Raw genomic sequence first — 41,688 nt, forward strand, 5'->3', positions numbered from 1 at the left:
TGGCGGGCGGGACCGCTGACGCAGGCGCAAGGCGCAGAGCGAGACGACAAGGATCGAGCGATGCGCCGGGTGGCGATCGGGCACCTACGATGCCGTTTGGCAATCGGCGGATGGCGGACAGCAAGCGGCAGATGGCGGATTACGCATTACGATTAACGCGGAACTCATAACGCGAAACGAACCACGTTCGGGTGTCCGGTGCAGAAGGAACCCGGAGACCCGCGCGAAGGCGCGGGCCATAATGGACTGAGGACGTGCCGGGAGACCGACGCGGGCTGCGCCCGCGCTCACCCCCGCCCCGACGATCCTTTCATTTCCTTTTGTCCGCCACGCATCCCTGCGTCTGACGGTCAATGGCCAAGCGCCGCGCGATGCGCGTCGTCGTCCAGGCGGGCCGTGTCCTCGGCTGCGCCTGCGGGCCGCACCACCCCGCCTTCCCGAGCCATGACAGTCAGCCCCGGGGCCGCGGGCAGGGCTGCGCCCTTCGGCGGAAAGGGGCAAAGACCCCGAAGTCGCGCGCCATCAGGGATTGGCCGAGCAGCTTGATGCAGTTCATCTTTGCCTTGACACGGCTTCGGCGATGGTAGCCGCTCCATCGTCGCCAAAGGGCCGAGCCCAAGTATTTCGTGGCGCGCAGGGCCTCATTGCGCGCGGCGGCACCGGGGCTCGTTGGCTTCCAAGGCTTGGCGTTCTTGCGTGGCGGAATGACAGCAGCGGCACCGCGGGCTGCAATTTGCGGAGCCGCTGGTGACTGTGTTGCACGCAGGCTATCCCTCGTTCACACCCCCGGCGTGATCGCATGGGCGAGCCCTTCTGGACCGATTTCCTCCGAGATCTCGAGCGCCGCGGGCTGAGCCTTTGGCCCTGTTGCGGTTTGCATACGGTCGCTTGGGCGCAGTACGCTCTGCAGACGGCGTTTAGGTTTCTCGGGCGTGTCCGGGGAACAAGGTGCCTGCAGCCCTCCCGCGCCCCTGCAAGGGTGGATCGCGTGCAGAGGCTGGGCTACTGCAGAGCAGCTTCGTGGCGCTTGTCAGTGTACGCCACGCACGGGGCCACCGCGCCTAGCGCCTCGGCACTAGCGCCAGGCCGCCAACACCCGAGGCGAAGATCACGCCAAGGCCGAGCAGGGTCAGCGGTTCCGGCCAGTCGCCGAAGACGAGGAACCCGATCACGGTGGCGGCGATCAACTGGAAATAGATGAGGGGCGCCGAGACCGTCGCCGGCGTCGTCCGGTTCACAATCACCAGCAGATAGTTGCCGAAGGCAGAGGCAAGCGAACTGACGATCACAAGCACCCAGACCCGCAGGTCGGTGCTTGCCGGAACGCTGGCAAGGCCCGCAGGCAGCAGCAGCCCCGCGCCGATCACCAGTTGCGAGCCGAGCAGGAAGAGCGGCGGATAGAAGGCGGTCAGTCAGCGCGTCGCGGCAAGATACGAGCCGTAGAGCGTGCCGGCCAGCACCGCGAAAATCATGCCGGTCCCCATCTCGCCGCCGGGCCGGACGACCAGCAGCACGCCGGCAAATCCCAGCCCCAGCATCACCGTGCGCGCCCAAGACACGCGCTCGCCCAGCAGCAGGGCCGACAGCACATAGGCCACGATCGGGCCGATGAAGAAGGCGCCAAAGACATTCGCGATGGGCTCGGTCCGAAGCGCGGTCAGGATCGAGGCGATGGCGCCGAAGATCAGGGCCGCCCGCAGGATCAGCCGCCAGTCCAGCAGGCGCCCCAGGCCGGCCGGCCCCAGGCCCAGCACCCAGAACAGCAGCAGGGCCGCCAGCGCGAAACGCGACCAGGCCACGAACAGCGGTTGCACCCCCGCCCCCGTCAGCAGCTTGCCGGCCGTGTCGCCGCAGACGATCGCCGTGGTGGCAAGGGCGACAAGGCCAAGAACCGTCAGGGGCGCAGGGGTCTGCATCGGCATTTCCTTCAGTCCGCATCGGCACGCTATCCGGCAGCGCGCAAGGCCGGATCGGACCCCCCCGCATCCCCGGCTGATGCAAGCCTGCCAGGTCCCGCAGACGCAGGGCGGGGGGCGGCAGGCCCACGGGCAGCGAGCTGAGTTTGCAGTCAGGTTCAGAACATTGCTCCATCAGATACCCGGAAGAAAGGAAATGATGAAGCCAGCTCACTCAGACCCCAGTCTTGAATCGCATTCGAGCGCGCTGCTCTCGTCGCTGCAGCTCCCGACCACGACGTATCGATTCCTCGACATAGTCCATGTGGTCGCGCGCAGCCTCCTCGGCACGTACAGGATCAGCGGACAGAACCGACTCAATGATCTCTATGTGTTGATCGAGAAGCTTGCGTCCGCTGTCATCGATACTGCGGAGAAGGTCATGATTGTAGAAGATTCCGCGACGTGTCAGGTCATAGACCGACGCCATCATGTGGATCAGCGTTGTGTTGTGGCTGGCATCGACCACAGCATGGTGAAGCCGGAAATCGGCTTCGCTTTCCGCTTCTGCGTCCTGACCAAGCCAGGCCGCTTCGAGTTCTTCCCTGATCGCGGACAGACGCTCTTTGTCCGCAGCTGTCGCGCGCTGCGCGGCAAGGCGGGTCGCGAAGGCTTCCTGCTCGCGCCGGTATTCGAGATAGTCGTAAAAGGCTTCGCCATGGCGCGAATAAAGCGCCAACATGGCCGGCGACATGGCCCTGCCGGTCAGTTTGGCAATGTAAGTTCCGTCACCGTGGCGGACATGAACGAGGCCGCGAGCCTCGAGCGTCTGCAGCGCTTCACGCAGCTTTGGCCGCGACACCCCGAAGGCGTCGGCCATTTCGCGCTCCGACGGCAAACGAGCACCGTCCTTCAGAACCCCATCGACGATCATCGTTTCAACCTTGCCGACAACCGTATCGACGACTGATTCGTGATCAATCGGCTCAAAAATTTCCGCGGCAATCATGGGCGGCGATCTCCTTAGGGGTGCCGATAGACAGACATCAATATTATTTACCTCATCGGAGTCTGATTTCAAGGACAGAATCTTCTCCAGTCGTGTGTTTTTCTGTCTGAAAATCAGTATTTTCTTGATATCCATGGAGTATCCGGTGAACCTCACACTGCCGAGCGCGCTGCGTCAACCGACGATCACTCTTCACGGCGCCTGATCTAAAGGTAAATAAACTTGTTGACTAGGTTAAGTGGTAAAGTTTATATACCTGCTATGACGTAGGCGGGACGCTGAGCGCTCCGCACCAGCTCTGGGAGGGGGCGTCCATGCTGCAGCACGAGGCGGTCGGGCCGGACCGCAGGCCTGCTTGGCCGGTCAGTCGCTCAGGTTGTCTCCGCCATGCCTGTCCACGGTGCCGCGCCGCTGACTTCTTGGGCGAGGGGCCATCAAATCGGCTATGTCGAGCCGCGTTGCTTTGTTCTGCCGATGGCACTTACACAGCAAACTGAGCGCCTTTCAAACGACCTTAGGAAAAGGATCGATGCTATGACGAAAGCCGTTATCGTTTCCGCCGCGCGCACGCCGGTCGGCAGTTTTATGGGGGCGTTCGGCACTATCCCCGCGCATGATCTCGGCACTGCCGTCCTGAAGGCCGTGGTCGAGCGCGCCGGCGTCGACCCGGCCGAGGTCAGCGAAACCATCCTCGGCCAGGTGCTGACCGCGGCGCAGGGCCAGAACCCCGCCCGTCAGGCCCATATCAATGCGGGACTGCCGAAGGAATCGGCGGCCTGGGGGCTCAATCAGGTCTGCGGTTCGGGTCTGCGCGCGGTGGCGCTGGCGGCCCAGCAGGTCAGCCTAGGTGATGCCGCTATCGTCATCGCGGGCGGTCAGGAAAGCATGTCGCTGTCGCCGCATGCCTCTTATCTGCGCGCCGGTCAGAAGATGGGCGACATGCAGGCCATCGACACGATGATCCGCGACGGGCTGTGGGACGCGTTCAACAATTACCACATGGGCCAGACGGCCGAGAACGTGGCCGAGAAATTCCAGATCACCCGCGATGCGCAGGACGAATTCGCCGTCTCCAGCCAGAACAAGGCCGAGGCCGCACAGAGTGCCGGCAAGTTCGATGACGAGATCGTCGGCTATACCGTGAAGACCCGCAAGGGCGACACGGTCGTCGACAAGGACGAATATATCCGTCACGGCGCCACGCTGGAGGCGATGCAGAAGCTGCGCCCCGCCTTCACCCGCGACGGCACCGTGACCGCCGGCAATGCCTCGGGCCTGAATGACGGTGCCGCCGCCGTCATGGTCATGTCCGAGGAGGAAGCCGCGCGCCGTGGCCTGACCCCGCTGGCCCGCATCGCCTCCTATGCCACCGCCGGCCTTGACCCGGCCATCATGGGCGTAGGTCCGGTCTATGCCAGCCGCAAGGCGCTGGAAAAAGCCGGCTGGAAGGTCGGCGATCTGGACCTGATCGAGGCGAACGAAGCCTTTGCCGCCCAGGCCCTGGCGGTGAACAAGGAGATGGGCTGGGACCCCGAAATCGTGAACGTGAACGGCGGCGCCATTGCCATCGGCCACCCGATCGGCGCCTCGGGCGCGCGCATCCTGAACAGCCTGATCTTCGAGATGGGCCGTCGCGACGCCAAGAAGGGCATCGCCACGCTCTGCATCGGCGGCGGCATGGGCGTCGCCCTCTGCCTCGAGCGCTGAGGCTCCAGGCCAGAATCGACACAACATCAGAGGAGGGATCAATGTCAAGTGTTGCACTAGTTACTGGGGGATCGCGCGGCATTGGCGCCGCCATCTCGAAAGCGTTGAAGGAAGCGGGTTATACCGTCGCCGCGAACTATGCCGGCAATGACGAGGCCGCCAAGGCCTTCACCGACGAGACCGGCATCAAGACCTACAAGTGGTCGGTCGCCGATTACGATGCCTGCGCCGCAGGCATCAAGCAGGTCGAGGAGGAACTGGGGCCGATCGCGGTGCTGGTGAACAATGCTGGCATCACCCGCGACGCCATGTTCCACAAGATGACGCCGCAGCAGTGGAAAGAGGTCATGGATACCAACCTGATCGGGCTGTTCAACATGACCCATCCGGTCTGGACCGGCATGCGCGACCGCAAGTTCGGCCGCATCGTCAATATCAGCTCGATCAACGGGCAGAAGGGCCAGGCGGGTCAGGCCAACTATTCGGCGGCGAAGGCCGGGGATCTGGGCTTCACCAAGGCCCTGGCGCAAGAGGGTGCCCGCGCCGGCATCACCGTGAACGCCATCTGCCCGGGCTATATCGGCACCGAGATGGTGCGTGCCATCGACGAGAAGGTGCTGAACGAGCGGATCATCCCGCAGATCCCGGTCGGTCGCTTGGGTGAGCCCGAGGAAATCGCCCGTGCCGTGGTCTTCCTGGCCTCGGGCGATGCCGGCTTCATCACCGGCTCCACCATCTCCGCCAATGGCGGCCAGTTCTTCGTTTGAGGGAAACACCCATGAGAGACCTCGGTCCCGATATCGACCCGATCGAATCCCGCGAATGGCAGGACGCCATTGCCGACGTGATTGAACGCGATGGCCCCAACAGGGCTCATTTTCTGCTCGATAGAGCCGTCGCACAGGCCCGCGCCGCCGGGGCAACGCTGCCGTTCTCTGCAACGACCCCTTACCAGAACACGATCCCCGTGGACGATCAGTATGAGTTTCCGGGCGATCTGGACATGGAATGGCGCATCCGCACCATCAACCGCTGGAACGCCATGGCGACGGTCGTGCGCCGCAACAAGGAATCCAGCGAATACGGCGGGCATATCGCATCCTTCGCCTCCTCGGCGGTGATGTATGACGTCGGGCTGAACCACTTCTGGCGCGCGCGGTCGGCGATTCACGGCGGCGATCTGGTATTCTTCCAGGGCCATGTGGTGCCCGGCATCTATGCCCGGTCCTTCATGGAAGGCCGCATCACCGAAGAGCAGATGCTGAACTTCCGGTCCGAGGTCGGGGGCGAGGGGCTGTCGTCCTATCCCCATCCCTGGCTGATGCCGGACTATTGGCAGTTCCCGACCGTCAGCATGGGACTTGGCCCGCTGATGGCGATCTATCAGGCGCGGTTCATGAAATACATGCACAACCGCGGGCTGATCGATATGGCCGACCGCAAGGTCTGGTGTTTCCTGGGCGACGGAGAGATGGACGAGCCGGAAAGCCGCGGTGCCATCGACCTGGCCGCGCGCGAGGGTCTCGACAACCTGATCTTCGTCATCAACTGCAACCTGCAACGCCTGGACGGCCCGGTGCGCGGCAACGGCAAGATCGTGCAGGAGCTGGAAGGCAATTTCCGAGGCGCGGGCTGGAATGTCGTCAAGCTGCTCTGGGGCAAGGGCTGGGACGATCTGCTGGAAAACGACACCAGCGGCCGGCTGCGCCAGTTGATGGATGAAACGGTGGACGGCGACTATCAGACCTTCAAGTCCAAGGACGGCGCGTTTATCCGCAAGCATTTCTTCGGCAAGTATCCCGAAACTGCGGCCCTGGTCGAGGACTGGTCCGACGATCAGATCTGGTCGCTGAGCCGGGGCGGCCACGATCCCGAGAAGGTCTATACCGCGTTCCGCAAGGCGACCGACACCAGGGACCAGCCGACCTGCCTGCTGATCAAGACGGTCAAGGGCTATGGCATGGGATCCGCGGGCGAAGGGCAGAACACCACCCACCAGCAGAAAAAGCTGGCAGAGGAGCAACTGCGCGCGTTCCGAGACCGCTTCAAGATCCCCGTGTCCGACGAGGATTTGCCGAAGGCCCCCTTCGTCGCGTTGAACAACGCCCAGAAGGCCTATCTGGCGGACCGGCGCAAGGCCCTGGGTGGCGCATTCCCGCAGCGTGTCAGCACCTCGCCCAAGCTGGCAATCCCGCCGCTCGAGGCGTTCAAGGCGCAGCTTCAGAACACGGGCGAGCGCGAGATTTCGACCACGATGGCCTTTGTGCGCATCCTGACCACACTTCTGCGCGACAAGGAGCTGGGCAAGCATATCGTGCCGATCGTGCCGGACGAAAGCCGCACCTTCGGCATGGAGGGGCTGTTCCGATCCATAGGGATCTACAATCCCGCCGGCCAGCACTATACGCCCGAAGATCGCGAGCAGATGTCCTATTACCGCGAAGCAGCGGATGGGCAGGTCTTGCAGGAAGGCATCAACGAGGCCGGTGCCATGGCCGACTGGATCGCGGCGGCCACGTCCTATTCCAACCACGGCGTGCCGATGATCCCGTTCTTCATCTACTATTCGATGTTCGGTTTTCAGCGGGTGGGCGATCTGGCCTGGGCTGCGGGCGACAGCCGGGCGCGTGGCTTCATGTTGGGCGGCACCGCCGGGCGCACAACGCTGAACGGCGAGGGTTTGCAGCACGAGGACGGCCACAGCCATATCATCGCGGGCACCGTCCCGAATTGCATCAGCTACGACCCGACCTTTCAGCACGAAGTGGCGGTGATCGTGCAGCACGGCATGACGCGGATGTATCAGGATCAGGAGGACGTGTATTTTTACATCACCCTGATGAACGAGAACTATGCCCATCCCGACATGCCGGCAGGCTGTGAGGCGGGCATCATCCGCGGCCTCTATCGCCTGAAAGAGGTCAAGAAGCCGGGCAGGAAGCACGTCAATCTGCTGGGATCGGGCACGATCCTGATCCAGGCGATCAAGGCCGCCGAGATGCTTGAGGCCGATTACGGCATTACCGCCGACATCTGGTCGGCGACAAGCCTGAACGAACTGGCCCGCGACGGCCAGGACGCGGCGCGGTGGAACCGGCTCAACCCGCTTGAGGCGCCGCGCGTGCCCTATGTCACGCAGGCGCTGTCCAAGGCCAAGGGACCGGTGATCGCCGCCACCGACTACATGAAGAACTATGCCGAGCAGATCCGGGCCTTCGTGCCGGGCCGCTACACGGTGCTGGGGACCGACGGGTTCGGTCGCTCCGACAGCCGGGTGAACCTGCGGAGGTTCTTCGAGGTCGATGCCAACCACATCGCCGCCGCAGCCATGGTGGATCTGTTCCGTGACGGTGCGGTCGACGAGGCGACGCTGAAGGCTGCCCTTGCCAAGTATGACATCGACGGCGCCAAGCCGAACCCCCGGCTGGTCTGAGCGGGAAGAAGGAGGAGACACATCATGCCTGTTGAAGTGAACGTTCCCGACATCGGCGATTTCAAGGATGTCCCGGTCATCACCGTTCTGGTGAAGGTGGGCGACACCATCGCCGCCGAGGACCCGTTGATCGAGCTTGAATCCGACAAGGCCACAATGGAGGTGCCAAGCCCCGTCGCAGGCTGCATCGCCTCTATCGTGGTGAAGGAAGGCGACCGGGTCTCCGAGGGATCGGTGATCCTGACGGTCGAGGCCGAGGGCAGCGACGCCGCTGCCGCCGCATCGGCGCCTACATCGGCGCCCGCCGCCGCGCCTGCCGCATCGGTTCCGGCGGCGGCAGCCCCCGCAGCTCCCGCCGTCACAGATTCGGGGTTCAACAAGGCCCATGCTTCGCCGTCGATCCGCGCCTTTGCGCGGCAGTTGGGGATTGATCTGGCCAAGATCAACGGCTCGGGCCGCAAGGGGCGCATTCTGCGCGACGACGTGACGGCGGCGCTGAAGGCCAGCGCAGTCCCGGTCGCTGCCGCATCGGGCGGCGCGGCGCTGAGCGGCGGCATGGGCATCCCGCCGATTCCGGTCGTCGACTTCTCCAAGTTCGGCCCGGTCGAAGACGTGGAGATGTCGCGGATCAAGAAGATCTCTGGCCCCGCGCTGCATCGTTCGTGGCTTAACGTACCGCACGTCACGCATAACGACGAGGCCGACATCACCGAGCTCGACAAATACCGCAAGGAAATGGACAACATGGCCAAGGAAAACGGCTATCGCGTCACGCTTCTGAGCTTCGTGATCAAGGCCTCCGTAAGCGCCCTGAAGGAACATTGGGAGTTCAACTCCTCGATCCACCCCGACGGCGACAAGCTGATCAAGAAGTCCTATTACAACATCGGCTTCGCGGCGGATACGCCGAACGGCCTCGTCGTTCCGGTGATCAAGGATGCCGATCGCAAGGGTCTGGTCGAGATCTCCAAGGAACTGGGCGACCTGTCCGCCAAGGCCCGCGCAGGCGAGCTGAAAGGCCCGGACATGCAGGGCGCGACCTTCACCATCTCGTCGCTGGGCGGGATCGGGGGCACCAGCTTTACCCCCATCGTGAACGCACCCGAAGTGGCGATCCTCGGCCTCACCCGGTCCAAGATGGCCCCGGTCTGGAACGGCTCGGAATTCGTGCCGCGCCTCATGCAGCCGCTGTCGCTGTCCTACGATCACCGTGCCGTCGACGGCGCCTTGGCCGCGCGCTTCTGCGTGACGCTCAAGACGCTGCTCGGCGATATGCGCAAGCTGATGTGGTAAGGGGGATAATGTGATGGAAGTCAAAGTCCCCGATATCGGCGATTTCAAGGACGTCCCGGTCATCAGCGTTCTGGTGAGCGTCGGCGACACCGTCGCTGCCGAAGACCCGCTGATCGAACTGGAATCCGACAAGGCGACGATGGAAGTCCCCTCGCCCGCCGCCGGCAAGATCAAGGAAATCAAGGTCTCCGAAGGTGACAAGGTCTCCGAAGGCACGGTCATCATGGTGCTGGAAGGTGCGGATGCGGGGGATGCACCCGCTCCCGCCAAGACCGAAGCACCGACCGCCGAAGCGCCGAAATCCGTCGCTGCCACCGGCACCGCCTCGGGCAAGGGCGATATCCATGCTGAGGTGGTTGTTCTCGGCTCCGGACCGGGTGGGTACACGGCTGCCTTCCGCGCCGCCGACCTCGGCAAGAAGACCGTCCTGATCGAGAAATATCCGAACCTCGGCGGTGTCTGCCTCAACGTCGGCTGCATCCCGTCCAAGGCGCTTTTGCACGTGGCCAAGGTGATCACCGAGGCCGAGGAGATGGGCGCGCATGGCATCAGCTTCGGCAAGCCCAAGATCGACCTCGACGAGTTGCGCAGCTTCAAGGACAGCGTGATCAGCCAGTTGACCGGTGGTCTGGGCGGGCTCGCCAAGGGCCGCAAGGTGCAGGTGGTTCAGGGCTACGGCACGTTCACCGGACCGAACATGATCGAGGTGATCGGCGACAACGGCCGCACAACGGTCAGCTTCGACCAGTGCATCATCGCCGCCGGGTCCGAGCCGGTGAAACTGCCCTTCATCCCGCATGACGACCCCCGCGTGATCGATTCGACCGGCGCGCTCGAGCTCAAGGACATCCCGAAACGGATGCTCATCCTCGGCGGCGGCATCATCGGCCTGGAAATGGCCTGCGTCTACGACGCGCTCGGCTCGAAGATCACGGTCGTGGAACTGATGGACCAGATCATCCCCGGCGCCGACAAGGACATCGTCAGGCCCCTGCATAAGCGGATCGAGGGCCGCTACGAGAACATCTTCCTCAAGACGAAAGTCACCGGGATGGAAGCGCTCAAGAGCGGTCTGAAAGTGACCTTCGAGGACGAGAAAGGTGAAAGCTTCACCGACACGTTCGACAAGGTGCTGGTCGCCGTGGGCCGCAAACCCAATGGCAAGCTGATCGACGCCGACAAGGCCGGTGTCGCCGTGGACGACCGCGGCTTCATCGCCGTGGACAGCCAGCAGCGCACGGGTGTGCCGCACATCTTCGCCATCGGCGACGTGGTGGGCCAGCCGATGCTGGCGCACAAGGCGGTGCACGAAGGCAAGGTCGCGGCAGAGGTCTGTGCCGGCCACAAGCGGCACTTCGACGCCAAGCTGATCCCGTCGGTCGCCTATACCGACCCCGAGGTCGCGTGGTGCGGGTTAACCGAGACCGAGGCCAAGACGAAAGGCATCAAGTACGAAAAAGGTGTCTTCCCTTGGGCTGCGTCGGGCAAATCACTTTCGAACGGGCGGAGCGAGGGCATAACGAAACTGCTCTTCGATCCCGAGGATGACCGCGTGATCGGCGCCTGCATCGTCGGCACCAACGCGGGCGATCTGATCGCCGAGGTGGCCCTGGCAATCGAGATGGGGGCCGATGCGGTCGACCTTGGCCACACCATCCACCCGCATCCTACCCTGAGTGAGACGGTGAACTTCGCTGCCGAAATGTTCGAGGGCACGATCACCGACCTGATTCCGCCGAAGAAGCGTCACTGACCGTGATCGGGCGGCCACAGCTGATCGCCCGATGCCTTCGTCAGCACAGCAACAGGAGCCTGCAATGACCGACAAGAAGCCCACCATGGATTTCAATGAAGCGCTCAAGGCGTTTGTTCCGACATCCCTGTTTCCGTTCATGAACTCTCAGGGCATGGCGGACTGGTTCCGCCGTCAGAATGTTGACGGCCTCGATCCCGCCTCAATGCTGAAGATGTGGCAGAAACGGCTGGATGCCCTGGCCAGTGCCAACGAGCACGCAAGATCCCTCTACCGGTTGCAGATCGAGCGTCAGTTCCAGATTTTCGACGAGATGACGGCTGCCGCAACAGACAGCATGAAGCGGCTCGACACATCCGTCCGCTCCGAGGCGTCTGGGAACAATATCAAGGTTCTTTCGGACGCGGCCGACAAGGCTCTCGCGCTGATGCAGCGGCTTTCGGAGGAATCGCTGGTGGCGATGACCGAAACTCAGAAACGGTTTGCAGTTGAGGTGGATGCGGCCATAAAGGACTTGCGCGGCGCTTGAGCGACGAGGTCGGGTGACCCCATCCTGTACCGCGACGCGCACAAGAGCATCGGCGCGCTCCTGCTGGTGATCACCATTCGACCCAGACCATGGTGCGCCGCGGATCCGGCAAGCCCGAGAATATCGGCTGCTTTGTAACAGACCCCCAAAGGGCCGGATTGGCCCGACGCTTCGGAGGAGGAAAGATGCCCCAAGTTTTCACATTCGTCATGGCCCTGCTGCCAATCGCCACAGTGTTTCTGCTCTTGGTGGTGCTCGCACGCTCGGCCAAGCTTTCGATGGGCGTTGCCTATCTGGTCACGGCCGCGACCGCGCTTTTGGTCTGGGGCACGGACCTCAACAAGATTCTTGGCGCCACCGTGAACGGTGCCGTGACCGCAGTCAGCCTGCTCTACATCATCTTCGGTGCGATCCTGATGCTCTACACGCTGGAGGAAAGCGGCGGCATCCGGTCGATCCGGGCAGGGTTCACCAGCATTTCGCCTGACCGGCGGGTACAGGCGATCATCATCGCCTGGTTGTTCGGATCGCTGATCGAGGGGGCGTCCGGGTTCGGAACGCCCGCGGCCATCGCCGCGCCACTGCTGGTTGCCATCGGCTTTCCGGCCATGGCGGCGGTGCTGGTATCGCTGATCATCCAGTCCACGCCTGTGTCATTCGGGGCAGTCGGCACGCCGATTCTTGTCGGTGTCAATACCGGGCTTTCGGGTCAGGCGATTGTCGAACAGACCATCGCACCGATGGCCTTCGCTGACTATCTGGTCGAGATTGCTGTCAAGGTTGCCACGCTGCATGGCCTGATCGGCTTTCTGATCCCGTTGATCATGATCGGCATGATGACGCGGTTCTTCGGTTCCCGGCGGTCCTTCGCCGAAGGGTTCCGCATCTGGAAATTCGCGCTGTTCGCCGGGCTTGCCTTCACCGTTCCCTACTGGATCATTGCCAGCCTGCTTGGCCCGGAATTTCCGTCCCTGGTGGGCGGCATCATCGGGCTGCTGATCGTCGTTCCCGCCGCACGGGCCGGCTTCCTGATTCCGAAGGAGGTCTTCGACTTCCCGCCCCGCGAACAGTGGGACGAAAAATGGGTCGGCAAGCTGGACGATCTGGAGGATCACCGTGCCGGGCTTGAGATGATGTCGTTGCTCAAGGCCTGGGCGCCCTACATATTCGTGGTTCTTCTGCTGGTTGCGACGCGCACGATTCCCGATTTCAAGGCCTGGCTGACCGCCCCGGAACGGACCATGGCCTTCGATGATCTGTTCGGTTCGGGCATCAATGCCCGCGTGCAATGGCTGTATCTGCCTGGAACGGTGCTGATCCTCGCTTCGCTGTTCACCTTCCTGTTCCATCGAATGCGTCCGGCCGATTACGGCAAGGCATTGCGTACGTCGGGATCGACAATGATCGCGGCGGCCCCGGCACTGCTGTTGGCGGTGCCGATGGTGCAGGTGTTCATCAACTCTGCCTCGGACACGATGGCGTCGATGCCGATCGTGCTCGCCGAAAGCGTCTCGGCCGTGGTCGGCAGTGCCTGGCCGATGTTCGCGCCGCTGATCGGGTCGATGGGCGCCTTCGTCGCCGGATCGAACACGATTTCGAACATGATGTTCTCGTTGTTCCAGTTCTCGACCGCTGAACAGATCGGTCTGGGCGCGGCCGGGGCCGGATTGGTTGTTGCGCTGCAGGCCATCGGCGGTGCGGCAGGGAATATGATCTGCGTGCACAACGTGGTGGCAGCCTCGGCCACGGTGGGACTTGTGGACCGCGAGGGCGAAATCATCCGCATGACCCTGATCCCGATGTTCTATTATATCGTCCAGGGTGGCTTTCTTGGTCTTGCTATCCTGGCGGGCGGGCTGAACCTGTGGTGGATCGCCGTGTTGATCTGGCCGGCCACCGTGCTGTTCCTGATGTCGCGCAATCGCGGGGCTGTTCCCGCCACCCAAAAACGCTGAGGTCGTCATGTCCGGACAGCCAAACCCCCGCGTAGGTCTTTTCGTGACCTGTCTCGTGGATGCAATCCGCCCCAGCATCGGGTTTTCCGCCATCCAGCTTCTAGAGGAGGCCGGATGCCGGGTCGAGGTGCCGCAGGCGCAGACCTGTTGCGGGCAACCGGCCCTGAACAGCGGAGACGAAAAGGTTGCAGCAGCACTGGCGCGACAGACCATCGCTGCTTTCGAGGGCTTAGACTATATTGTCCTGCCCTCGGGATCCTGCGCGGGAACCATCGTGCACGGCTATCCGGACCTGTTGGCCAACGATCCGGTCTGGGCGCCCCGCGCCGAAGCCATGGCTGCGAAAACCCACGAGATTACCAGCTTTCTGGTGGATGTCATGGGCTTCCACACCAAGGGCCGCCGCCTCGAGGCGACGGCCACCTATCACGACAGTTGCGCAGGGCTGCGCGAACTGGGCATCGCCGCGCAACCCCGTGCGCTTCTGGCGGAAGTCGAGGGCCTGCAGATGCGGGGACTGGAAGGCAATGATGTCTGCTGCGGCTTTGGCGGCACGTTCTGCGTCAAGTATTCCGACATCTCGAACGCGATCGTCACCGAAAAGGCCGAGGCGATCGAGCGGACCGAGGCCGACCTGCTTCTGGCGGGAGATCTGGGATGCCTGATGAACATGGCAGGCAAGCTGAACCGCCGGGGCACAAGGACGCGCTGTTTCCACACCATCGAGGTTCTGGCGGGCCGGGCCGACGGTCCCGCCATCGGCGAGGAGGGCTGAGAATCATGAGCGCACCAGAGGCATCAGTGCAGGTTTCGTTCAAGAACCGAGCCAAGACGGCACTGGCGGACCGGACGCTGAAGATCGCCATCGACCGCACCACCGGCACGGCCGAGGCCAAGCGCGCGGTGGCGGTGGCGGCGTTTCCCGAATTCCAGGACGCCCGCGCCCGCGGGCGCGCGATCAAGGATCACGTGATCGCCCATCTGGACCATTATCTTGAACAGTTCGAGCGCAACGCCACTGCATCTGGCGCGAAGGTCCACTGGGCATCCGACGATGCCGAGGCGCGGGCGATCATCACCCGCATCTGCCTGGATGCAAAGGCCAAGCTGGTGACGCGATCGAAATCCATGCTGGGCGAAGAAATCGGCCTGCCCCATGCCTTGGCCGATGCCGGGATCGAGCGGGTCGAGACCGACCTGGCCGAACACATCATCCAGCTTGCCGGAGAGGCCCCCTCCCACATCGTCTGGCCCGCGATGCACCGCACCCGCGAACAGGTCGCGGAACTGTTCAAGATAGCTCATCACCCGCCGCCCGCCGCCGACGATCCGGCCACCATGGTGCAAAGCGCGCGGCGCGAATTGCGCGCCAAGTTTCTGGGGGCCGACATCGGTATTTCGGGGTCGAACTTTCTGGTGGCCGATACGGGTGCCACCTGCACAGTGACGAACGAAGGCAATGCCGAACTGACCACCACGCCGCCGCGCATTCATATCGTTACGGCGGGGATCGAGAAAATCGTGCCCACCACCGCCCATGCCCTGTCCCTGCTGCGCCTGCTTGTGCGGTCGGCCACGGGTGGCGAATTGACGCAATACACCACCTTCCACTGTGGACCCAAACGTCCTGGCGACGCCGATGGTCCCGAGGAGATGCACATCGTGCTGGTGGACAACGGCCGCACCAGGATGCTGGCCAACGAGTTCCGCGAGATGCTGCGCTGCATCCGCTGTGGTGCCTGCATGAACCATTGCGTGGTCTATCGCCAGATCGGCGGGCACGCCTATGGCGGCACCTATCCCGGGCCGATGGGTTCGGTGCTGACGCCGGTGCTGAACGGGCTGGCCGGATCGCGCGACCTGCCCAATGCCTGCACCATGAACGGCCGCTGCGCCGAAGTTTGCCCGGTCGAGATTCCCATCCCCACGCTGCTGCGCGCATGGCGGATCCGCAGTTGGCGAGAAAGGCTGGAACCGGGAAGCCTTCGCGCCGGTATCGGTATCTGGGCCGTTCTGGCCCGGCGGCCCGGTCTTTACCGGCTAGCCAGCCGGATCGGCGTGCGCGCCATCCGGCTATTCGGCAAAGGGGGCTGGATCGCCCGCCTGCCACTGGCGGGCGGCTGGACGGCCCATCGCGACCTACCGCGCCCGACGGGCCGCACCTTCATGGACCAGTATCGCGCCCAGCAGGCAGATAAGGGGGACCGCCCATGACCGCCCGCGACCGCATCCTGTCGGCGATCCGCGCCGCCCTGCCTCAGGAACGCCCGGCGCCCGACGCCATCGCCGCCGAGGCCAAGGCCCTGCTGGCTGATCCCGACACCAGCCGCCCCCGGCTGGTCGCCGAGGGGCTGGTCGATGCCTTCATCCTGAAGGCCGAGGCGATCGGCACGACCATCGACCGGGTTGGCGGCATGGAAGCCGTCCCCGACGCCGTGCGGCGCTATCTGTCGGGATACGGCCTGTCCCTGTCCCTGGCCGTGGAACCGACGCCGGCGCTGACCGCACTCGACTGGACGGGCCTTGACACCGGCACCACTCTTGCCCCGGACCAGCCGGCAGCGCTCGGAAAGGCGCTTTGGGGTATCGCCGAAAGCGGGTCCATGATCGTGCATTCGGGCGCCGATACGCCGATCTTGCTGTCTTTCCTGCCCCTGCATCATATCGTGGTGCTGCAGGAATCCGATATCCTGTCCCATCTCGAGGACTATGCTGCGCAGCTGGCCGAGCGGCCCCATCCGCGCAACGCGATCCTGATCACCGGACCCAGCGGCACGACCGATATAGAGGGGAGCTATGTGCGCGGGGCGCATGGGCCGGGCTTCCTGCATGTGATCCTTGTTGCAAGCACAGACTGACAACCTGCCGGTTGCCAGTCCCCACCACCGCCGGCCGTTGCCAGCAGAGCCGGTCGTCCTAGCTACCCCCAAGGAGACCCGGAATGGACCGAAGCAAAATTGCCGAACAGACCGCAGAATTTGCCAGCCTGATGAAGCGGGCGCAGGAGCTTGCGCAGCGCAGCAGCGCCAGTGCCCTGGCCAAAGCGACGGGCAATGAATTCTCGGTGCTGGATTCGGGGACCGTGGCGCAGGCCTATGCGCGCGCAGGGATGAAGCTGGCGCAGAACCCCTTTGCGCTGGCGCAGTTCCAGATCGATCTTTGGGCCGACAGCGCCAAGGCCTGGGCAGGCGCATGGACGGGCGAGGGCGAGGACAGCAAGGACCGCCGCTTCCGCGATGGCCGCTGGGCCAGCGATCCGGTCAGCCGTGGCCTGCGCGACGTGCATCTGGCCATCGAAGGCGCCGCCGACCGGCTTATCGAGACCCTGCCCGAGGGTGACAAGGACAGCCTACGCGTGCGGTTCTATACCCGGCAGTTGCTCAGCGCGCTGTCGCCCAGCAATTATCTGGCGTTGAACCCCGCCGCGCGTGAGCGTTTCCTTGAAACCGATGGCCGCAGCCTGCTGGACGGGTTCCGCAACCTGCTGGATGATCTGGAGCGCGGCGACGGCCGTCTGGACATCAACATGACCGACCGCGCGGCCTTCGAGGTCGGGCGCGATCTGGCCACGACGCCGGGGCAGGTGATCTATCAGAACGAGCTGATCCAGCTCATTCATTACGAACCGCTGACCAAGACCCAGTTCAAGCGCCCGCTGCTGTTCGTGCCGCCCTGGATCAACAAATACTATATCTTCGACATGAAGCCCGAAAACAGCCTCGTCCGCTATATGCTGGAGCAGGGCCACAGCGTTTTCCTGATTTCATGGGTCAACCCGAGCAAGCAGCACGCGGCGCTGAGCTTCGAGGATTACATGCGCCTTGGCCCGCTGACCGCGCTGGACGCGATCACCGATGCGACCGGCGAGGACGAGTTCGACATTCTCGGCTTCTGCATCGGCGGGATTCTGGTGACGGCGACGCTGGCCTATATGGCGGCCAAGGGCGACAAGCGGGTCAAGACCGCGACGACGCTGGCCACGATGGTCGATTTCACCGATGTGGGCGAGATCGGCGTTTTCATCGACCGCGACCGGCTGCAGGTTCTGCGCGAACACATGGCCGAAAAGGGCTATCTGGAAAACCACCATCTGCAGGACATGTTCTCGATGATCCGGGAAAATGACCTGATCTGGTCCTTCCACGTGATGAATTACCTGATGGGCCGCAAGCCGCCCGCCTTCGATCTGCTGTTCTGGAACGGCGACAGCACCCGCCTGCCGGCGGCCATGCTGCTGTGGTATCTGGAAAAGATCTATATCGAGAACGGCTTGCGCAAGGCCGGGCACCTGACCATGGACGGCGTGCCCATCGACATCGGCAAGATCGATATCCCCTTCTACGTCTTTGCGACGAAAGAGGATCACATCGCGCCCTGGAACTCGATCTATCCGACAACCGGCTTGCTGGGCGGTGACACGACCTTTGTTCTGGGCGGATCGGGGCATATCGCGGGGGTGATCAACCCGCCGGCAAAACGGCCGAAATACGGGTTCTGGACCAGCGCGGCTGCCTATCCTGCCGATCCGCAGGACTGGCTGGCCAAGGCCACGCCGCACCAGGGGTCGTGGTGGCCGAACTGGGCGGAATGGATCAAAAGCCACAGCAAGGGCAAGAAGGTTCCGGCCTATGTGCCTGGTAGCGGAGCGCTGAAACCGATCGAGCCGGCACCCGGCAGCTATGTGCGGGCGGGATAATCACCTTCAGCTTCGGTCTAGATCGTTTTGGGGTACCAGCAGGGCTCGTGCTGCCAGTGGTAATCGCCCCGGCTCAGCACCAGCCGGTCCTTGGCCCAGATGATCTGCGACCGGATATCGAAACCCGCTGCGATCAGGCTGTCGGCGACGGTGGTGGTATGCAGCGCCCCGTGCCAGACATAGGCGACGTCGCCCGGAAAAAGCGCCCAGGCCTCGCGCCAATCGGCGCGGTCGTCGTTCAGCACCTTGCCGGTGCGTTTGGTCTTGGCCGCACCCGTGGCATTGCGCCATGCCGGGTCGTATTCGACCCCATAGGGCGGATCGGTGACCATCAGCAGCGGTCGAACATCGCCGAGCAGTTTTGCAACCACATCGGTCGAGGTGCTGTCGCCACAGATCAGCCAGTGATCGCCAAGCCGCCAGAGATCGCCCGGCACCGATACCGGATCGGCGGGAGGTTCCGGCACATCGTCCTCGCCCTCAGCCGCGCCATCGTCGCCGAGAGCCGGATCCTGCAGCAGCGCCTCCAGCTCATCCTCGGCGAAGCCCAGCCACGACAGGTCGAAATCCTCGGCCAGCAGGCCCGCGACCTCGCCGCGCAACAGCGCCTCGTCCCAGTCACCGAGTTCGGTCAGCTTGTTGTCAGCGATCCGATAGGCCCGCCGCTCGGCCTCGTCGAGATGGCCGAGCCGGATCACCGGCACCTCATGAAGCCCCAGTTCCGTCGCCGCCAGCACCCGGCCGTGACCGGCGATCAGCTCGCCATCGTCACCGACCATGCAAGGCACGGTCCAGCCGAAGCGGGCCATGCTGGCGGCAATGCGGGCCACCTGATCGGTGCCGTGCATCTTGGCGTTCCGGGCATAGGGGCGCAACCGCTCGATCGGCCAGAACTCGATCTGGCGCGGCGCAAAGGCGAGGTCCATGGAGCAGGGTGGTCCTGTGATTGGGGCTGGCGTCGAGCAGGGTGGATCCCGCACTGGATTCCGCTGGCTTCCGGTGGCGGTGGCTTCCGCAAAGTGGATCCCGACGGTGGCTTCCTGGATTCCGCCGGAATCCAGCAGGAAGCCACCCTCGTGCGATGCTCAAAGCTTTGTTTTATTGAACGAAAAGGCGCTCAGGCTGGCCAAGTGGATTCCGGGTGGATTCCCCGGTGAAATCGCCTGACGGTAGAAAACTTCCGCGTTGCGCCCCCCCGAATACGGATTGCGCCGGGGAGGAACCATGGCTGGGGGGCAGGGCTGGAAAGTCTGACCGGAAGCGCGCGTGAGAGGGGCTGTTCTCCGGGCGCTCGTCTCCGATATTTGGGTTATGAGTCAAGAGGGGCACGAATGTCAAACTGTTTTGTTGCCGATCTGTTCGCTGCCCGTCGGGCGTACCCACGGCCTGCGTTTCGGCATGGCATCGGTCACGTCGATGCTCCGCAGCATGCCGCCGTCGCACAGTCCCTGCCGCACCCAGCCCAGCGCCAGCCACCAGTGTTCGTAATGGCGATGGGCGGCAGCGATCTGATCCGGATGCAGCGAGAAGGTCACCGGGCAGGCGCGAACCTCCACCGTCCGCCATTTGCCGCGCGCCAGCACGCGGGTCGTGCCGACGGCGATGGTCACCGAGCGTTCGCCATGCTGATTGCGCTTCATCTCGACCGGCACGCAGCGGGGCACGGCGCCCGGCATCCAGTCAGGCGTCATGCCCGCCCGAGCCAGTTCGGCGATACGGATCGCCATGCGCAACCCACCCAGCGAGGTGGGCAGGCCCGCGACACAGGCGGCGATGACTTCGGCATCCTCGTGGGTCGAACTGTCCGGCTTGTACCGTCCCCCGTCGACCCGGCAGCCCAGCGCGGCGCGTTGCATCAGCACGTATTCGAGGCCGAAGCCGGGGCTGTCACCGCGTTCTAGATCGGGCGGCTCGGGCAGTTCCAGCCGGGCTTTCTCGATCCGAAAGGCCCATTCCAGCACTTGCTGGACGCCCAGCGCGCGTTTGGTGCGGGTGCTGTGGTTCGGGAAGTTTGTGTGAACCGTCACAGCACACCCCGCGCCCTGAGCCGGTCCGCCGTGACCAGGCCGCGTTCCAGCATGGCATTGCGCACGGTGTTTGAGATGGCGTTGGAGGGCAGGTAGCCATCCCCGTTGACCATGCTGGCATAGAACCCCGCGATTTCGTCCATGCTGGCCCGAGGTGTGCCAGCGGGCTTGCCGCTGCGCTTACGGCGCTTGTCGCCGTCCGAAGGCTTCCTCGCTTCGACGCTCCGTGCCGCCCGTTCCATCGCCCGGTCTAGCGCTCTTGGACCATCCGGTGGATTGGGGTGGGTGCTGCGGCTGTCCCGCGCCACGGCGACGATCCGGTCCTCGGTCAGCCCGAGATCTCTGATCCAGCGACGAACATGCTCTCTCGGTGGCCAGCCCTGCCACCAGCCGGGAAGTCCGGCATCGGTGTCGAAACCGAGGGCGTCGAGCAGTGTGCCGAAAAACTCTTCAAATCGATCATCGCGCGCTCGTGCGTCCTCCTCCTCCTTTACTGGTTTCCTTAAAGGTTCTCTTACAGGGTTAGTGTCCGGATTCCGGACACGGAAATCGCCATTTTCCGGACACGGCTTTGCCCGAAATCTGGACACGGCTCCGTGTCCAGTTTCCGGACACAGGTTCACTGCATTGGGCGACATCTGGCGTGTTTCGCCGTCAGGATCACCGCCCGAAAAACCCGGGAAATCGCCATGTCCGAATTCCGGAGACGGGTCCGAATTCGGATCGTCGAACCCGTCCTCGAACCCCAGAATGTAGCGGGTCGGCTGCTGGCGTTTTGTCACCGGATCGACGCTGGCGCAGCGACGGATCAGACCGGCCAGTTCCAGCTTGCGGAGATGGTCGTTCAGGGCCGAGCGGCTGATCTCGCAATCGGTTGCCAGCCGCGCCTGGGTCGGGAAGCAACCGAAATCGGGGTTGTGACGGTCGCAGAGATGCCAGAGCACGATCTTGGTGGCAGGCTTCAACCCGCGCTGCAGGATCGCCCAGTTGGTCGCAAAATGGCTCATGCGCAGGTCCTCCGGGACGTCGAGGCGTTGGCGCTGGCGCAGGCCCTCCGGCGCGGGTTCTGCGCCTGGACGCGGGTGGTGATGCCGTGATCCGCGTGCGCGTCTAGCGCGTCCTCGATCGAGCGGACCAGCGCCCAACCGAAGCCCTGGGCCTTCACCATGTCGCGAAAGGCCTTCTGCGCCGGGCTGAGACGGCCGGAGGGGCTTTTGACCTCCAGAAACAGCACCTGACCACCGGTCAGGACGATCAGATCGGCGAAGCCCGGAAAGACGCCCATGCCGGTCAGGATCGCTTGGCGCTGGCGGGCTGCCTTGCCGCCCGACCCGACCTCGTTCGCCGAGTGGTGGATGATGGCATCGCGGGGCAGGACGATCCGCAATGTGTGTACGATGGCGCGCTGGATATCGGCTTCAGGTGTGCGGCGGGTCATGCGGTACCGCCTTTCGGTTTGCGTTTAGACACGCAGATCAGAAGACCGGCCAGTGCCAACGCCTCGCGTCCTTCCCGAGGGTCAGGGCTATGCGCGGCGATGGCGCGACAGGCGAGGATAATCAGGCTGTCCGGGTGCTGGACGAAATCGGCGACAATGCCGCGCGCCTCGGCGAGGCGCTGGGCGGGCCAGTCCGCGGGGCAGTACGCATCGACGTCGCTGATGGCGCTGGTATCGGGGATCGGGGACATGACGTTCATTTCCGCCCCCGCGCCTTGCCGGGTTTCGTTTCGGTGACCCGCGGCATTTCCTGTGACTGCAGCCAGTCCTGAACCACGCTCATCCGGTAAAAAATCTTGCGACCGGCGCGGACGCAGGCCGGACCTTTCCGCCGACGCTCCCAACGCCCCAGCGTGTCGACCGTCAGGCCCAGTTCCTGTGCCAGGTCATAGCGGCTGATCCAGCCGCGCAGCAGGCGCGGCTCGATTACCGGTTCCGCACTCATGGGTTGTGTCATGCTCTTGTCTCCTTCTCGCATCGCCCGGACCGGGCCGCTGACGGGGAGAAGAACAATCACATCGAAAGCACCGGCGGGGAGGCGGAAGGTGGCGTAACCTCGCCGGAGGTTATGCCACCCCATGTTTTGCTGGGTTTGGCGTAACTCAGGGCGAAGGACAGTGATTCGGCGCCGGGTCTGAACGCCGTCGAAAGCCGTCGAAACCACAACCGGCAGAACCGGTTCTGCCGGTTGCCGCTAACAGTTTCTGCCGTTGCTGGCCCCGGAACATGTCAAGAACAAAGAGTTCGTTTTCCACAGCCAAATGTTCTTGCCAAATCGCGCTCCGGTGGTGAAGAAATCCCCCCAATCACGCCCGATGCGGTCGATCAACGCGGAGTTTCAAGGAAACCCGCGAATGGCGGAGCTGTCTCCGGGTGCGGGGTCAATGAAGGCAGGTGCCAGTGGTCCGAAGGACGGACTGCCGGGCGTCGAGAGCAGGGAGAGCAGACATCATGACATTGCCGCAACGCACGTTTTTCACCGTTCAGGAGGTGACGATCCGCTGGGATTGCAGCCCCTACGATCTGGCGGGATGGGCGATTGCCGGCAAGCTGGACATCGTCGCCGCGATCGAACCGATCGAGCAGGGTGGCGAGGTGCTGGCAGGTCTGGTCGTCGTGCCGGTTGCCGATATCCTGAGCATGTTCCGGCGCTGGGAAAATGGACAGGCCTCTCGGAGCATCCGCCGTATCCGCATACCGGGGCAGGAAGGCTGGATTATGATCGCCGACCCGTCGGATCACATTCAGGTCGAACTGGCCGATCTCATGGTTCTGGCCGATGAGGTCTATCAGTTCGAACTGCTGAATGGCATGGCGAACCGCTGGACCGATCCTGGCGGTGCACCGTCACGATACGACTGGGAGGGGCTCTATGTCGCCCTGATCAGACGCGTTCATTTCCACGGCCTTCCGGCGACGCAGGCCGAATGGATCGCGGATGCGCAGGCGTGGTTTGCCGAAAAGTCCCGCAATGGCGAGGTGCCGGACGAAAGCACCATTCGGCGCAGGCTGGGGCCGATCTGGAAATCGCTGCAGGAGGATGCATAGAGCGGTGTGTGATTGTGATCCATTCATCACGCCGCCCAGCGCGGTCGCAGCAACGATCAGGCGCTCCTGCGCGCCTGTTCTTCGGCTTCATGCACCAGCACCGGCTTTGGCCGGAAGGCGCTGGCCACAGCATCGACACCCGCCCGCAGCGGCGAATCCATCAGATGGGCATAGCGCGCCGTCGTCTGGGTCTGGCTGTGACCCAGCAGCTTGCCGATCATTTCCAGCGAGGCACCGCCGCTGACCAGAAGCGAGGCAAAAGTGTGGCGCAGGTCGTGGATGCGGACATCTTCGATCCCGACCTGCTTCTGGATCTGGTGCCAGAAGCGGCGGATTTCCTTGACCGGCTGGCCCGGCACATCGCCCGGAAAAAGGAACGGGCAGCCGCGCGGCACTAGCAGCTGGCGCTGGCGGACGATGGCAGCCGCTTCGTCCGAGATCGGCAGCCTGTGGATCTTCCGCTGCTTGGTCATGCTGGCGGGCTTCGACCAGCTGAGATGTTCGAGGTTGAAATGCTCGAACCTTGCCTGCCGGACCTCGCCCACCCGCGCCCCGGTCAGCATGCAGAGCCGGATGATATCCGCCGCACGGCGATCCTCGGCCGCGTCCAGCGCCGATGCCAGTTTCCGGATCTCCTCCTGCGACAGAAACCGCTCGCGCGGATTCTCGATGCGGCGGCGGAAGCCCGAAGCCGGATTATCCTCGCGCCAGCCCCAGCTCTGCGCATAGGTGAACATCTTGCGCAGCACCTCGCCGACACGATTGGCACGCACCGGCGTCGGCTTCGCCCCCTGCAGCTTTCGGGCACGATTGTTCGGCTTGGCCTTGTGCGGGCGGGCGCGCCCCTCCGCGATTCGGTTCAGGAGCTTTTCCACGTCATAGGGCGTGATCTCGGTGACGAGCCTGTTGTTCCACTCTGGCCCCACCAGCTTGGTCAGCATCGACCGCTGATCCGAGGCATTGGTCTTCGCCAGATTCGGGAGATGCACCTCGGAATAATGCTCGATGAGATCCCTGAAGCGCGGCGCGTCCCGCCCGTCTTCCTTCGCGCCCAGCGGATCGCCCCCGGCATCGATGTCGCGGCGCAATTCCTTCGCCCGTTCCCGCGCTGCCGCCGTCGACCATTCCGGCCAGCGCCCCAGCGTCATCCGCCGCTGCCGCCCGGCATGTCGGTAATCCAGCGTGAAGGCCCGGTTTCCGGAACGGTAGATGCAGATGGCAAATCCCCGCACCTCACTGTCGAAGATCTGATAGTCCCGGCCCGGTTCCGGTGCCGCCTCGCGCACCGATTTCTCGTTCAACCTCAATCGCTTCACCATGCCCAGTGCCTCCGACTTGAATCCCACATGAGGCTCAGCCTCGCGCGCATGGCAAGTCATACATCGCCGGTCAGACCGGCGGGGAGGCGGAAGGTGGCAGAACCTCGGGGGAGGGCTGCCGGTCAATGGCTCTGAAGGGAGAAACCTACACCCTCTGTTGATTAAACCGTGAATTGCAACGAGAGCCTGTCCTACTTATTGTCAAGCTAGTTTCATCGGTTCCAACTCAACCACATGATGTGCCGCGCGATATATTCTCTGCTTGTTGTCCTGCTCGTGTTCGCGGGCGTGACGCAGCATGGGCAAAGTGCTGGCACAGCCGGACTGTCGGCCGATCACGTTGTCGCTTCGATCAGCCATCCCGGTGACAAAGGCGGGCATGAGCACGGCTCTCCGGGGGAAACCTCTCGGCACGATATGACCGATGCCTGTGCGATTGTATGTGTCGGCACATCTACGCCCTGGCTTGCTGCCGCGCAACTTGCGCCTGTTGAGACAGAGCATTCGCTGAAATGGCAATCTATATCGGAGACACGTGAGGGCCTTCTGGTCGGCCCCGGATACCGCCCTCCGAAATCCATCTGAACACTTGCTTGCCGCACCTTTCAAGGTGCCGAACATGGTTCGCCCTACGGGGTCTGATGGATTATTCATATGACTTGCACACTGAATCGCCGCGGCTTTCTGACCGCATCCGCTGCCATGGCCGCAGCTTTTGCCATCCCGCGCGCAGGCTTTGCTCAGCCAGCCGCGCTGGCATTGCAGGCAACGACGCGCACGCTTGACATCGATGGCCGCGCCGCCACGGTTTTCGGGCTGATCAACGGCAACGGAACACCCGGGCTTATTCTGGATCCGGGCCAGCGTTTCCTGCTGGACCTGACCAATGATCTGACCGAGCCGACGATCATTCATTGGCATGGACAGATCCCGCCGAACGCGCAGGACGGCGTTCCCGATATGCCGATGCCGCTGCTGAAGCCAGGAGAGACGCGTGCCTATGATTTTGAGGCCGCAGCAGGCACGCACTGGATGCACAGCCATGTGCCCATTCAGGAGATGCAGTTGCTGGCCGCACCCCTGATCGTCCGCCGCCCCGAGGATCTGCGAGCTGATCGGCAAGAGGTCACCATGTTCCTGCATGATTTTTCATTCCGCTCGCCGGAAGAGGTGCTGGACGAAATTCGCTCGGGAAAGGGGCATGAAGAGGCCGCCGAAGCCGAAATGTCGCAACCAGCCGATCCTCATGCCGGTCATGACATGGGCGATGGTATGGCCATGAACGGGATGTCGGAAATGGGCGGCATGTCCATGTCCGGTATGGCCGGGATGCAGATGGACCTCAACGATTTCGATTTCGACGCTTATCTGGCGAATGACCGCACCCTGGGCGACCCCGAGGTCGTGCAGGTGGAAAAGGGTGGCCGCATCCTTTTGCGGGTCATCAATGGGGCTGCTGCCACGGTGTTCTGGATCGACAGCGGCGAGGTACCAGGCCGGCTTGTCGCGGTGGATGGCCAGCCGGTGCAGCCCTTGCCGGGAACACGCTTCGGTCTGGCCATGGGTCAGCGCCTGGATATCGAACTTGACCTGCCCGCCGGAGGCGGCGCCTGGCCGATCCTTGCTCTGCGCGAAGGCGCGCATGAGCGCACCGGCCTTATCCTTGCCACTTCTGGCGCCAAGGTGCCGGTCATGCTTGGAATGGCAGACGAGGCCGCACCTGCATTCGATATCGACCTTGCACAGGAAGCCGCCTTGCGGGCCGTTGCTCCGCTGACGGAACGAGTTGCCGATGCATCACCCATGGTGATGCTGGGCGGGCAGATGCAGCCCTATCGCTGGACCATCAACGACCGCGTGTTCGAGGATCGGATTCCGGTTACGGCCAAAACAGGCCAGCGGGTTGAGATCATGTTCCACAACATGTCGATGATGGGCCATCCCATGCATCTGCATGGCCATCATTTCCAAGTTGTCGCGATCAATGGCAGACGGTTTTCCGGTGCATTGCGCGACACGGTCTATGTGCCGCCCATGTCGATGGTCACGGTGGCGCTGGATGTGGGCGAGGCGGCGGAATGGATGCTGCATTGTCACCACATGCCGCATCTTGCCAGCGGCATGATGACGACGTTCGCGGTCTCGGCGTGACGGGAGTGACATGATGTTTCAGCGACGCATGATCCTGACCCTGGCCCTTACCGCCCCGGCGATGGCCATCGCACCGCGCCTATCTTGGGCTGGTCATTCGCTTCCACCCGAATTCCGCAGGCAGCTTGAACATGACGCGAATGCGCCGATCTTCGGCAATCCTGACGGCGATGCGACTCTGATCGAGTTCTTCGACTATAACTGCCAGTTCTGCCGCGCGATGATGCCAGTGGTGGATGCCGTGTTAGGAGCCGATCCCGGCTTGCGGATGGTGATGCGGGAATGGCCGGTCTTTGGCGAGGGTTCGGCTTTCGCGGCCCGCGCGGCGCTGGCGTCGCGCAAGCAGGGCCGCTATGCCGACTTTCATCGCGCGCTGATGAGACAGAAACCCCGGGCAGAAAAAGCCAGCGTCATGCGCGTTGCGCGTTCCATAGGATTGGACACCCAGCAGTTGCAGCGCGATATGGACGGCCCGGAGATTGCCCAACATATCCAGCAGTCCAATGCGCTGGCCGAGGCGATGGGGCTTGTCGGCACACCCACCTTCATCGCCGGATCGGATTCGCGCTTTGGCGCCATTTCATCAACGGAACTGGCCGAACTGGTTGCGGCCTCGCGTGGCAATTGAAGCATTTCACGAAAGGACAACGCTATGGATCATTCTGATCGACACAAGAGCCACGGAAGCATGAGCGGCGGAAGCTATGGCCGTTTCGCGGCGATGATCGCTACCTCGACGATGATCATGTTCGGGCTGATGTATCTGAACACCTGGGCGATGGATCATGTCTTTTTCAGCCAGACCCGGATGTGGATGGCGCTGTATATGGGCGGCGCCATGGCTCTGATCATGTTGGCCTTCATGCTGGGGATGTACCGCAATCCGCGTGCCAATTTGATCGTCGCGGGCCTTTCAATTCTGGCATTTGCCCTCGGCCTGTTTCTGGTTCGCAGTCAGGCAACGGTCGACGACACCGCCTGGATGAAGGCGATGATTCCGCATCACTCGATTGCGATCCTGACATCCACCCGTGCCGATATCTCGGATCCTCGCGTGCGGGCGCTGGCGGACAGCATCATCGAGGCCCAGACGCTGGAAATCGCGGAGATGAAGGCGCTGATCGCCGATCTGGAAGGCGGGCCAGCGGCGACGCCCGAGGTCGATGGGCGCTGATGCGATACGGTTCGGCAATCGCGGATCCCGCTGCGCTTGCCGCATTCATCTGAAGGTACAACCATTACGAGGAGCAATCACATGCTGACACGCAGACATTTCATCCGAACGACGACGGCGCTGTTCGCGGCCTCCGCCGCCAGCCCGCTTATGGCCTCGACCTGGCCCGACGCGGCGCAGAAGGCCGCCTGGGATGCCGAGGTGGAAGCCGGCGGCCCCAATCCTTGGGGCCTGCACCAGCGTTTCCTGCCGCAGCGGATTGTCGCGAATGACGGTCTGGTGCCGGGCGATATTCATGTCGATGCCGTGGCCCGATACCTCTACCACATCGAAGAGGGCGGCACGGCGATGCGTTACGGCGTGGCCATCGGCCGGGGCGATCTTTACGAGCCGGGGACCTATACGATCAAGCGCAAGGCCGAATGGCCGCACTGGACCCCGACACGGAACATGATCAAGCGCGAGCCCGAGATCTATGCGCAATTTGAGGGTGGCGTCGAGCCCGGCCCCCAGAACGCGCTGGGTTCGCGCGCGCTTTACCTCTACCTCGGCGACCGCGATACCTATCTGCGCATTCACGGTACGCCGTTTCCGACCTCGATCGGCAGCCGCGCCAGTTCCGGCTGCGTCCGCATGGTCATGGCCCATATCAACGGGCTCTACCCGCGGGTCCAGATCGGTTCGACCGCCTATCTCTATTCACCGGAAGGCAGCGTGACGGCGATAAGCTAGTCTGCTGCCCTCCGGCGATCCTGATGGGTCAGACCGGTTTTGCGTTGCAGATTTGGTTGCCATTCGCGGCCCGCAGCGGCACCAGCGTCGTTTCGACCGGACCTGCGTGGTAGTACCAATAGCAGTCATCCGCCGGGTCGAGGCGCGCCGTGGTCAGGTCCTGGTTAGGGCCGGCAATGGCGACGACCTCGTTCGGGATCGGATAGGGCGAGGCTTCCTCGGCGGCGATATCGGGCCTCTGGGCCGCGCATCCGGCAAGGACAAGCAGCGTCAGGGCGATTGCGGCGGTTCTTATCTGCATTGGGAAACTCCTAGGCTATGGTGGTGACGCGCCGGGAGGTCATGGCGCGCTGTCCTTGGTGATGCGGCTCTGGATCGCGCGCTCGCGTTCCGGCCAGGTGGATTTGATATAGGCCAGAACGGCGGTAATCTCGGCATCGCTCATGACATCAGTAAAGCCGGGCATGTCGCTTTCATAGCCATCGCCGACCACGGCGGCGGTGCCGTCGCGGATGATGCGTTCCAGAAGCGCGTCGGCATGATGCCATGTGTGGCCGGTCTCGTCATGCGGTGGCGCCGGATAGCGGCCATTTGCGAGCGGGGTCTGCCAGTCCGGCTGGCCCTCCAGATCGGCGCCGTGGCATGTGGCGCAGTTTTCGGCGTAGAGCCGCTGGCCGAGCGCGATGACGGCCTGATCCTGCGTGGATGGTTCAGTGGCCCCGCTGCCGCGCCATAGTATCAGGATCGCAGCGGCCAGACCGGCCGCTGCGACGAGGATGAGTGCGTTGCGCGTCATCTGCTACCCGTCCAGCGGAAAGGCGCGCCCATCGCCGGCAATGCCGCCCCAGGCGATGACCTCAGCGGTGGCCTCGACCCCGCCGCCCATTCCCGGCGATCCGGCGGGCATCCCCGGCACGGCGATTCCGGTAATATCGGGGCGCTGTTCCAGAAGCTGCCTGATGGCCGCGAAGGGCACATGGCCCTCGACGATATAGCCGCCAATCCGGGTCGTGTGGCAGGACCACAGGTTTTCGGGCACAGCGGCGTCACGCTTCATGCCGACATAATCGCTGGTTTCGGTCGTCTCGACCTCGAACCCCGCCTCGATGGCCAGATCGGCCCAGGCGCCGCAGCAGCCGCAGCCGGGGTCCTTGGTGATGCTCAGCAGGTTCGGCTTTTCGTCCGAGCCGGTGGCGGCAAAGGCAAGGGTAGAGGTTGTCGACAGCATCGCCGCGACCGCCAGGATCGCCCCGCGACGCGAGAAATTGGGATTGCTCATATCTGATGTCCTTCAGGATATTGCGCGCCGTAGGGGCATTCGCCCCTCTCGTGGCGCAATTGATCAGCTTGCAGGCCCATCGGGCCAGGCGGCGTCAGAGAGCAACGGGTCGCGGAGGGGGCAGCGGCAAACGCGGCCTGGCGGATTTCATATCCTGCAACGCGGGAATGTGCCGGATGCGGCGTGGCAAACGGGCCGCGTTCGGCGTGACTTCGGCATGGCCGATGGCGGCACAGGCTGTGCAGTCGCCATGCTGAGAGTCCGGCTGTGGGGTACAGCATTCATGCGCGGCCGGCGGCACGGATGTTTCGGCTATCGAGGCCGTCTGCGACGCTTCCGCCGTTGCGGCGCCGGTCAGGGCCAGCGGCATCGTCACCGCCAGCATGACAGCAAGCAGGGCCGACAGCAGGAACCGCATCAGTCGCGCACCTTGTCCATCAATTCAACCACCTCACGGAACATCACCCTCTGCCGGTCCTGATCGCCAGATTGGATCGCGTCTTCCATGCAGCTTCGCGCATGATCCTCGATCAACAGGCGCTCGACCCCGCGCAGGGCCGAGCGGATGGCGGCGGTCTGGTTCAGGATATCGACGCAATAGCGCCCGTCCTCGACCATGCGCGACACGCCCTGCACCTGACCGTTCAGGCGGGAAAGCCGCTTCAGGATCGCGTCTCGGTTCTGCTTGTCATGCGCCAAGGAGGGCTCCGAACTTCAACATCTGCAGCTTGTGCTATACCCTCAAGGGGTATAGAGCAAGTCTGATATACCCCCTATAGGTATCTGCCGGGAGAGAGTCATGGACCACAAGCACGATCATTCGCATAGGCAGCACGATCACGGGACACACGGTGGCGCACCGGCACAGGCTGATCCCGGTAAGGCCATCGACCCGGTTTGCGGCATGCAGGTGACGATCAAGCCCGAGGCACGCCAGCGCGACTATGAGGGACAGACCTTCTATTTCTGCTCGGACGGTTGCCAGTCGAAGTTCGACGGCGATCCGTGGTTCTACGCCTCGGGCGCGGCGGTCAAGGTCGAAAAATCCGCCCCGGCAGGCACGCAGTGGACCTGCCCGATGCATCCCGAGATCGTCCGCGACGAACCTGGCGCCTGCCCGATCTGCGGCATGGCCTTGGAGCCGATGACTCCCTCGGACGAGCCCAGCCATGAACTGACCGATTTTACCCGGCGGCTCTGGGTCAGCGTGGCCGCCGCCGTGCCGCTGTTGATCCTGACCATGGGCGAGATGGTGGGCATTCCGGTCCGCGACTGGATCGGGCACCGCACCGCCGCTTGGCTGGAATTCCTGCTGGCTACGCCCATCGTGCTGTGGGCGGCGCGGCCCTTCTTTCAGCGCGGGCTGGATTCCTTCAAAAACCGCTCGCCGAACATGTGGACGCTGATCTCGCTGGGGGTCGGCGCGGCCTATCTCTATTCGCTGTTTGCGACCTTCCTGCCGGGCATCTTTCCCGAAGAATACCGGATGGGCGGCATGGTCGGCACCTATTACGAGGCTGCCGTGGTCATCGTTGCCCTGGTCTTTGTCGGACAGGTTCTGGAACTCAGGGCGCGGGAACGCACCGGCGATGCGATCCGGGCGCTGATGGATCTGGCACCCAAGACGGCGCGGCGCATCCTGCCCGATGGCAGCGAATATGACGCGCCGCTGGAAAACATCGTGGCCGGGGATCTCTTGCGCGTGCGTCCCGGAGACAGCGTGCCGGTGGATGGCGAGGTGGTCGAGGGGCGGTCGTCCTTAGACGAAAGCATGATCACGGGCGAGCCGGTGCCGGTCGAGAAGGTGCAGGGCGATCGCGTGACCGGCGGCACGATCAACAAGAACGGGACGCTGGCGATCCGCGCCACAGATGTCGGCGCCGATACGGTTCTGTCGCAGATCGTCCAGATGGTGGCCGGGGCGCGGCGGTCCAAGGCGCCGATTCAGGGGCTGGCTGATCGGGTCTCGGCAATCTTCGTGCCGGCGGTGGTGGTGATCGCCATCGCGGCCTTTGTCGTCTGGCTGATCTTCGGTCCCAGCCCGTCCTATGTCTTTGCCGTCGCATCTGCGGTCTCGGTGCTGATCATTGCCTGTCCCTGTGCGCTTGGGCTGGCGACGCCGATTTCCATCACCACGGCAGCGGGACGCGGCGCGCAGGCCGGCGTGCTGGTCAAGAATGCCGAGGCGCTGGAACTGATGGCCGATGTCGATACGCTGATCGTCGACAAGACCGGCACGCTGACCGAAGGCAAGCCTGCACTGACCGATGTGACCAGCTTCGGCGATGTGCCCGAGGATGAGTTGCTGGCCGCCGCCGCCGCGCTGGAACGCGCCTCCGAACACCCGCTGGCCGAGGCAATCGTCGAGGGTGCCAAGGCGCGTGGGCTGAGCCTTGGCAATGGCGAGGAGTTCGAGGCCGTAACCGGCAAGGGGGTGATTGGCAAGGTCGATGGACGCGATGTGGCGCTTGGCAATAACGCGCTGATGACGTCGCTTGGCATCGACTGCGACACGGGCGAGGAGACCGCCGACCGCCTGCGCGGCGAGGGCAAGACGGCGATGTTCGTGGCGCTGGATGGCAGGCTGGCGGGGCTTGTCGCCGTTGCCGACCCGATCAAGCCAACGGCCGAGGCGGCGATACGTGACCTGCATGATCTGGGAATCAAGGTGATCATGGCAACCGGCGACAATGAACGCACGGCGCTGGCCGTGGCCAGCCGGTTGGGCATCGACGAGGTCCGCGCCGGGATGCTGCCCGAGGGTAAGAAGGACCTGATCGACGGGCTGCGCGGCAAGGGGGACAAGGTCGCCATGGCGGGCGACGGGGTGAATGATGCGCCAGCCCTTGCGGCGGCGGATGTGGGCATCGCAATGGGCACCGGCGCCGATGTGGCGGTCGAAAGCGCCGGGCTGACCCTGCTGGGCGGCGATCTGACCGGCATCGTCCGCGCCCGCAAGCTTGCCGTGGCCACCATGCGCAATATCCGCCAGAACCTGTTCTTCGCCTTCATCTACAACGCCGCCGGCATCCCGGTGGCGGCGGGGCTGCTCTATCCGATCTTTGGCCTTCTTCTGTCGCCGATGATCGCGGCGGCGGCCATGTCGCTGTCCTCGGTGTCCGTCATCGCCAACGCGCTACGGCTGAAACGGGTCGATCTGTGACACAGCAGGCCATGTAACATTGCAAAGACAGCATTGCGAAGATCTGAAACTCCCACCATCAGTGGCGCCTATGCTCGACATAGTTGCAATACTTGGCCTTTGACCAAGGTTTCCCCCTCCCCGTTGAGTTCATGTGTCGCGCTCGATTTGGGCGGCGCCGATTGCATTGAAGCCGTTCCCGCCTCACTTGAGGGGACTTGATCCCGGTACTGGCCGCCATCCCGTTCGCCTGCCGCTGTGGCTGGAGGAGTTGATGAAGTTCACCCTGCTGACCCGCGACCGGGCTGACTATCCTGTTGATCGCTTCTCCGAGCGCAAGGAAAGCGCGGAGGCCCTGACGCGGCGGGTCAATCTCTCGGCCTCGACCTAGTGCACACTGCGACCGGTGGACGCAGAAGTCCGCAGGGGTGAGCCTGCGCGAATGGATGGAGTGGCCCGATCAGGCTGCGTCATAAAAACTTCACTGGACAGCATTGTTAATTCCTGTATTCCGGAATTATGGAAAAAAACAGCGCCGCCCATGCATTCGCCACCCTCGGTCACCCTGACCGCCTCGCCGTCTTCAGGCTGCTGATGCGCTTTGCCCCGCGTGGCGTGCGCCCGACCGAGATTGCCGAGGCGCTAGGTCTGAAGGCCAATACGCTGTCGCACCATCTCTCGGACCTTGCGTCGGCAGGGCTCGCGAGTGTCGAACGGCGAGGGCGGTCACTCTTCTACTCCGCGAACCGCCAACTCACCGAGGCGCTGATCGACTATCTCGCGCTAGACGTAGGCCGCGCCCGACCTGACCTCATTTCTCCCTCCCTGTCGGCTCAGAAGGATCCCGCCATGGACGATACCGACTTCGACGTGCTCTTCATCTGTTCAGGAAATTCCGCCCGCTCGATCTTTGCCGAGGCCCTGTTGCGCGATCTTGGCAAAGGGAAGTTTCAGGCCTTTTCGGCCGGCACCCGCCCCAATACTGCGCTGAATCCCTTCGCGCTGGAGGTGCTTGAGCGAAATGGCCATGACACCTCAAGCTTGCGATCCAAGCATGTGTCCGAGTTCCAGCAGCCTGACTCCATCGTCATGGATTTCGTCTTTACAGTTTGCGACACATCCGCCGCCGAGGAATGCCCGCCATGGCCCGGCCAGCCGATTACCGGCCATTGGGGCCTGCCGGACCCGGTAAAAGCCATGGGTACCGACGCCGAAAAGGCACTGGTATTCGCCCAGACCTATGGTGCGCTGCGTCGCAGGATCGAAACGTTCATTTCCTTGCCCTTCGCAACCCTTAACCGGCTATCGCTGCAAAACCGCGTCGACGACATAGACACCGAAGCCCTCAAGGAAGACTGAGATCATGCCCCGTATCGCCCTCAACGGCCTTGGCCGGATCGGCAAACTTGTCTTGCGCGACCTTATCGATACAGGCGCAGGTGGCGACATCGTCCTGCTGAACGATCCTGTCGGCGACGCCGAACAGCACGCGTTGCTGATGGAGTTCGACTCGGTCCATGGTCGCTGGCGCACGCCGGTTGCCGCCGCCGAGGGTGCGCTGGAGTTGAACGGAAAACGCATCAGGCTGACCCATGAGAAGACCATCGAGGCTTTGCTGCTGGCAGAGCTTGGTGTCGATCTGGTGATCGATTGCACAGGCGTCTTCAAGACAGCGGCCAAGGTCGCGCCTTATTATGCCGCCGGGGTGAAGAAGGTCGTCGTCTCTGCCCCGGTCAAGGACGGCGGGGCGCTGAACCTTGTCTACGGTGTCAACCATGATCTTTACGACGGATCGCAGAACCTTGTGACGGCGGCCTCCTGCACGACGAACTGCCTCGCGCCGGTAGTCAAGGTGATCCACGAGAACCTTGGGATCAGGCATGGCTCGATCACCACGATCCACGACGTGACCAACACCCAGACCATCGTCGACCGCCCTGCCAAGGACATGCGCCGCGCGCGGTCCGCCCTGATGAACCTGATCCCGACAACCACAGGTTCGGCCACCGCGATCACGCTGATCTATCCCGAACTGAAAGGCCGCCTGAACGGCCATGCCGTGCGCGTGCCGCTGCTGAACGCGTCACTGACCGACTGCGTGTTCGAGGTTGAGCGCGAAACAACCGCCGAAGAGGTCAACGCCCTGTTCAAAACCGCCGCCGAAGGGCCGCTGAAGGGCATTCTGGGGTTCGAGACGCGGCCGCTGGTGTCCTGCGATTTCACCAATGATCCTCGCTCGTCAATCATCGACGGGCCGTCGACCATGGTGATCAATGACACGCAGGTGAAAATCTACGCCTGGTATGACAACGAATGGGGCTATTCCTGCCGACTGGCCGATATCGCCCGCATGGTTGCGGGAGCGATGTGAGCGACGTGACTGCCTCTGCGAACCCCTTGCGCGCCTATGCGGCGGTGACGGCGGCCTATTGGGCCTTCATGCTGTCGGATGGCGCGCTGCGGATGCTGGTCCTGTTGCATTTCAACGCGCTTGGCTTTTCGCCCGTGCAACTGGCCTGGCTTTTCCTACTTTATGAGGTCGCGGGCATCGTGACCAACCTTGCCGCAGGCTGGCTGGCGGCGCGGTTCGGCTTGGCGGCGACGCTTTACGGCGGGCTGTCGCTGCAGATCGGGGCGCTGGTCGCCCTGGCGCAGCTTGACCCGGCCTGGTCGGTTGCGGCCTCGGTCGCCTTCGTCATGGCGGTGCAGGGCGTCTCGGGCGTGGCCAAGGATCTGGCCAAGATGTCGTCGAAATCTGCGGTGAAACTGCTGGCCCCGACCGAGGACGGGGGGCTGTTCCGCTGGGTCGCGGCTCTGACCGGATCGAAGAATGCCGTCAAGGGTTTCGGCTTCTTCCTGGGTGCGGCGCTGCTTGGCCTTGCAGGGTTCGACGCCGCCGTCTGGGGCATGGCGGCGGTACTGGCCGTGATCTTGCTCGCGGTCGTGCTGTTTCTGCCTGCGGGTCTGCCCGTGCGGATGAAATCCGACGAAAGCTGGTCCGGCTGGCGGTCGAAGGACATCCGCGTGAACCGCCTGTCGCTGGCGCTCATGTTCCTGTTCGGGGCGCGCGATGTGTGGTTCGTCGTGGGCATCCCGGTCTATTTCCAGGCGGTGCTGTCGGACGGGACCGCCGAGGGACGGCGCGAGGCCTTTTTCCTTGTCGGCGGCTTCATGGCGCTCTGGATCATCGCCTATGGCGTTGTGCAGGGTTTCGCACCGCGCCTGTTGGGGGGCAAAGGACAACCCGAGGCTGAGACGGTCAACAAGGCGGTCTTCTGGTCCGGTCTCCTCGTGCCGGTGCCGTTCGTGCTGGCCCTTGCCGCGTTGGTCGCGGGTGGACCCGCCCCTTGGCTTACAATTCTTCTGGTCGTGGGGCTTCTGGTCTTCGGCTTTATCTTCGCGGTGAATTCCTCCGTACATTCCTACCTGATCCTCGCCTTCGGATCGGCCGAGCGGATCACACGCGACGTGGGGTTCTATTATATGGCCAACGCTGCGGGCCGCTTGATCGGGACTTTACTCTCGGGCGTCAGTTTTCAGCTTGGTGGGCTGCCGCTCTGCCTTGCGACCGCCGGGGTAATGGCGCTTGCCAGTTGGCTTGCCGCGCGTCGCCTCAGGCTCGTTTGATTGCTTGGAGCGCGCGCGTGGCCAGCGCGCCGATCCCGGCGGTCACATATAGCGCCCCGAGCCCCCAGACCGAAAGCGCCGTCCCGAAGATCAGCGGGGCGGCGGCCTGCAACAGTCGAGCCGGGGTCTTGAGCCAGCCGAGTCTCTGCCCGCACTCTGAGGCGTCGAACAGCGCCAACCAGCCCGAAAGCCGAGCGCGGCATAACAGTCGCGCCGTTTCGCCCACGAGAACAGCCAGACCGGCCGACCGGCCGCTTGCGCCGCCATGGCATTGCCGGAAAAAAAAGCATGAGATAGGCGGAAAGCAGGGTCAGCGCCGCCCAACCGAAAGCGGAAATCACGGCGTCACGCCTCGCGCTCGGGATCGAAGCGCAACAGGCGCAAAGCGTTCAGCGTGACCAGAACCGTCGCCCCGGTATCGGCCATGATGGCGATCCACAGACCGGTAATCCCCAGAACCGAGGTCACAAGAAACACCGCCTTCAGCCCAAGCGCGATGGTGATGTTCTGGCGGATATTTCCCATGGCCGTGTGGGCAAGGCGGATCAGTGCGGGGATGTCGGTCACCCGGTCGCGCAGGATCGCGGCATCGGCCGTCTCCAGTGCCACATCGGTGCCCGATCCCATCGCGACACCGATGCTGGCCTGCTTCAGGGCCGGAGCGTCGTTGATGCCGTCTCCGATCATCATCACGCCGCCTTGCCCGCCCATTTCACGGATCGCGGTTAGCTTGTCTTCGGGCATCATGTCGGCCCGAAACTCCATGCCCAGCCCGCCAGCGATTGCGGCCGCCGTGCGCGGATTGTCCCCGGTCAGGATCACCGAAGTCACGCCCATCGCGGTCAATTGGCGAACCGCATCGGCCGCATCCTGTCTTGGCTCATCGCGCATGGCGATCAGGCCGAGCGGGGTCTTTTCGCGGAAGACGGCGACGGCGGTCTTGCCATCTTCCTCTAAGGCCGTGGCCAGTTGCAGGTCAGACGGGTCGATCCCGCCATTTTCCAGCGCATAGCGCGGCGAGCTGACCCATGCCGAGGCGTCACCCACCGTTGCGACCACGCCTTTGCCCATCAGTGCTTTCGCATCGCGTGACGGCAGCGCTTCGATGCCTGCCTGGTCGGCCTTGGTCAGGATGGCGACGGCCAGCGGATGGCTTGATCCGGTTTCGACCCCCGCCGCCACGGCCAGCAGCTCGGCCTCGGTCGTCGCGCCGAAGGTGACAACATCCGTCACCACCGGGCGCCCATGGGTCAGGGTGCCGGTCTTGTCGAAGGCGACGCGGGACACATTGGCCGCCGCCTCGATCACCGCACCGCCCTTCATCAGCATCCCGCGCCGGGCGCCCGTGGACAGCGCAGAAGCGATCGAGGCCGGCACCGAGATGACCAGAGCGCAGGGGCAGCCGATCAGCAGCAGCGCCAGTCCGCGATAGATCCAGGTGTCCCAGGGTTGACCGAAGGCCAGCGGCGGCAGCAGAACCACCAGAGCCGCGACGGTGACGATGGCGGGCATATACCAGCGGCTGAAGCGGTCGATGAAGCGTTCGGTCGGCGCGCGCGCGACCTCGGCCTCTTCCACCAGCCGGATGATGCGGGCGATGGTGTTATCCTCGGCGGCCTTGGTGACGGTCACGCGCAGCGCGGCCTCGGTATTGATCGAGCCGGCGAAGACCGGATCGCCCGGACCCTTGGTGACGGGAACGCTTTCGCCGGTCACCGGGCTGTCATCCACGCCCGAAGTGCCCTCGGCGATCTCGCCATCTGCCGGGATGCGGTCGCCCGGACGGACAAGCACCATCTGCCCGACGGCAAGGCTTGATGCCGGTACTTCCTGCGCTGTACTATTCACCAGCAGAAGCGCAGTCTTGGGCACCAGATTGGCCAGTGCCCGGATGCCATCGCGCGCCTTGCCGGCGGCCACACCCTCCAGCACCTCGCCGACCGCGAACAGGAACACGACCAACGCCGCCTCTTCCGCAGCATCAATGAACAGCGCGCCAATGGCCGCGACCGTCATCAGGCTTTCGATGGTGAAGGGCTGGCCCAGACGCAGGGCCGCAAAGGCGCGTTTCGCAATCGGGGCCACGCCGATCAGGCAGGCCGCGACAAAAGCCCATTTGCCGATCTGCGGCGCCAGCAATTCGATGATCCAGGCAGAGCCCAGCAGGATCGCCGTGAAGATCACCAGCTTGCCCTTGCTGGTCTGATACCATCGCTTGCCGCGGTCGGCGGGGTCGTCATGCACATGGCCTGGGCTGCCATGACCGCTGTCGTCCCGCGCCACTGCGGTGGTGCCACTGCGGTCATGGCTATGGTCGGCATGATTCTGATCATGACCATCTGCCGACGAATCGCTCATGACGGGCATGACGAAGTCCTTCTTCGTCCCTGCCGCACGCGGCGTGATTCCATAGCCAAGCGATTTCACCACCTTTTCGACTCTGTCGCGGCCGGTCTGCGTTTCGTCCAGCGTTAGTCGCAGCCGTTCCGACATGATGCCGATTTCAACGCCGCTGACGCCTGGCAGACGTGTCACGGCATCCTTGATCTTGGCCGCGCAGGATCCGCAATCCATGCCGGAAACAGTCCAGTCGCAGGCCGTTCCGCTGTTGGGATCTGTCGTTGTCATGTCACTATCCTCGCCCCGGATCGGGGAATTGCCTTCATTGATTCGCGAACCTAATGTCTCTAGCAACTAGAGCTTCAAGAGGAATCTGATGCTGACGATTGGAAAACTGGGGGCGTCAACAGGCGTGAAGGTGCCGACGATCCGTTATTACGAGCAGATCGGCCTTTTGCCCGAGGCCGAACGCAGTGCCGGAAACCAGCGGCTCTACAGCCAAAAGGCGCTGGAACTGCTGGCTTTCATCCGGCACGCGCGCGATCTGGGTTTCACGCTCGAGGCGATCCGTGACCTCCTCAGCCTGTCAGACCAGCCCGGCCAGCCCTGCGCGGCGGCCGATGCAATCGTTGTCGCGCAATTGGCCGAGGTTGAAAGTCGTCTTGCGCGGCTGGGCGCGCTCAAGGTCGAACTGCAGCGGATTCTGACGCAATGCGCGGGCGGTAAAATAGCGGACTGCCGCGTCATCGAAGCATTGGGCGACCATTCGCTTTGCGCGACCGATCATCGTTACCCTGACCTCGGGGCGACAACCTGATCTCAGCCAGATCGATTGGCATATCGGCGGTGAGCCGAACGAAATTCTGTCAAGTCAAACGTGCACTTTCGTCGCAGCGTTCGTGCGGGACCACGTTTTGCGTGATCATCTAGCGAAATGGATGGTACTGAAAATTGCTCACCTCAACGCCACCTCAACCCTTGGCTGCAGTTTTCGCGCAGCTTGTGCTGTCTAAAGTCGCTCAATGCGGTCGAACGCCGGAATGGAAATCGCAAGAAATCAAACGGTTGTCTTGTAAGTTGCTGAAATCGTTTGATTTCCAATTTTCAGCCCGGATCGGCTCATAACCTGAAGGTCGCAGGTTCAAATCCTGCCCCCGCACTCAATATCCGGGCCAGTCCCGGCTTACGCAGTTATGGTCTTCTCCAAGTGAATTTATTCTGCAGCGAAGTTACGCAAGGGGTTGGGCGCACGTACCGCGATGATTTGGTGCAGAGTTTCGGGACGAATATGCGTGTAGCGGCGAAGCATCTTCCAGTCTTTGTGCCCGGTCACCAGCGCGACCTGCTCGATGGCGAGACCCATCTCGAAAAGCCGACTTGTTGCTTCATGCCGCAGGTCGTGGAAATGGAGGTCCTTGATGTCGGCTTCAGTACAGGCGCGACGGAACGCGGTTCCGACAGAGCGAGAATTATAAGGAAAGATCGGCCCCTTTACTCGCCCTGACTGCTTGGCCTGCGCCATCACAAGAGCCCAGGCATCAAACCCTGTTGCTGCAAAGAGCGGAATCCGCTGGTCGTTGCCCGACTTATTGCGCGGGTCCTTTCGGTCCTTGATAAAAAGCATATGCCGGTCAACATCGAGGTCTGCCCATTTGACCCGGCAGATTTCGTCGAGCCGCATGGCCGTGGCGATAGCGAATTGAACCAATCGCGTCATTGGCAAGGTGAGGCGCTCATTTGCGTCGAAGCAATCGAAGAGACGCTTCAACTCGGCATGACTTGGGCGCCGATCCCGCTCGATTCCCTTTCCAATCAGCCCCAAGCGTTTTAGTGCGACCCGCGCGAGGTCGACAGGCTCGGGCGAGGTTTCGAGGCCATGAACCGCCGCCGCATGGGTCAGGATCATCTTGATGACGCCGATGTCGATCCCTAGCGTGACTGGACCTGCACCCTGATCTGCTCGCTTACGACCGTACTCGATCAGCATTTGCCGGTCGAGTTGACCGATCTTCTCATTGCCCAGATCGCGTTTGAGAGCCGCAAGTGTTGCAGCCTTGCTTCGGCGCGGAGATTTCCCTACCTCGCACATATCGGCTATATGCAGATTGATCAGGTCACCGAAGGTCTGTACGCGAGCAATCGAGGAAGTGTTCGGTGCCAGTCCCTGATCGACGCGGGTCTCCGCTTGGCGTGCCCAACGATGGGCGTCGTCACGGCGAAGAAAGGTCTCGCTTGCGTAGCGGCCCTTTCGTCTGATCTGGACCCGGTATGCGCCAGAGGGAAGTTTGGTGATGGAGGCCATGTTCGTGTGCGCTCTGTGTGCAATGAGTCGTCGTAAAGGGGCGAATTAGGGGATATCAGGGCGTAGTCCGGCGTAGAGCGAGGTCTGCTAACAAATTGATGATACGTTAAAAATGCAAATAAATCAACATGCTATGCTAAGTGTGGCGCCGATGATGGACTGGACGGACCGCTTCTGCCGCGGTTTTCACCGCGTCCTGTCGCGGCGCGCGCTGCTGTATACCGAAATGGTCACAGCGCCCGCGATCATCCACGGCCCTCGCGACCGCCTGCTGCGCCG

General features: G+C 63.3%; 39 protein-coding genes and 3 pseudogenes. 24 read left to right on the forward strand and 18 right to left on the reverse strand.

Annotated features, from left to right (window positions below):
• Positions 1-508 precede the first annotated feature (508 nt).
• The 4 genes and pseudogenes from FQV27_RS17345 to FQV27_RS17355 form a co-directional block, all read right to left on the reverse strand.
• Positions 509-733 (reverse strand): annotated as a pseudogene (locus FQV27_RS17345) (IS5/IS1182 family transposase); the annotation flags it as partial.
• Between the two features lie 328 nt (positions 734-1,061).
• Entirely contained in the window at positions 1,062-1,412 is a 351-nt protein-coding gene (locus FQV27_RS19325) for an EamA family transporter (protein ID WP_342779897.1), read from the reverse strand.
• Positions 1,413-1,916, reverse strand: a complete 504-nt coding sequence (locus tag FQV27_RS19330) for an EamA family transporter (RefSeq protein WP_342779896.1) — start codon at positions 1,914-1,916, stop codon at positions 1,413-1,415.
• Positions 1,917-2,130: 214 nt separating this feature from the next.
• Positions 2,131-3,039, reverse strand: a complete 909-nt coding sequence (locus FQV27_RS17355) for a FadR/GntR family transcriptional regulator (RefSeq protein ID WP_246133163.1) — start codon at positions 3,037-3,039, stop codon at positions 2,131-2,133.
• A gap of 399 nt (positions 3,040-3,438) precedes the next feature.
• On the opposite strand from FQV27_RS17355, the gene FQV27_RS17360 reads away from it, so the two are divergent.
• From FQV27_RS17360 to FQV27_RS17410, 11 genes are all read left to right on the forward strand, one after another.
• Positions 3,439-4,611, forward strand: coding sequence for an acetyl-CoA C-acetyltransferase (locus tag FQV27_RS17360; RefSeq protein ID WP_147101013.1), 1,173 nt, complete (start codon positions 3,439-3,441; stop codon positions 4,609-4,611).
• 41 nt (positions 4,612-4,652) lie between these two features.
• Positions 4,653-5,378, forward strand: coding sequence for an acetoacetyl-CoA reductase (gene phbB, locus FQV27_RS17365; protein ID WP_147101015.1), 726 nt, complete (start codon positions 4,653-4,655; stop codon positions 5,376-5,378).
• Between the two features lie 11 nt (positions 5,379-5,389).
• The gene (gene aceE, locus FQV27_RS17370; RefSeq protein WP_147101017.1) at positions 5,390-8,044 is read left to right on the forward strand and encodes a pyruvate dehydrogenase (acetyl-transferring), homodimeric type; all 2,655 of its coding nucleotides are present in this window, start codon (positions 5,390-5,392) and stop codon (positions 8,042-8,044) included.
• Between the two features lie 24 nt (positions 8,045-8,068).
• Positions 8,069-9,337, forward strand: a complete 1,269-nt coding sequence (aceF, locus tag FQV27_RS17375) for a dihydrolipoyllysine-residue acetyltransferase (RefSeq protein WP_147101019.1) — start codon at positions 8,069-8,071, stop codon at positions 9,335-9,337.
• Between the two features lie 13 nt (positions 9,338-9,350).
• Positions 9,351-11,090: a dihydrolipoyl dehydrogenase gene (lpdA, locus tag FQV27_RS17380; protein WP_147101021.1), complete on the forward strand. Its 1,740-nt coding sequence runs from the start codon at positions 9,351-9,353 to the stop codon at positions 11,088-11,090.
• A gap of 64 nt (positions 11,091-11,154) precedes the next feature.
• A complete protein-coding gene (locus tag FQV27_RS17385; RefSeq protein WP_147101023.1) occupies positions 11,155-11,619 on the forward strand; it encodes a hypothetical protein in 465 nt (154 codons plus the stop codon).
• Between the two features lie 185 nt (positions 11,620-11,804).
• Positions 11,805-13,574, forward strand: a complete 1,770-nt coding sequence (locus tag FQV27_RS17390; RefSeq protein WP_147101026.1) for an L-lactate permease — start codon at positions 11,805-11,807, stop codon at positions 13,572-13,574.
• Positions 13,575-13,581: 7 nt separating this feature from the next.
• Positions 13,582-14,349 carry a (Fe-S)-binding protein gene (locus tag FQV27_RS17395; RefSeq protein WP_147101028.1) on the forward strand — a complete coding sequence of 256 codons (768 nt, stop codon included), beginning with the start codon at positions 13,582-13,584 and terminating at the stop codon, positions 14,347-14,349.
• A gap of 5 nt (positions 14,350-14,354) precedes the next feature.
• A complete protein-coding gene (locus FQV27_RS17400; RefSeq protein WP_147101030.1) occupies positions 14,355-15,788 on the forward strand; it encodes a lactate utilization protein B in 1,434 nt (477 codons plus the stop codon).
• Entirely contained in the window at positions 15,785-16,432 is a 648-nt protein-coding gene (locus FQV27_RS17405) for a LutC/YkgG family protein (protein ID WP_147101032.1), read from the forward strand. Before FQV27_RS17400 ends, FQV27_RS17405 begins: the two co-directional genes overlap by 4 nt.
• Positions 16,433-16,515: 83 nt before the next feature.
• Positions 16,516-18,270: a PHA/PHB synthase family protein gene (locus FQV27_RS17410; protein ID WP_147101035.1), complete on the forward strand. Its 1,755-nt coding sequence runs from the start codon at positions 16,516-16,518 to the stop codon at positions 18,268-18,270.
• Positions 18,271-18,302: 32 nt separating this feature from the next.
• Here FQV27_RS17410 and FQV27_RS17415 read toward each other — a convergent pair.
• Positions 18,303-19,196, reverse strand: a pseudogene (locus tag FQV27_RS17415) (DNA methylase); the annotation flags it as partial.
• Between FQV27_RS17415 and FQV27_RS17420 the strand changes: the two are divergent.
• Positions 19,195-19,437, forward strand: a complete 243-nt coding sequence (locus FQV27_RS17420) for a hypothetical protein (RefSeq protein ID WP_147101037.1) — start codon at positions 19,195-19,197, stop codon at positions 19,435-19,437. The pseudogene FQV27_RS17415 and the gene FQV27_RS17420 overlap by 2 nt on opposite strands.
• A 167-nt stretch (positions 19,438-19,604) precedes the next feature.
• On the opposite strand, the gene FQV27_RS17425 is transcribed toward FQV27_RS17420, so the two are convergent.
• Genes FQV27_RS17425 through FQV27_RS17445 form a run of 5 tightly spaced genes read right to left on the reverse strand, consistent with a single transcriptional unit; the run spans position 19,605 to position 22,252 of the window.
• Positions 19,605-20,297 (reverse strand): hypothetical protein, encoded by a 693-nt coding sequence (locus FQV27_RS17425; protein WP_147101039.1) that lies wholly within the window; start codon positions 20,295-20,297, stop codon positions 19,605-19,607.
• On the reverse strand, positions 20,294-21,304 hold the full coding sequence (locus tag FQV27_RS17430; protein ID WP_147101041.1) for a helix-turn-helix domain-containing protein: 1,011 nt from the start codon (positions 21,302-21,304) through the stop codon (positions 20,294-20,296). The genes FQV27_RS17425 and FQV27_RS17430 overlap by 4 nt, the downstream gene beginning before the upstream one ends.
• Positions 21,301-21,735: a VRR-NUC domain-containing protein gene (locus FQV27_RS17435; RefSeq protein ID WP_147101043.1), complete on the reverse strand. Its 435-nt coding sequence runs from the start codon at positions 21,733-21,735 to the stop codon at positions 21,301-21,303. The genes FQV27_RS17430 and FQV27_RS17435 overlap by 4 nt, the downstream gene beginning before the upstream one ends.
• Positions 21,732-21,995 (reverse strand): hypothetical protein, encoded by a 264-nt coding sequence (locus tag FQV27_RS17440; RefSeq protein ID WP_223115875.1) that lies wholly within the window; start codon positions 21,993-21,995, stop codon positions 21,732-21,734. The genes FQV27_RS17435 and FQV27_RS17440 overlap by 4 nt, the downstream gene beginning before the upstream one ends.
• The gene (locus FQV27_RS17445; RefSeq protein WP_147101045.1) at positions 21,992-22,252 is read right to left on the reverse strand and encodes a helix-turn-helix transcriptional regulator; all 261 of its coding nucleotides are present in this window, start codon (positions 22,250-22,252) and stop codon (positions 21,992-21,994) included. The genes FQV27_RS17440 and FQV27_RS17445 overlap by 4 nt, the downstream gene beginning before the upstream one ends.
• Positions 22,253-22,746: 494 nt before the next feature.
• Between FQV27_RS17445 and FQV27_RS17450 the strand changes: the two genes are divergently transcribed.
• Positions 22,747-23,343, forward strand: coding sequence for a hypothetical protein (locus FQV27_RS17450; protein ID WP_147101047.1), 597 nt, complete (start codon positions 22,747-22,749; stop codon positions 23,341-23,343).
• A gap of 56 nt (positions 23,344-23,399) precedes the next feature.
• Here the strand turns inward: FQV27_RS17450 and FQV27_RS17455 are convergent, their stop codons facing one another.
• A complete protein-coding gene (locus FQV27_RS17455; RefSeq protein ID WP_147101066.1) occupies positions 23,400-24,662 on the reverse strand; it encodes a tyrosine-type recombinase/integrase in 1,263 nt (420 codons plus the stop codon).
• A gap of 654 nt (positions 24,663-25,316) precedes the next feature.
• Here FQV27_RS17455 and FQV27_RS17460 point away from each other — a divergent pair.
• The 4 genes from FQV27_RS17460 (at position 25,317) to FQV27_RS17475 (ending at position 28,719) form a co-directional block, all read left to right on the forward strand.
• Positions 25,317-26,813: a multicopper oxidase family protein gene (locus FQV27_RS17460; RefSeq protein ID WP_147101050.1), complete on the forward strand. Its 1,497-nt coding sequence runs from the start codon at positions 25,317-25,319 to the stop codon at positions 26,811-26,813.
• A 13-nt stretch (positions 26,814-26,826) separates the two neighbouring features.
• Positions 26,827-27,441, forward strand: coding sequence for a DsbA family protein (locus FQV27_RS17465; protein WP_147101052.1), 615 nt, complete (start codon positions 26,827-26,829; stop codon positions 27,439-27,441).
• Between the two features lie 24 nt (positions 27,442-27,465).
• A complete protein-coding gene (locus FQV27_RS17470; RefSeq protein ID WP_231555322.1) occupies positions 27,466-27,987 on the forward strand; it encodes a DUF305 domain-containing protein in 522 nt (173 codons plus the stop codon).
• 81 nt (positions 27,988-28,068) lie between these two features.
• Positions 28,069-28,719 (forward strand): L,D-transpeptidase, encoded by a 651-nt coding sequence (locus FQV27_RS17475; RefSeq protein WP_147101054.1) that lies wholly within the window; start codon positions 28,069-28,071, stop codon positions 28,717-28,719.
• A gap of 28 nt (positions 28,720-28,747) precedes the next feature.
• Here the strand turns inward: FQV27_RS17475 and FQV27_RS17480 are convergent, their stop codons facing one another.
• The 5 genes from FQV27_RS17480 to FQV27_RS17500 form a co-directional block, all read right to left on the reverse strand.
• Entirely contained in the window at positions 28,748-29,020 is a 273-nt protein-coding gene (locus FQV27_RS17480) for a hypothetical protein (RefSeq protein WP_036721734.1), read from the reverse strand.
• Positions 29,021-29,059: 39 nt separating this feature from the next.
• Positions 29,060-29,515 (reverse strand): c-type cytochrome, encoded by a 456-nt coding sequence (locus FQV27_RS17485; protein WP_080621548.1) that lies wholly within the window; start codon positions 29,513-29,515, stop codon positions 29,060-29,062.
• 3 nt (positions 29,516-29,518) lie between these two features.
• The gene (locus FQV27_RS17490; protein WP_080621549.1) at positions 29,519-29,998 is read right to left on the reverse strand and encodes a DUF411 domain-containing protein; all 480 of its coding nucleotides are present in this window, start codon (positions 29,996-29,998) and stop codon (positions 29,519-29,521) included.
• Positions 29,999-30,092: 94 nt separating this feature from the next.
• A complete protein-coding gene (locus FQV27_RS17495; RefSeq protein WP_136650133.1) occupies positions 30,093-30,416 on the reverse strand; it encodes a hypothetical protein in 324 nt (107 codons plus the stop codon).
• The gene (locus FQV27_RS17500; protein WP_036702648.1) at positions 30,416-30,697 is read right to left on the reverse strand and encodes a metal-sensitive transcriptional regulator; all 282 of its coding nucleotides are present in this window, start codon (positions 30,695-30,697) and stop codon (positions 30,416-30,418) included. The genes FQV27_RS17495 and FQV27_RS17500 overlap by 1 nt, the downstream gene beginning before the upstream one ends.
• 100 nt (positions 30,698-30,797) lie before the next feature.
• Between FQV27_RS17500 and FQV27_RS17505 the strand changes: the two genes are divergently transcribed.
• The 5 genes and pseudogenes from FQV27_RS17505 to arsJ all read left to right on the forward strand — a co-directional run bounded on the left by FQV27_RS17505 (position 30,798) and on the right by arsJ (position 36,767).
• Entirely contained in the window at positions 30,798-33,161 is a 2,364-nt protein-coding gene (locus FQV27_RS17505; RefSeq protein ID WP_222611733.1) for a heavy metal translocating P-type ATPase, read from the forward strand.
• 241 nt (positions 33,162-33,402) lie between these two features.
• Positions 33,403-33,531: pseudogene (locus tag FQV27_RS17510) on the forward strand (arsenical resistance protein ArsH); the annotation flags it as partial.
• A 128-nt stretch (positions 33,532-33,659) separates the two neighbouring features.
• Positions 33,660-34,499: a metalloregulator ArsR/SmtB family transcription factor gene (locus FQV27_RS17515; RefSeq protein ID WP_036702652.1), complete on the forward strand. Its 840-nt coding sequence runs from the start codon at positions 33,660-33,662 to the stop codon at positions 34,497-34,499.
• A gap of 4 nt (positions 34,500-34,503) precedes the next feature.
• On the forward strand, positions 34,504-35,511 hold the full coding sequence (locus FQV27_RS17520; RefSeq protein ID WP_036702653.1) for an ArsJ-associated glyceraldehyde-3-phosphate dehydrogenase: 1,008 nt from the start codon (positions 34,504-34,506) through the stop codon (positions 35,509-35,511).
• Positions 35,508-36,767: an organoarsenical effux MFS transporter ArsJ gene (arsJ, locus tag FQV27_RS17525; RefSeq protein ID WP_281290036.1), complete on the forward strand. Its 1,260-nt coding sequence runs from the start codon at positions 35,508-35,510 to the stop codon at positions 36,765-36,767. The genes FQV27_RS17520 and arsJ overlap by 4 nt, the downstream gene beginning before the upstream one ends.
• 345 nt (positions 36,768-37,112) lie before the next feature.
• Here the strand turns inward: arsJ and FQV27_RS17530 are convergent, their stop codons facing one another.
• Positions 37,113-39,395, reverse strand: a complete 2,283-nt coding sequence (locus FQV27_RS17530; RefSeq protein ID WP_147101058.1) for a heavy metal translocating P-type ATPase — start codon at positions 39,393-39,395, stop codon at positions 37,113-37,115.
• A gap of 88 nt (positions 39,396-39,483) precedes the next feature.
• Here FQV27_RS17530 and FQV27_RS17535 point away from each other — a divergent pair, with 88 nt between their 5' ends.
• A complete protein-coding gene (locus FQV27_RS17535) occupies positions 39,484-39,924 on the forward strand; it encodes a MerR family transcriptional regulator (protein WP_036702658.1) in 441 nt (146 codons plus the stop codon).
• 396 nt (positions 39,925-40,320) lie between these two features.
• On the opposite strand, the gene FQV27_RS17540 is transcribed toward FQV27_RS17535, so the two are convergent.
• Positions 40,321-41,409 (reverse strand): site-specific integrase, encoded by a 1,089-nt coding sequence (locus FQV27_RS17540; RefSeq protein ID WP_147101060.1) that lies wholly within the window; start codon positions 41,407-41,409, stop codon positions 40,321-40,323.
• A 112-nt stretch (positions 41,410-41,521) separates the two neighbouring features.
• Between FQV27_RS17540 and FQV27_RS17545 the strand changes: the two genes are divergently transcribed.
• A partial coding sequence (locus FQV27_RS17545; RefSeq protein ID WP_186827361.1) for a tRNA-dihydrouridine synthase occupies positions 41,522-41,688 on the forward strand: 167 nt, incomplete at its 3' end.

This window comes from Paracoccus aurantiacus (assembly GCF_007993065.1).
In the GTDB taxonomy this organism is placed as follows: domain Bacteria; phylum Pseudomonadota; class Alphaproteobacteria; order Rhodobacterales; family Rhodobacteraceae; genus Paracoccus; species Paracoccus aurantiacus.

Excerpts from the sequence above, each read along its gene's own strand:
- FQV27_RS17470 (WP_231555322.1), top strand. The coding sequence starts at position 27,466 with ATGGATCATTCTGATCGACACAAGAGCCACGGAAGCATGAGCGGCGGA.
- FQV27_RS17455 (WP_147101066.1), bottom strand. The coding sequence starts at position 24,662 with ATGGTGAAGCGATTGAGGTTGAACGAGAAATCGGTGCGCGAGGCGGCA.
- FQV27_RS17460 (WP_147101050.1), top strand. The coding sequence starts at position 25,317 with ATGACTTGCACACTGAATCGCCGCGGCTTTCTGACCGCATCCGCTGCC.
- FQV27_RS17485 (WP_080621548.1), bottom strand. The coding sequence starts at position 29,515 with ATGACGCGCAACGCACTCATCCTCGTCGCAGCGGCCGGTCTGGCCGCT.
- FQV27_RS17490 (WP_080621549.1), bottom strand. The coding sequence starts at position 29,998 with ATGAGCAATCCCAATTTCTCGCGTCGCGGGGCGATCCTGGCGGTCGCG.
- FQV27_RS17445 (WP_147101045.1), bottom strand. The coding sequence starts at position 22,252 with ATGACACAACCCATGAGTGCGGAACCGGTAATCGAGCCGCGCCTGCTG.
- FQV27_RS17360 (WP_147101013.1), top strand. The coding sequence starts at position 3,439 with ATGACGAAAGCCGTTATCGTTTCCGCCGCGCGCACGCCGGTCGGCAGT.
- FQV27_RS17355 (WP_246133163.1), bottom strand. The coding sequence starts at position 3,039 with ATGGATATCAAGAAAATACTGATTTTCAGACAGAAAAACACACGACTG.
- phbB (WP_147101015.1), top strand. The coding sequence starts at position 4,653 with ATGTCAAGTGTTGCACTAGTTACTGGGGGATCGCGCGGCATTGGCGCC.
- FQV27_RS17385 (WP_147101023.1), top strand. The coding sequence starts at position 11,155 with ATGACCGACAAGAAGCCCACCATGGATTTCAATGAAGCGCTCAAGGCG.
- FQV27_RS17430 (WP_147101041.1), bottom strand. The coding sequence starts at position 21,304 with ATGAGCCATTTTGCGACCAACTGGGCGATCCTGCAGCGCGGGTTGAAG.
- FQV27_RS17540 (WP_147101060.1), bottom strand. The coding sequence starts at position 41,409 with ATGGCCTCCATCACCAAACTTCCCTCTGGCGCATACCGGGTCCAGATC.
- FQV27_RS17390 (WP_147101026.1), top strand. The coding sequence starts at position 11,805 with ATGCCCCAAGTTTTCACATTCGTCATGGCCCTGCTGCCAATCGCCACA.
- FQV27_RS17520 (WP_036702653.1), top strand. The coding sequence starts at position 34,504 with ATGCCCCGTATCGCCCTCAACGGCCTTGGCCGGATCGGCAAACTTGTC.
- FQV27_RS17420 (WP_147101037.1), top strand. The coding sequence starts at position 19,195 with ATGGAGCAGGGTGGTCCTGTGATTGGGGCTGGCGTCGAGCAGGGTGGA.
- FQV27_RS19330 (WP_342779896.1), bottom strand. The coding sequence starts at position 1,916 with ATGCAGACCCCTGCGCCCCTGACGGTTCTTGGCCTTGTCGCCCTTGCC.
- FQV27_RS17465 (WP_147101052.1), top strand. The coding sequence starts at position 26,827 with ATGTTTCAGCGACGCATGATCCTGACCCTGGCCCTTACCGCCCCGGCG.
- FQV27_RS17475 (WP_147101054.1), top strand. The coding sequence starts at position 28,069 with ATGCTGACACGCAGACATTTCATCCGAACGACGACGGCGCTGTTCGCG.
- FQV27_RS17435 (WP_147101043.1), bottom strand. The coding sequence starts at position 21,735 with ATGACCCGCCGCACACCTGAAGCCGATATCCAGCGCGCCATCGTACAC.
- FQV27_RS17505 (WP_222611733.1), top strand. The coding sequence starts at position 30,798 with ATGGACCACAAGCACGATCATTCGCATAGGCAGCACGATCACGGGACA.
- FQV27_RS17400 (WP_147101030.1), top strand. The coding sequence starts at position 14,355 with ATGAGCGCACCAGAGGCATCAGTGCAGGTTTCGTTCAAGAACCGAGCC.
- FQV27_RS17480 (WP_036721734.1), bottom strand. The coding sequence starts at position 29,020 with ATGCAGATAAGAACCGCCGCAATCGCCCTGACGCTGCTTGTCCTTGCC.
- FQV27_RS17410 (WP_147101035.1), top strand. The coding sequence starts at position 16,516 with ATGGACCGAAGCAAAATTGCCGAACAGACCGCAGAATTTGCCAGCCTG.
- FQV27_RS17515 (WP_036702652.1), top strand. The coding sequence starts at position 33,660 with ATGGAAAAAAACAGCGCCGCCCATGCATTCGCCACCCTCGGTCACCCT.
- FQV27_RS17535 (WP_036702658.1), top strand. The coding sequence starts at position 39,484 with ATGCTGACGATTGGAAAACTGGGGGCGTCAACAGGCGTGAAGGTGCCG.
- aceF (WP_147101019.1), top strand. The coding sequence starts at position 8,069 with ATGCCTGTTGAAGTGAACGTTCCCGACATCGGCGATTTCAAGGATGTC.
- lpdA (WP_147101021.1), top strand. The coding sequence starts at position 9,351 with ATGGAAGTCAAAGTCCCCGATATCGGCGATTTCAAGGACGTCCCGGTC.
- FQV27_RS17440 (WP_223115875.1), bottom strand. The coding sequence starts at position 21,995 with ATGAACGTCATGTCCCCGATCCCCGATACCAGCGCCATCAGCGACGTC.
- aceE (WP_147101017.1), top strand. The coding sequence starts at position 5,390 with ATGAGAGACCTCGGTCCCGATATCGACCCGATCGAATCCCGCGAATGG.
- FQV27_RS17450 (WP_147101047.1), top strand. The coding sequence starts at position 22,747 with ATGACATTGCCGCAACGCACGTTTTTCACCGTTCAGGAGGTGACGATC.
- FQV27_RS17530 (WP_147101058.1), bottom strand. The coding sequence starts at position 39,395 with ATGACAACGACAGATCCCAACAGCGGAACGGCCTGCGACTGGACTGTT.
- FQV27_RS17395 (WP_147101028.1), top strand. The coding sequence starts at position 13,582 with ATGTCCGGACAGCCAAACCCCCGCGTAGGTCTTTTCGTGACCTGTCTC.
- FQV27_RS17405 (WP_147101032.1), top strand. The coding sequence starts at position 15,785 with ATGACCGCCCGCGACCGCATCCTGTCGGCGATCCGCGCCGCCCTGCCT.
- FQV27_RS17495 (WP_136650133.1), bottom strand. The coding sequence starts at position 30,416 with ATGCGGTTCCTGCTGTCGGCCCTGCTTGCTGTCATGCTGGCGGTGACG.